General features: G+C 47.0%; 52 protein-coding genes and 1 riboswitch (2 of these 53 running past the window's edge). Of the genes, 19 read left to right on the forward strand and 33 right to left on the reverse strand.

What is annotated here, in order from left to right:
- Together ACE3MZ_RS23340 and bglA are read left to right on the forward strand one after the other, a co-directional pair.
- Positions 1 to 1,407, forward strand: partial view of a beta-glucoside-specific PTS transporter subunit IIABC gene (locus ACE3MZ_RS23340; protein WP_411344462.1) — the 3' portion only. Its footprint begins 621 nt before the window's first position; 1,407 of the gene's 2,028 nt are visible here — the last part of the coding sequence; its start codon lies beyond the left edge, outside the window; it ends in the stop codon at positions 1,405 to 1,407.
- Positions 1,408 to 1,481: 74 nt separating this feature from the next.
- Positions 1,482 to 2,921, forward strand: coding sequence for a 6-phospho-beta-glucosidase BglA (bglA, locus tag ACE3MZ_RS23345; RefSeq protein WP_411344463.1), 1,440 nt, complete (start codon positions 1,482 to 1,484; stop codon positions 2,919 to 2,921).
- 220 nt (positions 2,922 to 3,141) lie between these two features.
- Here the strand turns inward: bglA and ACE3MZ_RS23350 are convergent, their stop codons facing one another.
- The 3 genes from ACE3MZ_RS23350 to ACE3MZ_RS23360 all read right to left on the reverse strand — a co-directional run bounded on the left by ACE3MZ_RS23350 (position 3,142) and on the right by ACE3MZ_RS23360 (position 4,398).
- Entirely contained in the window at positions 3,142 to 3,408 is a 267-nt protein-coding gene (locus ACE3MZ_RS23350) for an AbrB/MazE/SpoVT family DNA-binding domain-containing protein (protein ID WP_411344464.1), read from the reverse strand.
- 84 nt (positions 3,409 to 3,492) lie between these two features.
- Positions 3,493 to 4,005, reverse strand: coding sequence for an SRPBCC family protein (locus ACE3MZ_RS23355; protein ID WP_411344465.1), 513 nt, complete (start codon positions 4,003 to 4,005; stop codon positions 3,493 to 3,495).
- 18 nt (positions 4,006 to 4,023) lie between these two features.
- Positions 4,024 to 4,398 (reverse strand): ArsR/SmtB family transcription factor, encoded by a 375-nt coding sequence (locus ACE3MZ_RS23360; protein ID WP_411344466.1) that lies wholly within the window; start codon positions 4,396 to 4,398, stop codon positions 4,024 to 4,026.
- A 562-nt stretch (positions 4,399 to 4,960) separates the two neighbouring features.
- Between ACE3MZ_RS23360 and ACE3MZ_RS23365 the strand changes: the two genes are divergently transcribed.
- Together ACE3MZ_RS23365 and ACE3MZ_RS23370 are read left to right on the forward strand one after the other, a co-directional pair.
- Positions 4,961 to 5,803: a helix-turn-helix transcriptional regulator gene (locus ACE3MZ_RS23365; protein WP_411344467.1), complete on the forward strand. Its 843-nt coding sequence runs from the start codon at positions 4,961 to 4,963 to the stop codon at positions 5,801 to 5,803.
- Positions 5,804 to 5,914: 111 nt separating this feature from the next.
- Positions 5,915 to 6,799, forward strand: a complete 885-nt coding sequence (locus tag ACE3MZ_RS23370; protein WP_411344468.1) for an SDR family oxidoreductase — start codon at positions 5,915 to 5,917, stop codon at positions 6,797 to 6,799.
- Between the two features lie 210 nt (positions 6,800 to 7,009).
- Here ACE3MZ_RS23370 and ACE3MZ_RS23375 read toward each other — a convergent pair whose 3' ends face one another.
- On the reverse strand, positions 7,010 to 8,656 hold the full coding sequence (locus ACE3MZ_RS23375) for a rhamnogalacturonan lyase B N-terminal domain-containing protein (protein ID WP_411344469.1): 1,647 nt from the start codon (positions 8,654 to 8,656) through the stop codon (positions 7,010 to 7,012).
- Positions 8,657 to 9,035: 379 nt separating this feature from the next.
- Here ACE3MZ_RS23375 and ACE3MZ_RS23380 point away from each other — a divergent pair, with 379 nt between their 5' ends.
- Positions 9,036 to 9,800 (forward strand): hypothetical protein, encoded by a 765-nt coding sequence (locus tag ACE3MZ_RS23380; protein ID WP_411344470.1) that lies wholly within the window; start codon positions 9,036 to 9,038, stop codon positions 9,798 to 9,800.
- A gap of 178 nt (positions 9,801 to 9,978) precedes the next feature.
- Here ACE3MZ_RS23380 and ACE3MZ_RS23385 read toward each other — a convergent pair whose 3' ends face one another.
- From ACE3MZ_RS23385 to ACE3MZ_RS23425, 9 genes are all read right to left on the reverse strand, one after another.
- Positions 9,979 to 10,689, reverse strand: coding sequence for an SDR family oxidoreductase (locus ACE3MZ_RS23385; protein WP_411344471.1), 711 nt, complete (start codon positions 10,687 to 10,689; stop codon positions 9,979 to 9,981).
- 290 nt (positions 10,690 to 10,979) lie between these two features.
- Positions 10,980 to 11,558, reverse strand: a complete 579-nt coding sequence (locus tag ACE3MZ_RS23390; protein ID WP_411344472.1) for a TetR/AcrR family transcriptional regulator — start codon at positions 11,556 to 11,558, stop codon at positions 10,980 to 10,982.
- 198 nt (positions 11,559 to 11,756) lie between these two features.
- Positions 11,757 to 15,893 carry a glycosyl hydrolase 53 family protein gene (locus ACE3MZ_RS23395; RefSeq protein ID WP_411344473.1) on the reverse strand — a complete coding sequence of 1,379 codons (4,137 nt, stop codon included), beginning with the start codon at positions 15,891 to 15,893 and terminating at the stop codon, positions 11,757 to 11,759.
- A 436-nt stretch (positions 15,894 to 16,329) separates the two neighbouring features.
- Positions 16,330 to 17,121, reverse strand: coding sequence for a carbohydrate-binding protein (locus ACE3MZ_RS23400; RefSeq protein ID WP_411344474.1), 792 nt, complete (start codon positions 17,119 to 17,121; stop codon positions 16,330 to 16,332).
- Positions 17,122 to 17,642: 521 nt separating this feature from the next.
- Entirely contained in the window at positions 17,643 to 19,184 is a 1,542-nt protein-coding gene (locus tag ACE3MZ_RS23405) for a malate:quinone oxidoreductase (RefSeq protein ID WP_411344475.1), read from the reverse strand.
- A gap of 249 nt (positions 19,185 to 19,433) precedes the next feature.
- The gene (locus tag ACE3MZ_RS23410) at positions 19,434 to 19,673 is read right to left on the reverse strand and encodes a hypothetical protein (protein ID WP_411344476.1); all 240 of its coding nucleotides are present in this window, start codon (positions 19,671 to 19,673) and stop codon (positions 19,434 to 19,436) included.
- A 154-nt stretch (positions 19,674 to 19,827) separates the two neighbouring features.
- Complete coding sequence (locus tag ACE3MZ_RS23415; protein WP_411344477.1) at positions 19,828 to 20,964, reverse strand: glycoside hydrolase family 43 protein; 1,137 nt, start codon at positions 20,962 to 20,964, stop codon at positions 19,828 to 19,830.
- 168 nt (positions 20,965 to 21,132) lie between these two features.
- Positions 21,133 to 21,465, reverse strand: coding sequence for a hypothetical protein (locus ACE3MZ_RS23420; protein WP_411344478.1), 333 nt, complete (start codon positions 21,463 to 21,465; stop codon positions 21,133 to 21,135).
- Positions 21,466 to 21,539: 74 nt separating this feature from the next.
- Complete coding sequence (locus ACE3MZ_RS23425; RefSeq protein ID WP_411344479.1) at positions 21,540 to 22,049, reverse strand: hypothetical protein; 510 nt, start codon at positions 22,047 to 22,049, stop codon at positions 21,540 to 21,542.
- Between the two features lie 257 nt (positions 22,050 to 22,306).
- Here ACE3MZ_RS23425 and ACE3MZ_RS23430 point away from each other — a divergent pair, with 257 nt between their 5' ends.
- The 3 genes from ACE3MZ_RS23430 to ACE3MZ_RS23440 all read left to right on the forward strand — a co-directional run bounded on the left by ACE3MZ_RS23430 (position 22,307) and on the right by ACE3MZ_RS23440 (position 25,379).
- The gene (locus ACE3MZ_RS23430; protein ID WP_411344480.1) at positions 22,307 to 23,497 is read left to right on the forward strand and encodes a sensor histidine kinase; all 1,191 of its coding nucleotides are present in this window, start codon (positions 22,307 to 22,309) and stop codon (positions 23,495 to 23,497) included.
- 3 nt (positions 23,498 to 23,500) lie between these two features.
- Positions 23,501 to 24,301, forward strand: coding sequence for a response regulator (locus tag ACE3MZ_RS23435; protein ID WP_411344481.1), 801 nt, complete (start codon positions 23,501 to 23,503; stop codon positions 24,299 to 24,301).
- Positions 24,302 to 24,524: 223 nt separating this feature from the next.
- On the forward strand, positions 24,525 to 25,379 hold the full coding sequence (locus ACE3MZ_RS23440; RefSeq protein WP_411344482.1) for a CPBP family intramembrane glutamic endopeptidase: 855 nt from the start codon (positions 24,525 to 24,527) through the stop codon (positions 25,377 to 25,379).
- Between the two features lie 148 nt (positions 25,380 to 25,527).
- Here the strand turns inward: ACE3MZ_RS23440 and ACE3MZ_RS23445 are convergent, their stop codons facing one another.
- The 6 genes from ACE3MZ_RS23445 to ACE3MZ_RS23470 all read right to left on the reverse strand — a co-directional run bounded on the left by ACE3MZ_RS23445 (position 25,528) and on the right by ACE3MZ_RS23470 (position 34,884).
- Positions 25,528 to 27,423: an RNA-binding domain-containing protein gene (locus tag ACE3MZ_RS23445; RefSeq protein WP_411344483.1), complete on the reverse strand. Its 1,896-nt coding sequence runs from the start codon at positions 27,421 to 27,423 to the stop codon at positions 25,528 to 25,530.
- A gap of 167 nt (positions 27,424 to 27,590) precedes the next feature.
- The gene (locus ACE3MZ_RS23450; RefSeq protein WP_411344484.1) at positions 27,591 to 28,910 is read right to left on the reverse strand and encodes a PQQ-dependent sugar dehydrogenase; all 1,320 of its coding nucleotides are present in this window, start codon (positions 28,908 to 28,910) and stop codon (positions 27,591 to 27,593) included.
- A gap of 276 nt (positions 28,911 to 29,186) precedes the next feature.
- On the reverse strand, positions 29,187 to 30,587 hold the full coding sequence (locus ACE3MZ_RS23455) for a sugar porter family MFS transporter (protein WP_411344485.1): 1,401 nt from the start codon (positions 30,585 to 30,587) through the stop codon (positions 29,187 to 29,189).
- Positions 30,588 to 31,054: 467 nt separating this feature from the next.
- Positions 31,055 to 32,479: an L-arabinose isomerase gene (gene araA / locus ACE3MZ_RS23460; RefSeq protein WP_411344486.1), complete on the reverse strand. Its 1,425-nt coding sequence runs from the start codon at positions 32,477 to 32,479 to the stop codon at positions 31,055 to 31,057.
- Between the two features lie 90 nt (positions 32,480 to 32,569).
- The gene (locus tag ACE3MZ_RS23465) at positions 32,570 to 33,265 is read right to left on the reverse strand and encodes an L-ribulose-5-phosphate 4-epimerase (protein WP_411344487.1); all 696 of its coding nucleotides are present in this window, start codon (positions 33,263 to 33,265) and stop codon (positions 32,570 to 32,572) included.
- Positions 33,259 to 34,884, reverse strand: coding sequence for a xylulokinase (locus tag ACE3MZ_RS23470; RefSeq protein WP_411344488.1), 1,626 nt, complete (start codon positions 34,882 to 34,884; stop codon positions 33,259 to 33,261). Before ACE3MZ_RS23470 ends, ACE3MZ_RS23465 begins: the two co-directional genes overlap by 7 nt.
- Before the next feature lie 791 nt (positions 34,885 to 35,675).
- On the opposite strand from ACE3MZ_RS23470, the gene ACE3MZ_RS23475 reads away from it, so the two are divergent.
- The 5 genes from ACE3MZ_RS23475 to ACE3MZ_RS23495 all read left to right on the forward strand — a co-directional run bounded on the left by ACE3MZ_RS23475 (position 35,676) and on the right by ACE3MZ_RS23495 (position 40,231).
- Positions 35,676 to 36,749: an iron-siderophore ABC transporter substrate-binding protein gene (locus ACE3MZ_RS23475; RefSeq protein WP_411344489.1), complete on the forward strand. Its 1,074-nt coding sequence runs from the start codon at positions 35,676 to 35,678 to the stop codon at positions 36,747 to 36,749.
- Positions 36,724 to 37,782 (forward strand): FecCD family ABC transporter permease, encoded by a 1,059-nt coding sequence (locus tag ACE3MZ_RS23480; RefSeq protein ID WP_411344490.1) that lies wholly within the window; start codon positions 36,724 to 36,726, stop codon positions 37,780 to 37,782. Before ACE3MZ_RS23475 ends, ACE3MZ_RS23480 begins: the two co-directional genes overlap by 26 nt.
- Positions 37,779 to 38,810 carry a FecCD family ABC transporter permease gene (locus tag ACE3MZ_RS23485; RefSeq protein WP_411344491.1) on the forward strand — a complete coding sequence of 344 codons (1,032 nt, stop codon included), beginning with the start codon at positions 37,779 to 37,781 and terminating at the stop codon, positions 38,808 to 38,810. The genes ACE3MZ_RS23480 and ACE3MZ_RS23485 overlap by 4 nt, the downstream gene beginning before the upstream one ends.
- Positions 38,810 to 39,634 (forward strand): ABC transporter ATP-binding protein, encoded by an 825-nt coding sequence (locus tag ACE3MZ_RS23490; RefSeq protein ID WP_411344492.1) that lies wholly within the window; start codon positions 38,810 to 38,812, stop codon positions 39,632 to 39,634. Before ACE3MZ_RS23485 ends, ACE3MZ_RS23490 begins: the two co-directional genes overlap by 1 nt.
- 372 nt (positions 39,635 to 40,006) lie before the next feature.
- Complete coding sequence (locus tag ACE3MZ_RS23495) at positions 40,007 to 40,231, forward strand: hypothetical protein (protein ID WP_411344493.1); 225 nt, start codon at positions 40,007 to 40,009, stop codon at positions 40,229 to 40,231.
- Between the two features lie 363 nt (positions 40,232 to 40,594).
- Here ACE3MZ_RS23495 and csaA read toward each other — a convergent pair whose 3' ends face one another.
- Together csaA and ACE3MZ_RS23505 are read right to left on the reverse strand one after the other, a co-directional pair.
- Positions 40,595 to 40,927, reverse strand: a complete 333-nt coding sequence (csaA, locus tag ACE3MZ_RS23500; protein WP_411346897.1) for a chaperone CsaA — start codon at positions 40,925 to 40,927, stop codon at positions 40,595 to 40,597.
- Positions 40,928 to 41,022: 95 nt separating this feature from the next.
- Positions 41,023 to 41,949: a DMT family transporter gene (locus ACE3MZ_RS23505; protein ID WP_411344494.1), complete on the reverse strand. Its 927-nt coding sequence runs from the start codon at positions 41,947 to 41,949 to the stop codon at positions 41,023 to 41,025.
- A gap of 185 nt (positions 41,950 to 42,134) precedes the next feature.
- Between ACE3MZ_RS23505 and ACE3MZ_RS23510 the strand changes: the two genes are divergently transcribed.
- Positions 42,135 to 43,037, forward strand: coding sequence for a helix-turn-helix domain-containing protein (locus ACE3MZ_RS23510; RefSeq protein ID WP_411344495.1), 903 nt, complete (start codon positions 42,135 to 42,137; stop codon positions 43,035 to 43,037).
- 303 nt (positions 43,038 to 43,340) lie between these two features.
- Here the strand turns inward: ACE3MZ_RS23510 and ACE3MZ_RS23515 are convergent, their stop codons facing one another.
- A complete protein-coding gene (locus tag ACE3MZ_RS23515; protein WP_411346898.1) occupies positions 43,341 to 44,717 on the reverse strand; it encodes an amino acid permease in 1,377 nt (458 codons plus the stop codon).
- Between the two features lie 142 nt (positions 44,718 to 44,859).
- A riboswitch (glycine riboswitch) is annotated at positions 44,860 to 44,940 on the reverse strand.
- A 120-nt stretch (positions 44,941 to 45,060) separates the two neighbouring features.
- Positions 45,061 to 45,747: a TetR/AcrR family transcriptional regulator gene (locus ACE3MZ_RS23520; protein WP_411344496.1), complete on the reverse strand. Its 687-nt coding sequence runs from the start codon at positions 45,745 to 45,747 to the stop codon at positions 45,061 to 45,063.
- Positions 45,748 to 45,916: 169 nt separating this feature from the next.
- On the opposite strand from ACE3MZ_RS23520, the gene ACE3MZ_RS23525 reads away from it, so the two are divergent.
- The 3 genes from ACE3MZ_RS23525 to ACE3MZ_RS23535 all read left to right on the forward strand — a co-directional run bounded on the left by ACE3MZ_RS23525 (position 45,917) and on the right by ACE3MZ_RS23535 (position 48,498).
- Positions 45,917 to 47,278 carry an MATE family efflux transporter gene (locus ACE3MZ_RS23525; protein WP_411344497.1) on the forward strand — a complete coding sequence of 454 codons (1,362 nt, stop codon included), beginning with the start codon at positions 45,917 to 45,919 and terminating at the stop codon, positions 47,276 to 47,278.
- Between the two features lie 360 nt (positions 47,279 to 47,638).
- Complete coding sequence (locus ACE3MZ_RS23530) at positions 47,639 to 48,268, forward strand: hypothetical protein (protein WP_411344498.1); 630 nt, start codon at positions 47,639 to 47,641, stop codon at positions 48,266 to 48,268.
- 23 nt (positions 48,269 to 48,291) lie between these two features.
- Positions 48,292 to 48,498, forward strand: coding sequence for a hypothetical protein (locus ACE3MZ_RS23535; protein ID WP_411344499.1), 207 nt, complete (start codon positions 48,292 to 48,294; stop codon positions 48,496 to 48,498).
- Positions 48,499 to 48,555: 57 nt separating this feature from the next.
- Here the strand turns inward: ACE3MZ_RS23535 and ACE3MZ_RS23540 are convergent, their stop codons facing one another.
- The 6 genes from ACE3MZ_RS23540 to ACE3MZ_RS23565 all read right to left on the reverse strand — a co-directional run bounded on the left by ACE3MZ_RS23540 (position 48,556) and on the right by ACE3MZ_RS23565 (position 52,654).
- Positions 48,556 to 48,870, reverse strand: a complete 315-nt coding sequence (locus tag ACE3MZ_RS23540) for a hypothetical protein (protein ID WP_411344500.1) — start codon at positions 48,868 to 48,870, stop codon at positions 48,556 to 48,558.
- Positions 48,871 to 49,003: 133 nt separating this feature from the next.
- On the reverse strand, positions 49,004 to 49,291 hold the full coding sequence (locus ACE3MZ_RS23545; protein WP_411344501.1) for a hypothetical protein: 288 nt from the start codon (positions 49,289 to 49,291) through the stop codon (positions 49,004 to 49,006).
- Positions 49,292 to 49,373: 82 nt separating this feature from the next.
- The gene (locus ACE3MZ_RS23550) at positions 49,374 to 49,655 is read right to left on the reverse strand and encodes a hypothetical protein (protein WP_411344502.1); all 282 of its coding nucleotides are present in this window, start codon (positions 49,653 to 49,655) and stop codon (positions 49,374 to 49,376) included.
- A gap of 355 nt (positions 49,656 to 50,010) precedes the next feature.
- Complete coding sequence (locus ACE3MZ_RS23555; RefSeq protein ID WP_411344503.1) at positions 50,011 to 51,753, reverse strand: ABC-F family ATP-binding cassette domain-containing protein; 1,743 nt, start codon at positions 51,751 to 51,753, stop codon at positions 50,011 to 50,013.
- 151 nt (positions 51,754 to 51,904) lie between these two features.
- Complete coding sequence (locus tag ACE3MZ_RS23560; protein ID WP_411344504.1) at positions 51,905 to 52,186, reverse strand: hypothetical protein; 282 nt, start codon at positions 52,184 to 52,186, stop codon at positions 51,905 to 51,907.
- A gap of 132 nt (positions 52,187 to 52,318) precedes the next feature.
- Positions 52,319 to 52,654 carry a winged helix-turn-helix transcriptional regulator gene (locus tag ACE3MZ_RS23565; protein WP_411344505.1) on the reverse strand — a complete coding sequence of 112 codons (336 nt, stop codon included), beginning with the start codon at positions 52,652 to 52,654 and terminating at the stop codon, positions 52,319 to 52,321.
- Positions 52,655 to 52,759: 105 nt separating this feature from the next.
- Here ACE3MZ_RS23565 and ACE3MZ_RS23570 point away from each other — a divergent pair, with 105 nt between their 5' ends.
- Entirely contained in the window at positions 52,760 to 53,143 is a 384-nt protein-coding gene (locus ACE3MZ_RS23570) for a RidA family protein (protein WP_411344506.1), read from the forward strand.
- 151 nt (positions 53,144 to 53,294) lie between these two features.
- Here the strand turns inward: ACE3MZ_RS23570 and ACE3MZ_RS23575 are convergent, their stop codons facing one another.
- On the reverse strand, positions 53,295 to 54,296 hold the full coding sequence (locus ACE3MZ_RS23575) for an alpha/beta hydrolase (protein WP_411344507.1): 1,002 nt from the start codon (positions 54,294 to 54,296) through the stop codon (positions 53,295 to 53,297).
- Positions 54,297 to 54,469: 173 nt separating this feature from the next.
- Between ACE3MZ_RS23575 and ACE3MZ_RS23580 the strand changes: the two genes are divergently transcribed.
- A complete protein-coding gene (locus tag ACE3MZ_RS23580; RefSeq protein WP_411344508.1) occupies positions 54,470 to 54,781 on the forward strand; it encodes a winged helix-turn-helix transcriptional regulator in 312 nt (103 codons plus the stop codon).
- 559 nt (positions 54,782 to 55,340) lie between these two features.
- Here the strand turns inward: ACE3MZ_RS23580 and ACE3MZ_RS23585 are convergent.
- The 3 genes in view from ACE3MZ_RS23585 to ACE3MZ_RS23595 are tightly spaced (at most 49 nt apart) and all read right to left on the reverse strand, a layout consistent with a single transcriptional unit that may run on beyond the window.
- Positions 55,341 to 55,793, reverse strand: coding sequence for a hypothetical protein (locus tag ACE3MZ_RS23585; protein WP_411344509.1), 453 nt, complete (start codon positions 55,791 to 55,793; stop codon positions 55,341 to 55,343).
- A 49-nt stretch (positions 55,794 to 55,842) separates the two neighbouring features.
- Entirely contained in the window at positions 55,843 to 56,691 is an 849-nt protein-coding gene (locus ACE3MZ_RS23590) for a hypothetical protein (RefSeq protein ID WP_411344510.1), read from the reverse strand.
- Positions 56,692 to 56,705: 14 nt separating this feature from the next.
- Positions 56,706 to 57,671, reverse strand: partial view of a TerD family protein gene (locus ACE3MZ_RS23595; protein ID WP_411344511.1) — the 3' portion only. It continues 282 nt past the right edge of the window; the window shows 966 of its 1,248 coding nt (coding positions 283-1,248); its start codon lies off the right edge, out of view; its stop codon occupies positions 56,706 to 56,708.

Below are 57,671 nucleotides of genomic sequence, written 5' to 3' on the forward strand. Positions count from 1 at the left end.
ATTGCGTTGACAGAGACGACATACACCTCTACCGTGCTGCCACCACTATTCCTCGTATGGATTCTGTCCTATCTGGAAACGTTCCTTAATAAACGCATGCATGAAGTCATTCGTCCGCTGTTTGTGCCGTTACTTTGTATGATTATCATGGTACCGTTGACCATCGTACTGATCGGTCCGGTTACGACAATGGGTGCCAACGGTATTGCAAACGGATACAATTTCCTCGCTGAGCATGCACCTGCTCTTGCTGGTGCGATTGTCGGCGGATTGTGGCAGGTCATCGTCATCTTCGGCGTACACTGGGGCGTAACTCCGATGGTGCTCGCTAACTTTGAACAATATGGACGCGATTCGTTTCAGGCGTTTCAAACGATTGCCGTTGTCGCACAGATCGGTGCCGTGCTGGGTGTTATTTTGAAAACACGCAATCGGGAAACTCGCAAAATCGGCGTATCTGCCGGAGTCACTGGCTTGTTCGGCATCACCGAACCGGCAATCTACGGCATCACGCTGCGCTTCAAAAAGCCAATGATCTTCGGCTGTATCTCTGGTGCGGTAGGTGCGATTGTAGCAAGCTTCTTTCACCCATACTACTTCGCTTATGCGGGTCTACCGGGTCCGCTCACGATTGTAAACGGTATTAACGCCGACTATCCGACATCCATCTGGGGTCTGCTGATTGGTGCCGCAATTGCAATTGTTCTGCCAGTCATTCTGATTCAATTGTTCGGCTATGGCGTGGACGAAGCAACATCATCTGACGGAGATGCCAGTCTAGCAAATGAACAAGGTAAAACGGGTACCGCCCAACAAACGCCTGCTCCAGCAGTAATCGGGACGCTGAACGGCGCAACCGTATCGTCTGCGCATCAGGGCAATACCAACTTGGCAGCGTCTGCCCCGAATATTGCTCAACCAGCAGATGAACATGCGTCCGCTGCTCTTGCCAATGAAGAAACCATCAGCGCTCCGCTAATCGGCAAAATTCTGCCGCTATCCGCTGTACCAGACGAAGCATTCAGCTCAGGCGCAATGGGACAAGGCATCGCTATTCAGCCAGATGACAACAAGCTGTATGCACCATTTGACGGCACCATTGCCACCATCGCGCCAACGCTTCACGCCATCGGGCTGCAATCAGACAGTGGTGTAGAGCTGTTCATCCATATTGGACTGGATACGGTCAAGCTCAAAGGCGCACCCTTCACCTTGCATGTACAAGATGGTGACCGCATTCGCAAAGGCGATCTACTGCTCACCTTTGACCGGGAGCAGATTGAACAACAGGGATTGCCGGTCATTACGCCGGTGCTGGTGACGAATGGGTATGACTACAAAGATATTGTCGTTGGCACTCTGGATCATGCGACAAGAGACGCTGACATTTTGACCGTCATTCGCTGATCTGTAAGGCAATCATTCAGAAGCATTGTATGGACAAAGACAAATTACGTATTGGACTATAGGAGGAACTCATCATGGCACAATTACCATCTAACTTTCTGTGGGGCGGCGCACTCGCCGCGCATCAATTCGAAGGCGGCTGGAACGCCGACGGCAAAGGACCGAGCGTCGTCGACGTGATGACTGCCGGCGCACATGGCGTACCACGTCAGATTACCGATATTATCGAACCGGATACCTTTTACCCAAATCACGAAGCCATCGACTTTTACGGTCATTATAAGGAAGATATTGCTCTGTTCGCAGAGATGGGCTTGAAATGTCTGCGTACCTCTATCGGGTGGAGCCGCATCTTCCCACAAGGCGACGAGGATGCACCGAACGAAGCCGGGCTGCAATTTTACGATGATGTGTTCGACGAGCTACGCAAGCATGGGATTGAGCCAGTAATCACGCTGTCTCATTTTGAAATGCCACTGCACCTGGCGCGGGAATATGGTGGCTTTCGGAGTCGTAAGGTGATCGATTACTTCGTCACATTTGCCGAAACCTGTTTTACCCGCTACAAGGACAAAGTAAAATACTGGATGACTTTTAACGAAATCAACAATAAAATGGACGCCCACAATCCGATCTTCCTCTGGACGAATTCTGGTGTACTGGTGCAAGAAGGCGAGAATGCGCGCGAAGTGATGTATCAAGCAGGGCACCATGAATTGCTGGCGAGCGCCCTGTCCGTTGCCAAAGGTAAAGAGATCAATCCCGATTTCCAGATTGGCGCGATGGTATCGCATGTGCCAATCTATCCGTACTCCTGTAATCCAGATGATGTGATGCTGGCAGAACAAGCGATGCGCGAACGCTACTTTTTCCCGGATGTGCATGTGCGCGGCTACTATCCGAATTATGTACTTAAAGAATTTGAACGTGAGGGCTACCATATCGTATTCGAACCGGACGATGACGAGATTCTACGCAATGGCACGGTGGACTATCTCGGCTTCAGCTATTACATGTCTACAACGGTGAAAAGTGATGTGCACAACGACAATACCGGCGACGTGGTGAACGGCGGATTGCCAAATAGCATCGCTAACCCGCATATTCAGTCGAGCGATTGGGGCTGGGCGATTGATCCGGTTGGCTTGCGTTATACACTGAACCGCTTTTACGACCGTTATCAGCTGCCGCTATTTATTGTGGAAAATGGCTTTGGTGCGATTGACCAGTTGGAGGATGACGGTTCTATTCATGATCCGGCACGAATTGCCTATTTAAAATCGCATATTGAAGCGCTGGAGCAGGCGGTAAATGAAGATGGCGTCGATCTGATCGGCTATACGCCGTGGGGGATTATCGATATTGTGTCGTTTACGACTGGCGAGATGAAGAAGCGGTACGGGATGATTTATGTGGATCGGGATAATGAGGGGAACGGGTCGATGAAGCGGTATAAGAAGGATTCGTTTGCGTGGTATCAGCAGGTGATTGAGAGTCGTGGGGAGCGGTTGTAGGTTCGCCGAAGAGATTGGATTATACACTATCTAGTTCATATTAATATTCAATTTCTAGCAATCATTGACGGTTGCACTATGTCATACAAAATCAGAAAAGCAGGTTCAGCCAAGAGATTATCTCTGGTTGAACCTGCTTTTTTAGGCTAGCATAGATCGTACATACGTAACAATCGAAGCAATTCAATACTTCCGATCTGAACGTCTCCAGTAATAGACATCAGAACACTTCATCTTCCATAGGCTCTGCAAATACGTCCTCATCATTACCAGTTCCAGCCTTGGATTGCGCTCTAAGACGCAGAAATAGATTCCGTAATCCTTCCTGATCATCAGCTTTCGGCAAAATCGGACTGATCGTCAATACCTGACCATCTGAAGATATGGTAACTTCGCTTCCGTCCTCGATGTTTATATTTTTCGCCAAATCTGAAGGAATACGTACAGCCAAGCTATTGCCCCATTTTTTAACAGTTGCATTGGACATATACTTCACCTCTTTGGATCCATCATAGCAAAGGTAGATACTTCAACAACATAAGAACAGAATACCTTGCTTATCATAAACTGCCTATGCCTGCACCCGCTCCAAATGCTCCTCCAACCGATCCCATGTCTGCGTAATGCCCTGCTCCATGCCCATCTCCAGCACATTCTTCAACGCTTCCTCGGAATCAAAGTACGCACGGCTGATCAGCTTCGTTCCGCCCTCATGGTCGCGGAATAGCGTCTCAATTCGGCTACCCGGCAAGTTTTCCATCACATTGCCGTCCGCATCGGAGAAATAATCGGTGTATACAATCTGATCTGGCTGCTCGATCAGATCGTAGATCGCTTTGCCCCATGATTCCTGACCGTAACATTCACCCTGACTCTCGTCTTTGCAGGTCATACAGTAATGCCAGATACCGCCCGGACGAAAATCAATATGACATACAGTCAGCTCCCAACCGCGAGGTCCCCACCATTGACGAAGATGCTCGGCGCTAGAAAATGCCTGAAAAACCAGTTCTTTCGGTGCTTTGAATATACGCTCCAAAATCAGTTCCTGACCATCCACTTTTACTGTCATTTTACCGGACATGGAAGTCCCTCCCAAGATTTAATGTGGCGTGTGCTTGTCCTGCTTTGGCGAATGGGACGGTGCTTGTTGTTCATTGCTCTGCAATTTCTGTAAATACACATCCAGATTGTCAAAACGTTCTTCCCACATGCTCAGATACGGCTTCAACCAGCCTTGCAGTGACACAAACGGCTCCGGCTCCAAACGGTAAATTCTCCGATTCGCCTCAGCCTGCACCTGCACCAAGCCAGCCTTGTTCAACGCACGTAAATGCTTGGACGTTTGCGGTTGCAGCAGATTCAACTGTTCCGCAATCTCACCTACGGTCAGAGGGCCACTGCGTAGCAATTCAACAATGTGCATCCGATTCGGTTCCGCCAATGCCTGCAATGTTGCAGCAACGGTTGCGCTCATATTGGAATCACCCTCCTGTATATTCAATATACTCCCGAAAGAATATTCTTTTAAAGGAATATTTAAAAGTATTTTTCTTAGTATTCGCTGTTAGAACTATGATGAATCTAATGTTTAGATCATATACAAGACTGTATTCGTCCATTACCACTTACCAACACCAACACCAACACCAACACCAACACCAACACCAACACCAACACCAACACCAACACCAACACCAACTGATATTTTGGCGGATGTATCACAAAAACGGTACAATAACATTGCATAGCGATTTATTTTAAACTAACGATCTTGAAACCACTTCATCCTCCTGTATATATCTAATCTGCACCTCTCTCTATTTCCTTTTCACGGTTCAAATGATTGTCAAACCGATACCAATATAGATCGTGCTACCTAAACAAACCGCAAAAGCAGCCCAGCATGTATATCCTACGACAGTAAAAGTAACAGACATCCAAACCAAACAACAGACGCAATACGAAAGACATATACCGCATCTAAAAGCTCCACCTGCTCCTACCAAAACGAAACCTAAACAGAAAGGACATACCCCATGAAACTACAGCGTTCCTCCTCCGCGCTCGGTGAATTTATTCGCTCCCGGCGTGAGCGTATTCAGCCAATGGATGCTGGAATCCAGCCACTGCCCGGCAGACGGCGTACACCCGGACTACGGCGTGAAGAAGTTGCCTATCTCGCCAATGTGAGTGTCACCTATTACACATGGCTAGAGCAAGGCAAGGAAACAAATCCGTCGCCCGATGTGCTCACCAGCATCGGTTCGGCGCTGCAATTAACCGATGACGAGCGGCAGTATATGCTAGGTCTGGTTCAACGAGAACCTGTCGATTACTCTCGCCTGCTCTGGCCGCCGGAGCGCAATACTGATGTGATGCAACAGATGGTACAACAGCTGTCCTATCCTTCATTTATTACTAATGAAGCAACGGATGTTATCGCATGGAACCGAGCAGCAGAGCTAGTAATCGCCGATTTTGGACAAATGGAGCCGTCGGAACGGTATATGATGAATCTGATTTTCCTGCATCCAGAGTATCGGCGCAAGCTGCTCAATTGGGATGAATTTGCCCGGTACAGTGCAGGTATTATGCGTTCTAGCTTTGAAAAGTATCGCGATGAGCCGCTATATATGGAACGCTTTAACCGTTTGTATACAGGCAGCCCCGAGTTTGCCACCGAGTGGGATCGTTTTGAAATTCGGCAAAAGCAAGTCGCTACTGCCACATACCAGCTGGACGATGGACAGCATATGGAGTTTGAAATCCACTCTGCTGGCTCTGTCGACAATGATCCGGGGTTGCACTGGTGCTTCTTCGTTCCGTCGGCAGACACCGCTCCCAGACTGGCACAATTGCTATCACAAGATCGCGAATAGCATCTTCATCCGCTTACCAGCCTGTTAATGCCATTACCAGTATCAACATGCTGTGGTTGCCGACTCTACCAGCCGTTATGCTATAAGCCAAGACAGCATAACAGGAGGCATATGATGACACATACAGCGAAAACGTGGTTTATTACCGGAGCAACCGGAGGACTGGCTACTCCACTCATTGAACGTCTGCTGAAGCGTGGTGACCGCATCGCGGCAACGATTCGCAAGCCGGGCGCACTGGATGCATGGAAGCAGCAATACGGCGACCAGCTCTGGATTGCTCAACTGGATCTGACGCACCCGGAACAGGTAAACGAAGTGGTACAACGCGCATTCACTGAACTTGGGCAAATCGATGTATTCGTGAACAACGCTGCCTACGGATTGTATGGCGCCGTGGAAGAAGCGGCAGACGAGCAGATAGAGCATCTGTTCCAGACGAACGTATTCGGTTCGTTGCGCGCTGTGCGGGCGGCTTTGCCTTTTCTAAGAGAACAAGGTGGCGGACAAATTGTACAGATTGCCAGTATGGCAGGACATTATTCCATACCGGGCATGGGATTGTACTGCGCCTCCAAATGGGCAATTGAAGCTGCCATCGAAGCGCTGGCACTGGAAGCAGCGCCGTTCCATATTCATACGACCATGGTAGAGCCGGGCGGGATTCGCACTAGCTTTATTACTGGCAATGCGGTATTTGGCGAGCGTATGGATGTGTATCGCGATCAGGAAGCAGGCAAATTCGTTAGCCTGATGAAAGGCGAGCTGCCCGGCATTGATATGAATACGTTCAATCGTATGGTCGTCGGCGATCCGGCGAAAATGGCGGAACAGATCATGCAGGCAGTTGATCGTGGCAACGGTCCGCTGCGGCTGGCACTGGGCAGCGATGCGTATGAATATACCCGCAAAGCGCTGCTAGATCGGTTGGAAGCATTAGAAGCGCAAAAGGAACTGGCATTCTCGACCGATGCGGATGACGTTATTCGGCAGTGACGAATCAGATTCTATTGCAGTCAGCAGTATCGCTACATCCAAATACATCAAAAAGGTTCACGTCCCTGCTGTCTAACGAACGCAGGGGAACGTGAACCTTTTTGCTTATTACAATTCCTTTGGATAATTACCATTCTTTTGAGTTGTTGTAATCCTTTTCGAATGGAAATCTTCTCATGATCCATTGCCATCCATTCAGCGAGTATGCCATCAATTCAGCAATTCCACCGCATCGTATACCCAGCCTGCACTGAGCCATGTACCAAGATCGCTGGAACCGCTAATCGGTGTAATGGTGAGTGTATTGGCACCAGATTTGAGCGAAGACGTCGGAATACTCCACGAAAAGGTATGATTGTTCCCACGATACGTGCCAATGGTAAAGTTGCGCGAATTCGGCTGCGTCGATGCACCCGGATTGGTCAGCGCGTTACCATTGACCGATACGCTGGGACGACCGCTAATATACGCTGCGGTGATCCCGATATTCAGGACATGCGGCGAAGCCGCCTGCGCAGCAGTCAGGTTAAAGGTCACCGTAGTTGGCGAGTTCTGATTTCGGAACTGAATCGCCGGGAATTTGTTGGTCGCACCGCCAGTCGCAAACGTCACTGGTCCCCAGCTTGGATTGCGGCTATCGGACGGATGACGGACGCTGATCGTCTGTCCGTTTAGAAATTCCAGCGGTGTGCCATCCCAGTTGCCGATGCGCCAGATAGCAGATTTGGACGAAGGATCGGCAGTAATGGTGCGCGTATTGATCGTCGTTGTGCCGCCTGCGGTAACATTGACACTTTCGCTATAGACGCCAAGCTCGCCCTTGTACACAGTCATCGTGTACGTGCCCGGAATCATATCACGGCGCACGGCGGCTCCGCTGGACGAAGCGCTAGTCCAGTATTGTGCCGTACTATTGGCAAAGCCGACAGTGTACGCATAGCTGCTATCCATCCCAGACAATCCATTCAGTACAACAGCGCCGCGACTTGCTACCCAGCCAGTCAAGTTCAGCCCTGCCATCCAGCTAAAGTCCGGTACGGACGGCGTAGAACCAGTCGTGAAGATGAGTGCATATGGTCCATGCAGTCCCATTCGGAAGCTCTCCGTCTGCTCATGACCGGAATTCATGTAATTGTAGACCTCAGTATCGCCACCACTCTGGAATTGAATATCTCGGAAAAAGGGCCCCCCTGAGCTTTTTTCCCGATTGCCGTACGCCATGAAAACGCCGACATTACTGCCAGTGACGCCGCGCACAGTCAGGTTTTTCGCCTGATCATTGCCGTAATATTTGGATGCAGTTTGTCCGTTAGAGAACCCGAATACATCCTGACTCTCAATCGCCCCCGTATTGCCGCGATTGTTGGAATTGGCAGGCACGCCAGTCAGCACATTACCATTGCCGCGGAAAATGTACCGTAGCTCGCCCACCGACGGCTCTGCCGTTATGTATGTCGCCATGTAAATGATATTCTCCCCGCTGCGGGAGGCGTAATAGTGAGTCAGTGTGCTAGTTTTGGCAGTAATCAGCACCGTCGTACCGGATGGCGAAGCGCTCCACGTCACGTCTGCATCCGAACCGAGACCAGAGCTAATATGTGAGCCTTTGCCGGAGCTGCTCAATTCTGTGCCATTTAATTTGCTGGATGTGATATCACCGTTATCCTTATTGACCGTGTAGACAAGACCCGCTCCGGTAGTGACCACGATCGTGGAGCCGTTATCGGTCACTCCGATGGCAGCAGCATGACTTTTCTGCGCCGGAAATACATTGCCAGTAATGACCAGAGCCAGCACAAGCAGCAACGTCAGACTCTGACGCATACGATACGGACGACGGGAAGATTGCTTTTTCACGATAAAATCCCTCCAAATGATGTAGTGATATCGTCAGCAAGCGGATCGGAAATTATCCATTGGCGCTGCCGACAATATTTTTATAGCGCTTACATTTTGAAGTAGAGTGAGTGGTAGATTGATTAGTAGAATAATGGCAACCAATACTGAGATGATAACGTGTGCAAAAGGAGTTGGTATTGAATTTTACATTATCTTACATGTAGAGGTTACATATTTGAAGAGGTTTTCGGGAATGTTATAGCGTAACTCCGTTTTTTCATTGAGTGGACATGTAGGTCTGCCTTTCTTTTTTGAATAAAATGATTCTCGCGGCGCTCCATTCCCGGTACACTATACATATGGACTGCATTCATTCTGATGATCGGAGTGATCCCGTATGGAGCAAGGCATGAACCTCTATCGATTGAATCCGCGGTATGCCCGCATGATCGTGGACGCTATTGTGGAAGGGTACCGCGACTATATCGAGATTCGTAAAAAATACCGCAACAGCATGGCGATCAGCTCGGCGTTCGCTTGGACGAAAAGTAATTTTATCGAGCATAAAGTGGCAGAACGCGCTCGCTCATTCGGTTTTCATTTTAAAAGAGCCAAAGCGGGCATGACCTGGGACTACTTGCAGTTTGTCCATGATGATGACAAGCTGATGTTTGTGATCAAGGATGCGGCTTATTTTCTACCGACTGGATTTACGCAAAGTCGGCTCCCTAATCCGTTACTTCCGTCTTCGTCGCAACGTACGTATTTGCAGGAATTGTCGCGGCTGAATCAGCATATTATTTTCTCAGATGATCAGAAGGAGCCGTCTTTTGTGTTTGACGAGGAGCTATGGCAGGGGGAATTTGATTTGGGGCTGGAACAGAATCAAAAGTCGCCAGCGGCGGACTTTTTTGCGCATATTCACGAATTTCATATTTTGACGTATGCACTGGATGCTCATCATCAGATGTCGGAGATTATGCACTATCTGCCCAACCCGGAGGATAACGTAGCGCATATCGTGGAAGACCTGTCGCCGCTCATTACAGATGCCGAGCTGTCTGAGGAAGACCGACGAATCTTCGTACCGGATGAAGATGAATATATGCGGTATATCGCTGAATTCGAAGCGCTAGCAGACGGTGCAGACAAGCCGGAGTAAGCAGGGATATCGCGATACCGCACACAATGAGATTGCCTATACGCAAGCGCAGGTAATAGAGATGTATCATCCCCGTTACCTGCGCTTGTGTTATATAAACATTTTCAATAGTGAAATTCGCACACCAACAACAAAGTGGGCAAAATAACGATACAGTGCTACAACGTGATCTCTTCCATTACCAAGGTAGCTGCTGATCCAGATGGTAAAAGGTGCCTGTCGGTCCGTCCGACGGTAATGTGGCAAAATGAACTGCCGTTTTCGCGCCGTCTTCAATTGATACAGGTGCTTCCTCGCCGCCCATTTGTGTTTTCACCAGACCGGGATGCACAGAATTCACCTTGAGCGGGGTATGGCTATATTGTTGCGACCAGTACGCAGTTAGCATATTCAGTGCGGCTTTGGAAACAGCGTATCCCGGCTTCGCTAACTGCTGAACGAGCGGTTCGTTCAATTGCAAATAGATCGAACCAATCGCACTACTCTGATTGACGATGCGTCCAGCAGGGCTGTTCAGCAGTAGCGGCAACAGTGCTTCCGTCAGGTAAAAGGGGGCTAAAGTGTTCACTTCCAATGTGTCGCGGAAGGCATCTTCGTCGTAGTTTCCTCTTTCCAGCAACACCCCAGCGTTGTTGACCAGAATATCCAGCTTGCCGTAGGTATCCTGAATATGTTGAACGAGCGCCTGAATATGCTGTGAATTGGTCACTTCCAGTTGCACAGCTTCCACATCCAGACCGTCCTGTACGAGTTGGGCAACGGCTTGTTGTGCTTGCTCCAGTGAGCGTGCCGCGAGTAGCACCTTGATGTTTTGCTGACTGAGCTGGCGCACGATCTCCAGACCGATTCCTTTACTTGCACCTGTAACCAAAGCGATAGATTGCGTCATAATGATGTTCCTCCTCTAATCTGAATGGGCTGCCGATTAGTAATCTCCAACCGGCAGCATGGATCGGTATTGGCAGAGCGTGGTATCGGTCGATTTCCATTGAGAACGATCATTCTCAATAAGGTAAAAAAATTTGTTTTTTGTCACGTCTCATTTTGAACATTCCGCATCTAGCTCAAATGTCTGATAGTTATCTCAAAGATCCGGCATGTATCCTTCACACTCAGAATGTATATTGAATGTATAGAATATCTTCCAAATGAAACTCCAGGTTGCTGTATGCGGCACAATCAGCCTTCCAGCAACCGCAAATTCATATCCATAATTTCGCGCAATTTCTGCTTATCGGTCGAGGTGCGCACCAATACACGTAAACCGACAAGTGCATTGTGCAAATAAGCTGCCATCTGCTCCACATCCAGTGTGCTGCTGTATTCGCCCGTCTGCTGTCCGTGACGAATAACGCCAGCGATTAGATCTTCCGTTTTCTCAAAAGCATTGACCGCCACATGATCGACTTCCTTGTCCCGCACCGCCAGCTCAACCGCCGAATTGACCAGCAAACAGCCCGCAGGCACATCTTCCCCGCCCTCGATCACATAACCAAACATCGATTCCAACGCTTCGCGTGCCGTGCTTGCCTGCGCAATTGCCGTCTGTGCGCGATGGCTATTTTGCACGCCGAACTTCTCCAACGTCAGCATAAACAGCGTATGCTTGTCAGTAAATGTGTCGTACAAGCTGCGACGGTGAATGCCCATATGCTCGGTCAGATCGTTCATCGACGTTTTCTCATAGCCCTGCTGCCAGAACAGCTTCATCGCACGATCCAGTACTACCTGATCGTCAAACTCCTTGCTCCGCGCCATGTTCGCTCCCCTCCGTCCCTGTTCATATTGTCTATATCAAAGGTATACATCCAAATCTATTTTTGAGAACGACCATTCTTTTAAAATATCGAAGTAATGCACTCAGCATATCATATTGGGAACGATCAGTAAAGAATGATGATAAAATAAACAGAACGCCCCGATCCTTAGACCGACGCGTTCTGCATATTCTTCATTTTATTTCTCTGCTGTTGCAGCTGCGATATCGCGTGCTGCCCAGTACGTAGCAGGTACATCCGACCATGTTGGCGTTGTTCCTGTACTACCTGTATTGGTTTCTGTATCTACACCCAGTACACGGTTAAACAGGGTAACAGCCTCCGCGCGGGTTAGGGTACGATCCGGTGCAAAATTGCCATCCGGTTGTCCCTTCATATAGCCTGCCTGCTGTACCCAAGCAATATCAGTTGCCGCCCAGTGCCCGGCGGTATCTTTGAATGCAGATGTAGTTCCAGTAGCAGAGGTAGTCGTTCCAGCTGCATCGCTGTTTTTCATCCAGCGCGCCAGCACGGTTGCCATTTCGGCGCGTGTCATATCGCGCTGCGGTGCAAAGGTATGATTGCCATATCCCGTCATCCAGCCAGCAGACGTCGCTGACGCAATCGCCTGTGCTGCCCAGTTGCTCGCTGGTACATCGCTGTACATACCAGTTGCTGTTGTAGAAGTAGATGTGCTGGTATTACCGCTGTGTTGCACCGCTGCTGCATCGGTATTGCTCGTTGTATTCTGCGCCGCAGTCGATCCATTTTGCAATTGCGCAGACGTCGCCAAGCGGTTCAGCATTACTGCCAGCTCGGCACGCGTCACTGTACGCGACGGACGGAATGTTCCATCCGGGTATCCCTGCATATAGGCGGCATGCTGCTTCACTTGACCATCGGCATTACTGCTGCCAGCGTTGGTATCAGTATGACTGGTATTCCATTTTTGTTGCGAATGCAGAATGGTAAAGGTACTGAATTTGCTAATCGTAAATTGCAGAGCAGACGGCTGATCGCCATTCCATTGTACAGTCGGCGTGATCAGTTCCTTACTGCCGTCGCTATGCTCCACATATACTGCCAGACGATCCAGAAATGCCTGTCGCTCCGTGGCACCGGACGGAATCGCTCCGGCTGGCAGCGGCAGTGACAATTGTACCGGTTGTCCCTGTACATTCGTATCAATCGTTACTGGCGTGCCGATGACATCGACAGTACTTTGACCGACTGCTTGCTGTACGAGCGGATCTTGCTGCGCACGACGAGCGATAGCTTCTATCGCGGCTGTGCCTTTTGCCGGAAGAATGGTAAACTGGCTCGCTGCGCTGACCGACGACAAGGTAGTCGCAGGAAGTGTCAGGTTGATATGATTACTTTGCAGCTCCAAGCCAGCAGCTCCGGTTGCTAGCGTTTGGGCTGCATCCGTTGGCAGGCTGAAGTTCAGTTCTGCCACTTCGTCGTTCTGATCCGGCAGAACGAGACGTACATGATTACCGCCTGCCGCTTTGATACTATCCAATGCTGTACGCGCCTGAGCCGCGTTATAGCTGAGAGTATCCTTTTTCCACCCATCAGCACGCGTTGTGCGCTGAATCGTGAAGGCGGCGGAAGAACCGCCATTGGTTGTACCTGCATTCACCTGAATCGTCTGACTCTGACCAGCAGAACTGCTTCCGCCGCCACCGCCAGATGAACTGCCGGAACCGGAATTGTTACCCGGTTCTGGTGTTGGTACAGGCGTTGGCACTGGTGTTGGAGTTGGTTCTGGTGTCGGTTGCGGAGTCGGCACAGGTTCCGGTGTCGGTTGCGGAGTCGGCACAGGTTCCGGTGTCGGCTCTGGTGTCGGTACTGGCTCCGGCGTTGGTGTTGGAGTCGGCGTATTGTCATCCAGACCGCGGACAAAGGTCAGATAGAAATCATCCAGCGTACCCCAAGCACCGCCATCTGCTTTGACAGAAGCACCAATCGTCAACGCGCCATCTGCTACGTACACATCATGGATCACCGGCTGACTCCATTGCACCCAGCCATTGACGCTTGTTGGCGTCTCCTCTCGCTGTCCGTTACTTACCGCATACAGCTTCATATCCGAGTTGTTGGCATTGCCGCCCTGAATATTCATCGACAGATCGTAATAGCCGGGCTTCAATCCATATACATTTTGCTCTACTGTAAAATTCACTGGATCGCCATTGTAGAAATGCAGCGAATAGTCGCCAGACTTGGCATCCGACGCTTTGTTCTGGTAATCGGTGTGCGGACTCAAACCCGCTCCATACGTAATATGCCACATGCTGCGGTCACTGTTCTCAAAACCGCCATTTTGCAGCAGATTCGGCTTGCGAATGGACAGATTGACCTGTGCATCGTGACCGTCTTGCGTTTTGCCTGTGATCACATAGCTGCCTGCACCTTTGGCAATTGCCTGCTGCAACGCTTGCTCATCCCAGCTCACATTGACTGTACCTGTACTGCCATCGTTATACGTCACACTGACCGTTTCCGGCAATTGAATGGAATCACCAGCATTGACTGTAATGGATACTGGCTGTACCGCATCTACCTTCAATGGCGCGACTGCGCCGGTATTCACATATTGAAATACATTCAAGGACGACAGCGGATGACCGGTAAAATCGAACAACGCTTGGTTGTCGACCGCACTGCCGCCGTACCATTTGCCTGCATCATCAGGATCATATTCGCCCGCATAGCTGGATGCCCAGCCAGAGCCGTACGTTTCCCATAGCTTTTTGTTGTTGTCCAGCTCACTTGCTGGACCGACTGGTAGCCAAGCCGGTTCCCAGTAAAACATACCAATGCCCGCAGCACCTACATCCGATACTGCCTGAATCACATTGCGTACGGATGTTGCTTGTCCCTGCACGCTAATCGGATAATCAAGAGTCTGTCCAGAGCTACGTGGCGCGGTATTCTCGTGTCCATCGCCATCTTGCGACGTGTACGTGTAGGACGTTTCCGCGACCATAACCTTTTTGCCATACGTATCTGCGACTTGCTTGAGTACGGAAGTCAGATTGCTCAATGTGCCATGCCAGAATGGATAATATGAGCTGGCAAACACATCGTAATCGACATGGTTATCCGCCAATGCCTTGGCATATGACGCATATCGTCCCGGTGTCTCTGGATTCGTAAAATGCAGTGCGATCAGGATGTTCGGATTGATCTCGCGAATCGCCTGACTGCCTTTGTTGAACAGCTTGCTGATGCTACTCCAATCTTTTTCCCCGATAAACGACTGATTCGTCTCGTTACCGACCTGTACCATGCCGACATCCACACCAGCATCTACAATCTGCTGCAAGCTGGACTTGGTATAGTCATAGACAGCTTGCTGCTTTTGCTCCAGATTCAGGTTTGCCCATGCTTTGGGTACATGCTGTTTGCCCGGGTCTGCCCAGAAATCCGAATAATGGAAATCGACCAGCAGCTTCATCCCATTGGCAGTTGCACGCTTGCCAATTGCAATCGCTTTTGCCAGATCGTTATCGCCACCGCCGTAGCCTTTGCCGTCTGCGGTATACGGGTTATCCCACACGCGCACACGGATATAGTTCACGCCAGACTGATGCAATGTAGTGAAAATATCCTGTACTTGCCCTTGCTCATTGTAAAATTTCACCCCACTCTGTTCCAGCGAGATGATGCTCGATACATCGACACCTTTGATAAAGTCGGAGCTTAATCCCTCGACCTTTTTCACAAAAATATCTGTTACCGGCTGACTTGTATCCGAACCCGTACGCTTCAGCTTGAAGCTGTCCAGATAGCCCCAGCTGTTTGCTGCTCCGCGAATATGTGCGCCAATGCGCACATTGTCTGTCGGCTGAGTTAGTACAAATTGCAGCTTGACCGCACCCCACTGGTTGTAGCCAGTAGTCGCTGCTTCGGTGCTTTGACTCGTATCTGCGAATACCTGCACATGCCCCGCTTCAGCGCCGCTACCGCCCATTGATTGCACGGTCAATTCATAGCTGCCCGCAGGCAGAGACGATACCGTCTGACTGAGTGTAATCTGCTGCTGTACGTTAGCTGTATCTTTGATCCAATATTTGAATGCGTACGTGTCTTCGGACGGTGTAATAAAGGGATCATTGGCGTACGCATACCGTTCAATGCTCACCTGATCCCAATCCGAAGGCTCTACTTTCCATGACCCGTCACTCCACCAGTCACTCTCAAATCCCGCGTTGTTCAGCGGAATATCCTCATCATTCGCTGCATACGCCAGCGGCGTATGTACCGGCAACATGCCTAGCACCATCACCACTGCCAACATCAGCAGCGATACCCGTTTCTTGCTTCCCATTCTGTTTATCCCCTTTCAAAACCGAATGCCCACATGCAAATCCCACTTTTTGTAAAGCGCTTACATATTTGCTGTGATCACTATAGCAGACGGCAGAAGCAGAGGACATGGGAAGATTGCAACATTTCGTGTTTTTATGCAAGCAGTTTGACGGGTTTAGAGAGCCAATACATAGAATATGGAAATTTATCTGCAACGGCATAGTCAAAGGTTATACAAGCATAGTTCACAATAGACATAAGCTGGGTGCAGTCTTAGATAGTGGACGTCTTTTTTCAATCCCATCTCGATGTATAGATAGACGCGGTACTATGTAATAAAAGGGATGACTACCATAATCGGCGATTATCCCTTCGCTGTCACTCGTCGTTTGTTATTGTTACTGGTGATTCGTCATTTACGTTTTACTTTTTATCCAAAGCAACTATGCTGTAATCTACCTATCCGACCCATACACCTCAACCTGCGTCAGCGCTGGAAATGGTGACGGATCGTCTGCCTGAATCAGCTCATGCAGCTTCACCCACTCCACCTGCTTGCCGCCAACTTCCACCGTCTGCCCTTTATCCGACTTCTCCAATGCTACAGTCTGACTGGTGCCATCCGAGTATTCCAGCGTCACCTGCTGCCAATAGCTGTCATGCGGGAAGTCCGCCCGCAGATACAGCACAATCTCCTCCACCTGCACCACACGTCCAAATTCCAGCGTAAACGCCGCCTCCAAATTCTGATTAATCCCCCACGATTCAAACGGCCATTCGCCGTGTGAAAATGTAACCGTATTGCCGTTAATCGCATTCCGCGCTGCAAATACCGCTTCCCCGCGCGTCTCCACATTCGCATGTGCATGTGGAAACAGCGCCTCATTCCAATGATGATCGTACACATTACGCGCCAGATTGCGATAAGCGTGAACCTCTTGTTGCTTCGCTACAATAGCGCTCAACACATGCAGTTCCCCGGCAAATGTTTTGGGCGAGTACGACGATTTCTTTTCGCCAAATGGAATCGGCAATATATATTCCTGTCCAGTCATGTAAATCAGTTCCTCGCCCAGCGCTTCATCCAGTGAGATCCGCAGAAATACCGGCGTATCGTCACTTTTCAGCACGATAACATCGCCCGGCTCATACGCCGCCGCATAGACCAAATGCACTTCGCCCGTATCCTGTTGCTCTGCTTTCACTTTGCCGTGCTCATCCTGTATCGCAATGGTTAACTGTGTCATACATTCACCTCGTCGTTGTCATGGTATGAATATGTATCGATTCTCTCTATATCCAGCTTTCTTCTCTTTTTCCAACTATCGATATACTTCGCCAGTGTAGCATGGATTGTCCCTCTGTCGAAAAGACAATATTGACCAAAATCAACACTCTTTTGTGCATATGGACGATTTGCCACTCATCCACAACAATCCAACAAGTAGCCACATCTGCTCTACTCCCACTCTTGCTATCCCCACTGCACATCGAAATGATCCATCCCTATTCTTCCCTACTTCTATATCAAAAAGAACCTTCAATCCGCTCTGATCAAAGGTTCCTCATCTTGTTGTTTCGTCTATGCTGTTATCGTCATCTCGGGATGATCCTTTGGCGGCAGGCTGCCAGTCCTTCGGCAGAACCTCATGTGCTGGTTCTTCGCCGACGGCCCATCACCGTCTGGCAGCCTGTATGGTCGGCTATGTGGAATAGCACGAGCGTTTTACAACATCATATCTTGTTTAGCAGAATCTGTTGGACGAGTTCAGATGCTTTTGGTGACCATATCCGGCGATGTTTCCACTCCGGTATGGGCGGGTTGTCCTTGATCCAGCTCCAGCATCTTCGTTGTTGAAGCAAAGATGTCGCGGAACAGATCAGGATGCTGGGATAGAGACACTCCATATGAAGGAATCATTTCCTTGATCTTCGGTTCCCAGCTTGGCATTTGCTGCGGGAAGCAGCGGCGTAGTACTTCCAGCATGACATGAACTGCTGTCGATGCGCCCGGCGATGCGCCCAGCAAAGCAGCGACCGAACCGTCGGCGGCACTTACGACTTCCGTACCGAATTGCAGCGTCCCTTTGCCAGTTGGCGTGTCCTTGATAACCTGTACACGCTGTCCAGCAACGACCAATTCCCAGTCTTCGCTTTTCGCATTGGGAATGAATTCGCGCAGTTCTTCCATCCGCTGCTCGTTGGACAGCATGACCTGCTGTACCAAATAACGAGTCAATCCCATTTCCTTCATCCCGGCAGCCAGCATGGTCATCAGATTGTTCGGCTTGACCGATCCGATCAGATCCATATTCGAACCCGTCTTCAGAAACTTCGGTGAGAAACCTGCAAAAGGACCGAATAGCAGTGCCTTTTTGTTATCGATATAACGGGTATCCAGATGCGGAACAGACATCGGCGGCGCGCCCAACTTGGCTTTGCCGTACACTTTGGCATGATGCTGTTCGATCACATCTGGATTTTTACAGACCATGAATACACCACTGACTGGGAAGCCGCCGATCTGACGCGATTCTGGAATGCCGGTCTTTTGCAGCAATGGCAAGCTGCCGCCGCCTGCTCCGATAAATACAAAGCGTGTCTCGTGATGCTCCACCCGCCCGGTATTCAGATCCTGCACTTTGATGTTCCACGAGGAACCATCCCCTGCGCGCTTGATATCCTTGATGCTGTGCTTGTAATACATTTGTACGCCTTTACCTTTGAGGTAATCGAACATCATGCGGGTTAGTGCACCAAAGTTCACGTCTGTACCGGATTCGATCTTCGTCGCAGCAATCGGTTCGCTGGACGTGCGTCCGTTCATGATGAGCGGAATCCATTCTTGGAGCTTGGCTGCATCCTCCGCATACTCCATTCCTTGGAATAACGGATTTTCGGTAAGCGCTTTAAATCTTTTTCTTAAAAAAGAAACATTGCTCTCACCCAGCACCAGACTCATATGCGGAATCGGTTTGATAAACTGCTGCGGATGATGCAATACACCCGTTTGGATCAGATGCGACCAGAACTGACGGGACAACTGAAATTGTTCGTTAATCTGCACCGCTTTGGTGATGTCGATCGAACCGTCCGGCTTTTCGGTCGTATAGTTCAACTCGCACAGTGCCGCATGACCGGTACCGGCATTGTTCCATTCATTGGAGCTTTCTTCTCCAGGGTTTGCCAATTTCTCAAACACTTTAATTTCCCATTCTGGTGCTAACTCTTTTAGCAATGATCCCAGCGTCGCACTCATGACCCCGGCACCGATTAAGATAACGTCTGTTTTTTTCTGTACGTTGCTCATAAAAACAAAACCTTCCTTATCTCGTATATTTGCAAAAAAGAGCAGTAGCTCCTGCTCTGGTACTACACGAAAGCAAGGCTCCACTCAGGAACATCCTAGAACTGTCACAGCGATATACAACCGCTAACTTCATTATAACCCAATTGCAGTCTGTTAAAAATGTTATCGACTCTTACCGTCTAATTATATACTATTTAGAGTTGGTAAAAAATGAAAACTTTGCGCGAAAAGGGCTAAATGGATGGAAAATCAACAGGGCGATTCTGCTGTTACTTTGCGTAGCAATACGCGTTGGACAGGTACTCCTCCCATAGATACATTGTTTTCGCGTAATTCATATCGAATATCGTTCAAACATAGTGAATAGGAATCGATAGGTTGTACGACTATACCTTGAGCTTGCAGATGATGAACAACTGCTGCACACAATTCTGGCATACCAAAATATCGTTCTTCCAGTATAATTTCCATTCTATCCTTTAATTGCATATGTATCCCTCCTATGGTTACATTTTATACTTATTTTTTTACATATACAAAATAATTTAAAGATGAGGGTAACGATGCTTTATTCTGCCTTTGTAGCAACATGTATGCATCGCTACCTGTATACATAATATTATTTTTTATATGTGGTTCTACTCTATCTTGCCAACCGGAAGCTGTCGCCGGTATCCACCATATCGAACAGCAGACAGCGCGACTCTGGCATTGGGAATGGACGATGCAAAACGAGTTTCCATTGTCCGTCAAAAGTCTGGAATAGCATGCCATGCCCGCTGTCTTGCTTCACAAGCGGCTCCAGCTGTTCCCACGGCCCTTCCAGCTTACCGCTGACCGACCGGGCGATCGTCTGGACATAACTGTCGTTCTCATAGCTAGACCAGAGCATCACCAGATTGCCGCCGGATGTGCGATACAATTGGCAACCGTCGGTGACGTACACTGCTGTTTCTTTCATAGCGGATTCATGCGAAATCAATTGCGCTTCGTCAACGTTGTCGTGCTGCGGATGTTCGACGTCTTGGGAATGATGAAGATCAGACTGTTGTAGTTGATTGGAATCGTTACCCTTCGCTTGTGGTACTTGTTCAGAGCTATGAACAGTCTGTATCCCCTCGTCGGATGAAGGTTGAGCCGACAGCCAAGGTACCGCCGATCCGCTAAACAGATGCATCGGCTTGCCTACTGCTGCCGACCAGTCTTCATTCAGTCGTACCGCTTCCATTGTGCCATCTATCGTCTGCACCCATTCGTGACAATACACCATCCACGGATCGTTATGCTCATCTCGGTACAGCGTGCCATCCAGCGTCATCATCGTTTCTGGTACAATCGGACGTTCAGTGTTGTTCATTAGGAAAGGACCTGCTGGAGAGTCGCTGACCGCGATGACTGTACCACGCCAATGTTTGTCATATCCTTGAATCGGTTCGCCGTCCAACATACGCTCCTTGTTATGTAGCGTAACGAACAGATAGTATTTACCCTCATGATCATGCACTTCCGGCGCCCATGCACCATGCTGCGGATGTGCCCATGTATCGTCGGGGATCGTGAAGACGACATGAGGTCCTTCCCAATACTGAAGATCTTTGCTGGTGTAAGTCAGCACGCCGTAACGCTCCATCCCGTTCAGCCACGGTGCGCCGCCGGTATAGAGGTAGTATGTATGAGTTTGGTGATCCGCGAGAATAAACGGATCATGAGCAGGAATATCGGACAAGAGATGACCGGTTTGCGGATGAGCAACGTCAGCAGCGGTGTTGTATGCAGGCATGGGGAACAACTCCTTTGGATGTTTATTGATTTTATTGTATACGCTTTCAAATAAGTATGAATATCATTATGCTGGATGTCCATCTATTTTAAAATCAAATACTATGTAAAAGTACAATTAGCTATCTGAGAAACAAGTACACTTTGAATAGTTGCTCACCTGATTTTATTACTGAAATCTCACTCTTAACAGAAATGCCTTTTTAGTTTGTGTAGAGGATAATACCTCATATTGAATCCAATCTACGTCTTTCTCACGAATATATATAGTAAAATGATAATACTCAATAAATTGTAATAAGCGGAAAAACAAGCGTTTTGCATTTGCAGATTCAAACGTATGCATGTTGACTTCAGCATGATAGTAACCATCTGTATATTTTACCAAATGATTGGCAGTATCATCATCTTCACTCAAAAAATCATTTAATTCCACCCATATACCCAGCTCATAATCCGTGTCCATATTTTGAGCCAGCTTGCATAAATCATTCCAGTTCATACATGCTCCTTTTAATTTTATTTTTCTATAGATACGCTGACGCTATGTAAGATCAGTATTTATCTATTCATTCTCTAATACCGAACAAAAGGCTCATACCACTGTCGAATCTGTGCGATCTCATTCTCAAATTCTTTTGCGAATGCTGCGGATTGGCGCAATTCCGAACTCTTTGCATCGTTGCTGCTCTCATACATATCGAGCAAATGATAATAATACGAGCAGTCATGTCTCAGCATTTGATACGCATCAGCAAAGTGAGCTATCTCCATTAGAAATGTCGACCATTCTCGCGGATTGTCGGATGAGTTCCGTTTATATTTTACATATAAACAGGCAGCATGTAGATCATATTGTATTTCCAAAAAAGATGTATCTGCTACATCGGCAATATACTCATAAATCATATCCCTTGCTTCTTTTGCGTCTCGCAGCACAGCCAGTTCCATAATCCAATATGGTGGTGTATCCATTTTCTCGATCATCTCATCGCAGAACGGAATATACTGTTTGTCTGTCAGTAGTCCCGTTGAAATCATCAGCGCCATCTGACAGGCAAACACAATACCAGGTAAATTTTTCATTACGATCCCCTTTTATCATCACATAAGCTTTCTTAATTTCTACAATCGATTGTTCCACACAATCTTATGTTGCAGCTTTATCCAAAATAATATAACAACAGTTTAACATATCAAACTACAGCAAAATCACACTGTATTTCCTCTTTCCAGCACCCTCCTCGTCCCTTACCAGCATATTGTTCACACTTCCCTTACCTTCCCCAATATGCCACACTATAATCAACATAACAAACACATCAGAACAGGATGGCGGTATCGTGAAAAAGTGGTTTGCCTTTATGGAATGGGGAATCTTTGCACTACGGGCGTATCATTATCTGATGATTGCCATTCAGCTCGCTGCACAGGCTTCCTTCTCAGTATCGTTTGCAGTAGAAGCCATTTGGCTAGCGGCTGCCTTTATCGTTCCTATATTATTCTGGCTTCCCGGGAAAAAGGTGCAGCCTACCGCGTTTGTCATCACCGAATTGCTGCTCGGCGGCTCGTATTCGCTCTATTCCATCGCTCATCCAACGCTGGCTGCCAATGTGGATTATTTGCTGCCCAGTCTGACGATTGGCTATATGCTCACCCGGCGCAATATATGGTCACTGGCAATCGTATTCAGTATGCCTTTTCTAGCAATGCCGCTACACGAAGTATCGTGGTCACTAGCATTGCGGCAAAGTACGGACAATCTGTTGTTTGCTTTTATCGGTATCTGGGTCGGCTATATTGCCAATGCGTATCGTGAAAAAAACCAGCTCATGCAAGAGGTCGAGCAGCAAAATGAACAGCTGCGTCAGCTGGCGGAGCAGATTGCCCGCATGACGCGTTCCGAAGAACGGCACAGACTGTCTGGCGAGCTGCATGATGCGCTGGGACACTCGTATATTTCGCTAATTATGGGGCTGGATGTGTCGATTGCTCTGCTGGAGCGCGACCCAGAGCAGGCGAAGCAGCGACTGCACAGTTTGCGCACTCTGGCAGAGCAGCAATTGGAGCACATGCGCGATTTTGTACATGGGATGGCAGAAGAACGAGAAGAACATTGGGATGAGCAGCTGTCGACGTTATTGCAGCAGTTTCGCGAGCACACTGGGACGGTGACACATTTGCATCATTCCGGCTCTTTGTACGGGTTGTCGCCAGATATTGGACATACGTTGATTCGGGTCATTCAGGAATCGCTCACCAACGCGCTCAAACATGGCAAAGCAACTGAAATCACGGTACATCTCAATGTGCATACCGCCACGAAAAAAATAGATACTGCCATCCCATCTGCCAAGCTGCTAACGATCCGCATTCACAATAACGGAAACGCTGGCGGTCATATAGCGTATGGCTTTGGTTTGACCTCCATGCAGCAGCAACTGGAAGTACTTGGCGGACAACTGGACATACAATCTCATCCGCAAATTGGAACTACCGTACACGTCACCATCCCATGGAAAGGAGTGGAATGATCTATGTCAACGATTCGCTTATTGATTGCAGACGATCAGGAACTGATCGCCGAAAGTCTGAAAATTGTGCTGGAACTGGAAGGCGATATGCAGGTGGTTGGCATCGCCCATAACGGCGAGCAAGCGGTACAGCTTTGCGATGAACTGCTGCCTGACCTCGTGCTGATGGATATTCACATGCCTGTACTAGACGGCGTGGAAGCAACGCGCCAGATCAAACAAGCTCATCCTCACACAAAGATCATCATCCTGACCTCGTTTAAAGAAGTAAACTATGTGATCACCGCGCTCAGTCTGGGAGCGGAAGGCTATCTGCTCAAAGCGATCCCACCGCAACAGCTCGCAGCTGGCATTCGAGTTGTACATACAGGTGGCACGCTCATTTCACCAGACATGGCAACTGCCATGATACAGAATCTGACTGCCAGCAGAACAAGTACCACTTCTTCTTCGGCAAACGATACCTCGTCCTCCCCATATAGAGAAGATGCGGAAGCAGCACATTTGCCGTTCTCTGCATCGACGATATCGCCAACAGGTACAAACCGAGAGGATAAACCGCCATTGCAACATATAAACGAACGTGAACTGGCGTTGCGCGATTACAACATAAGCGAGCGCGAAATGGATGTACTGTTACTGCTCGCCCGTGGATTGCGCAATATCGATATTGCAGAGCAATTGTATTTAAGCGAAGGCACAGTCAAAAACTACGTTTCTTCTCTGTACGGCAAATTGCAGGTGAAAGGCAGACGCGAAGCGTCGCACAAAGCCAAAAATGAAGGCTGGCTGGATCGTTCATAATACCTGTGTATCATCGTAATTCTGCTCACTGCCAAAAAGTCATATGACCAGATTATGACTTTTCGGCACTATAGCGGAATCATCAGCGTCCTTACAATAGGAAGTACCATCCGGAACGCGGTAGTGTAATGGCTGTTGTGCGGTCTATGTAAGATCTCATACCCATTCTGAGTTCCATGCCGATTCCCAATCCACGATGGTGCAAGTTGAAAGGAACCTGTATATGTCCTTGCATCCCCGTTTACAACTTTTATTGCAACGTCCGGTTAGCTGGATGATTGTTGGCGTGATCGCTATCGTGGTCTGGAATGCGGTATTGTCGATAGGATCTGAGGTGCTGCCTTCATTGTTATTTCTACTCATTGCTCTGGCTGGCAGCGTCGGTATGATCGTGACGTATCGCTGGATCATGCAGTCGCTAGCGAACCGACAGCCACAGGAACTATCCGCGTACAAAGCAGGCAAAGAAGTTGTATATGGCATCATCGTTGGTAGTCTGTTCATCCTTATGTCGGTGCTGCTCATTATGATGCTTGGCGGATATCATCTGGCATGGAATACGGATGGAATCCAGACAGGGCTGGTGACGACCTTTGCAATGACGGTCGCAGCGGCACTGGCGGAGGAATTGATATTTCGCGGATTCATCTTTCAGGCATGTGAGCAAATGAATGGTAGTTTGCTCGCGATGATCGTGACGTCGGCACTGTTCGGCGCGGCACACCTCGCCAATCCCGGTGCTACGCTGTGGAGCGCGTGCGCGATTATGCTAGAAGCAGGTGTGCTGCTCGGTGCCGCTTTTGTCTGGCGACGCAATCTATGGTTTGTATTCGGTCTGCATGTTGCATGGAATACGCTGGAGAATCTACTCGGCATTCCCGTATCCGGTCACGATCCAGCAGGTTTGTTTCAGGTAAGCAGTAGCGGCAGTCACTGGCTGACTGGCGGGGCGTTTGGATTGGAAGCATCGCTTGTACCGGTAGCAGTCAGCGTGTTGTTGTCGGTACCGATGATTGTACTTTCAGTTGTCAAAAAGAAATGGATGGTGAGGACGTTAGACGTACAGAATGAATGGTAAACGATATACAAAGTTAATTATTATTCCATTTGAAAAGCTGTTACCTGAATACTATAGGTAACAGCTTTATGTTATTTGCAATTTCTGCTATTTCTTTAATCATGTTCATTGCTAAGAGGCTTTATTGATGTCTTAATACACCTTTTATTTACTCCAAATTGTTCTCTTCGTTAACATACACCCACGAGGCTATATCTTTTTTATACATTTTTTTCAGCTTCCGTTCGCGAACTAGACGCATTATATAATGATTATAAAGAGAAGCTTCATTACGATTTAACATTGCAGCCAATGTTTTCATATCCATTGCTTTGATCGCACATAATTCTAATATCACTTGATTCATTGCAATGACATTTGTTCTTTTTCCTTTATTTACTCGCTGTGCAATCTGTTGTAACTGCATTTCTGTAGGATCGTCATCAGTTAATGGTTGTTCGTTAAGTAGGTTCGATGTATCCTTATGTTGCTTCCATGGTTCACTATGTTGTTCCAAATGATCCTTATGTTGCTTCCATGATGTACTATGTTGCTTTTGCTCTTCTTTATCATCTGAAAAAGCAACATTAAAAAAATCGGAAAGTACGTAACGAGTCCATCTTCCTTTTCCCTGAGAAATCAAAAATCCTTGATCGACAAGAAAATTCAGCAATTTATTTAACTCTTGCGGATGTTGTTCTAATAAAATTTGCAAACGAGCGTTACTGACTGATTGTTCCTGATGTGCAGTAACAAGTGCCAATATATGCTCTTTGTTTAACATATGATAGCGTTCTTTTAAACAAGTTTTAAAAAACTGGATACTCTCATTTGGTAATAGTGACATAGTAAGTAATTTCAAAATAGTCCGATCTGGCTGAACCTCTTCCGTAATTTCTGGAAAACGCCAATGTTGTTCCTGCCAAGCTTGAACAATAACAGGTATCCCAGAACCTGCACGCTCTCCTAAACCGATCAATGTAAACATTTTAAAAAGATTAGAATTTCTTGGATCGCTAATACCACCCTGAACAGCTTGAGGAATAGACACACGCATACTTCCAGGATTAGAGAATGTAATACTTGTAGAATGTTTCTCAATAACAATACCGCGCTCTCCATAAAAATCAGTATGCAACAACGTATTAGCAAGAGCTTCACGCAAAGCTATATGAACATTCGTGTCTTCCCTACGTAATAAATCTACTGTATGAAATGGAATATTCAAATCTTCGGTTAGTCGGTTGATGACTTTGAAAAAAAATTCATAGACATTGCCTGTCCACGTTCCATCATTAGAAATGATACGATGCAGCCACCTACTCTGAAGGATATCTTTAGAGTATTCCCGATAATCTAGAAAATAATTAGGAAATTCATCTACGATAGAACGCTCCTTACCAAACATGAGCAAACCAGCTGCTGTAATCCCCTCTAGTTTACTACTTCTACTTTTACCCCAAGCACCGACTTCATTCAAAAAAGCCTGAATATCTTTAGCTAAAAAAGGGTGATTCGGTTTAAGCGCTGCGAGCCTAGATCGATAACTATTGATAGAATCGATATCCAAGTCATCGATAGTAAATCCTTCTAAAATTTTGCGATCTTGTGTCTCATCTGCTTGATCTGCAAGCATTGCTTTAACTTCACGCTCTGTACATTTATAATCGCCCTCATAGTTTCTTTTGTATGAGCCGATTAAAGGATTTTGCTCAATATATATAGGCTTCTCATCTCGATAGGCACGACGAACATGAATTTTTATCAATTGTTTGTTCTCATACTCTATAATGTTTACGTCATCGTCTTTAAGTATATTACGACTTATTTTCTGAGGATTATTTATAGTACTCCAAAAGTCTTTGAGTAACGCATTGGGATTAATATCAACAATCGATAAACGATCTCCTTTTTCGGCAATTCCCAACACAATAATTCCGCCATTAGTATTTGCAAAAGCAGAATAAGTTTCCCATAGACTTTTGGGCAATCCGCCTTTGGAAGATTTAAATTCAACCTCTTGATTCTCGCCATCTTCCAACAGAAGTCTTAGATCATTCCCCATTATTGCTCCTCCAATACCATATTTGCTTATGTATGCTACATTATCAATATAAGTATAGCATCTCATTTATACAGCAAGCAGGCTTTTCTTAGGTTTATAAGCCCAAAAAAAGCCTGCTCTATAATTTTTTGATGTGTATTCATTTTATAATATATTCGTAAATCTAATTATTTTAAAATCAACAGCCGATCATCATCCGCACTTGCTGAACCGCGCGCGGTGTTGTTTGTGATCACATAAATCTTCCCATTGTGAATCGCCACATCGCGTACACGACCGACACCAGTTAGAATATTGCTCATCTTTTTGCTTACCGGATCAAATAGCTTCAGACTTTCGCCAGCAAGCGTGGCGACCAGAATCTTGTCGTCCGGTGTAGCGGCGATGCCGGATGGAGCGATGGCGGTGGTGCCGCCGACATAGACGGGTGCGGTGATGCCCTGAGCGGTTTCTTTGCCCATGACTTTTGGCCACCCGTAATTGGCACCTGCTTTGATCACGTTGATCTCATCCAATCCGGTGCGGTCGGTCTGGTTCGTGCCGGGAATCGGCGAGCCACTTGGACCGTGGTCGGAAGCGTACAATATGCCTTTGGACGTCCATGCCAGTCCTTGCGAATTGCGCAGTCCGTAGGCATAGACGTAGGAATTTTTGAAAGGGTTATCCTTAGGCACGGCGCCGCTTGAGGTCATGCGTAGGATTTTGCCGCCTAAGCTAGAGCGATCCTGCGACAGCTCGCGGCGGTTCGTTTCACCAGCAGTACTATACAGCAGACCATCTGGGCCAAAGGCGAGTCGTCCACCTTCATGGATCGTTCCGCCCGGAATGTTTTCCAATAGCGCCTTTTGTTCTTTCCAGACGCCACCGGTCAGTTTGATCTTCACGATGCGGTTGAATCCAGTTCCGTTCTGTTCATACGCATGGTAAATGTAAGCCGTACTATTGCTGGAGAATTTGGGATCAAGTACAAATCCAGTCAGACCTGCTTCGCCAACGACACGCAGCGCTTTCTTAGTCTGAATCTTTTGCAACGTTTGCTTGCCGTTCTTGATCTGGACGATGCCACCACCACGCTGTGTGATGTATACGGTATCGCCGGAAAATTGGATCGACCATGGGATATCCAGCTTCGTTGCTGCTGTGGTGTAACCGCCTTTCAGCGAATCGGTAATGCTAGTGTTTTTCTTCGTTGTCGAAGCTGTAGTTTTGGAAGTTTCCGTTGTACCGGAAGATGTCCCTGCTGATATGCCAGCAGATGAAGAAGTGTCAGACGATGGCTGCGATGAAGATGTCATTTTGTCAGTTGTATCTTTGGTGTTCGATGTTGAAGATGTAGGCGACGTAGCCTCTGTATTGGATGAACTCGACGAGGCGGACGGTTCCGCCAACACACCGGTCAGTTGGGATTGCGACGCACAGGCAGAGACGGGCAGGGCAAGCAGCAAAGCTGCGATTAATATTTTTCCTTTTGGATACATATTAAGCATTATATTCCTCCTTCGCTCTTTTTCAATTTTTACCCATAGATAGAGGTAAGAACCGGAATTCACGGAATCCGTAGCATTTCGTTGTAAAAAGAGGCACAGCCCTAGTGTACACTACGATGGATATGCGCCCGATCATCGCTAGATGCAAAATACAGGCACTCCCATCTGACCAGAAATGTTTTTCCAGATCATAGGGAATGCCTGTATTAGAGCTGTTGCTGTTTATGCAAAAGCGTATGCTATACGTTCGTATCCAATGACATATCAACCCTCATATCAAGCGCGTGCATTGGAGGTCTGCGTCTGTACTGCTTGTTGAACACCATTCTCCTCAATCTCCTCTAGCGTATGACCGTGCGTTTCCGGTACACGCGTGCGGATGAACAGAATGCCGAGCAGACAGATGACACCAAAGATGCAAAACACGGTCTGTTGCGACATCGACGCGGTCATGATTGGGAATAGCAGTCCGACCAGCCACGAGCCGATCCAGTTAAACGATGACGCCACACCGGACGCCTGACCACGAATCGCGAGCGGGAAAATCTCACCGACGATAACCCATGTCAGCGGTGCCCATGTGAACGAGTACGCTGCGACATAGATGGACAGGAACACAACGATCATAATCGGATTGCTATTCGGCATGATCCAGCTGATCACCGCTGGCAGGATAAAGGAAAGACCCATCACCGTACCGCCCAGCGTCAGCAGTGTCCGGCGTTTGAATTTATCCGCGATTAGCAGGAATACGAGCGAGCCGATCACGAGAATAATCCCTTGAATGATCGGCCACAGCAGTGCCGAGCTTGCAGATGTACCAGTTGCCTTTTCCACGATCAGCGGAATGTAGTAGAAGATTGCGTTAGCACCTTGAAACTGTTGGAATGCAGCGACACCGACACCAGCGATGACAAGATAGCGGTATTTGCCGCTGAATAGTTTGCTCCACGATGCGCTGACTGCACTTTTCTCTTGCTTGGCAGTGTCCTGAATTTGTGCCAGTTCAGCATCAATTTCATGTGCTGGACGGATATAGCTCAGCACTTTGCGTGCTTCGTCGATCTTATTGTGTTTGACTAGGAAACGCGGCGATTCTGGCAGGCGCAGTACACCAAAGTACAGAATGAGCGCTGGTACGGCAGCCAGACCAAGCATCAGGCGCCATGCCATGACTTCCGGCAGATCTTTGAGCAAAAAGTCGACTACATACGATAGCAGCATACCAGATACGATCATCGTCTGGTTAATACCGGACAATCGTCCACGCAGCTTGGCAGGAGCCATCTCCGACATGTACGCGGGTACGAGCGCCGAAGCGGCACCGACTGCCAGACCGAGGAACATGCGTACGAAGATCAGATAATACGAACCGTTATGCGGCGCTATCGCCGATAGCACAGAGCCAACCACGAATACGAGCGCTGACAGCAGAATCATGCGCCGTCGACCGAGACGGTCGGACATTTGCCCTGCTAACGCACCGCCGAAGATCGCCCCGAACATGACAGAAGCGGTAATCCAGCCGATAATGCCCGCGCTGTCTTGCAAGCCCCAGTCACTTTGCAGAAATGGGAGCGCGCCTGTCATGACACCGATATCGTAACCGAACAGAATCCCGCCAAACGAACCGAAAAAGTAGATAAACCGACTTGAGATTGTTTTGCTGTCTTGCATTGTTTCCATCTCCTCATCCGGACAATGAACGCCTGCGGTCTACCGCATGATCATCCATTCCCACTGTTGATATCCATCTCTCTCTGTATAAAAATATGGAAACCCCAATTTGATTCGCGCTTACATGTTGTTGAATTGTCGTACATCCCGGATATGAAGCTACGGAAATATGAACATGATACGCTCAATAGCGTATATGGTTGTCCCTTTTGCCCACCTAATATGACCAAATAAAAAACAGTCTTTGCGCAGGTCTTCTGTCCTTCTTCCAGCGCGTGCGCCTTCCGATGTGACAGTGTATTCCTGTGCAAAGACTGTTTCGTGATCGCCAAATATATAGCGTTTGCAAAACCAGGTTTCTTCTGTCATCTCTTGGGCGTCTTAGGTGAACTTCTGGTATGGGATAAGATAACCGGAACGCTGGATAACAGATCGTCCCGGTCATCTGGTAACTCTTATGATGGGTATTACTTGATGACTACATACTCCAGACCAACCAGCTTCGCGTAGCTGACAATCTGATCGGTAGTCAGGTTCAGGGAAACGACAGTATGGTGACCGCCGCCATTTTCGATCCATGCTCTCACGCCGTCTTGGAAGTTCGGTTTCACTTCCCACAGTACGCGTGCTACTGGCAGCTTCGGAGCGGGAACGGTTGGTTCGAATGCGGATACTTCGTTGATCAGCAGCTTGTAATGTGTACCGAAGTCTGCCATCGAGACAACGACACCTTCACCAGCTTTGCCGTCAAATACGAGACGTGCTGGGTCTTCACGGTCGCCGATGCCGAGTGGGGATACGACGATCTTCGGTTTGCTGCTTGCCAGCGTTGGGTCAACTTCCAGCATATGCGATTGCAGAATCGCTTCCTGTCCTTCGCCCAGCTCGTAGGTGTAATCTTCCATAAAGCCAGTATTTTCGTTATGGCTCATAATTTTCAACAGGCGATCCAGAGCAGCTGTTTTCCAGTCGCCTTCACCAGCAAAACCGTAGCCCTGCGCCATCAGACGTTGTACAGCAAGACCCGGCAATTGCTTCATACCATGCAGATCTTCAAAGTTGGTTGTGAACGCGGTATAGCCGCCTTGATCGAGGAAGCGCTTGATCGCAATCTCGTAGCTTGCTTGTACACGTACACTAGCTTCCCAGTCTTCTTTGCTGTTGGTACCATAGTCGAATTCATATAGCTCGCCGTATTGGGACAGCAGCTCGTCGATTTCTTGCTCAGTCACCGCGTTGATCACTTCTACCAGATCGCCGATACCGAAGTAGTCGACTGTCCAGCCGAATTGAATTTGCGCTTCTACTTTGTCGCCTTCGGTTACGCCAACGTTACGCATGTTGTCGCCGAAGCGTGCCACTTTGATATTGAAGCTTTCGTTGTACGCAACAGCTACGTCCTGCCAATCAGCGATTTGCTGTTGGACAGCTGGGCGCTCCCAGTAGCCGACTACGATTTTGTTTTGTTTGTTCAGACGAGCATTGATAAAGCCGTATTCACGGTCACCGTGTGCCGCTTGGTTCAAGTTCATAAAGTCCATGTCGATCGTTGCCCACGGGATATTTTCGTTATATTGTGTTGCCAGATGCAGCAGTGGTTTTTGCAGCAGCTTCGTACCGCGAATCCACATTTTGGCTGGAGAGAAGGTGTGCATCCATGTGATCACGCCTGCTACTTCGTCGCGGTAGTTAACTTCTTTCATAATTTCGGTGATTTTGTCCGCGCTGACAGCGAGATCTTGCAGGACGAGCGGGTAAGGCAATACGCCGCTGGCATTGAGAGAATCCGCGATCTTCTGTGCGTTATCTTTGACCTGTCCGAGTGCTTCTTCACCATAAAGATGCTGGGAACCTACGACGAACCAGAATTGCTTGTCTGTTGCTGTTGACATGAAATCATCCTCTTTTCGCTAAAGTTATATACAATCCATATTTCAAGTATCAAACTGGTATGTTACGTAGTTTGGAATGAACATCATGGTCTATTTCTGTCCGTAGTACGCATCCTTGCCGTGCTTGCGCAGGTAATGCTTGTCGAGAATATTTTGCGGTAGCTCCTGAGCAAAATGGTTCAATTGACGCGCGTACAGATTCATTTTGCACACTTCTTCCAGCACGACGCTGTTCACGACAGCAGACTTGGCATCCTTGCCCCATGTGAACGGTGCATGACCGTGCAGCAGAACCGCCGGAATTGCCATCACATCCAGACCACGCTTTTCAAACGTCTCGATGATCACGTTGCCCGTCTCGGCTTCATACCCGCGATCCACCTCATCCTTGTTCAGGAAACGCGCACATGGCACCGCACCATAAAATGTATCGGCGTGCGTCGTCCCCATCACTGGCACATCCAGACCGGCTTGCGCCCAGATCGTTGCCCAAGTGGAATGCGTATGCACGATACCGCCGATTTGCTCATAATGCTTGTACAGCACCGCATGGGTTGCTGTATCAGAAGAAGGACGCATCTCGCCTTCCACCACATTGCCGTCCAGATCGACAACGACCATATCGCTCGGCTTCATCGTTTCGTAGCTAACACCGCTCGGCTTGATTACGAACAATCCGCTCTTCCGATCGACCGCGCTTGCATTGCCCCATGTGAATTTCACCAGACCGTGCTTCGGCAATTCCAGATTCGCTTCATAGACTTCCTGTTTGAGTTGTTCTAACATGATTGGTTTCCTCCGTTCTCCAGCAGATGATCGACGGCAGCTTGCTCAATCGCCAGACCTTGCTGATACCGCTCAATAAAGGTTTCAAATCCTCTGACATCGGCTGCAACTGGTGCAACCTGCTCGCCTTCCACATCGTGGAATACTTTGTTTTCCAAATAGTCATCCAGACGTTCGCTCTCATCCTTGTTGATCATGTAGGACGCCAGCAGTGCCATACCCCATGCGCCGCCTTCACCAGCAGTCGACATGACCGAGATCGGTACATTCATTGCTGCTGCAACGATACGCTGCCCAACGACCGGTGTTTTGAACAAGCCGCCGTGTGCTAGAATGCTGTCGATTACGACATGCTCGTTTTTGGTCAAAATATCCATTCCGATCTTGAGTGCGCCGAATGCGCTGAACAGATGGGTGCGCATAAAGTTCGCTAGATTGAAGCGACTTTCCGGTGAGCGGACGAACAGCGGGCGGCCTTTGTCGATACCGGTAATATTTTCGCCGGAATAGTAGCCGTAGCTGAGCAATCCACCGCCATCTGGATCGGCTTCGAGCGCTTTATTGAACATCACGCTGAACAGCTTCGCACTGTCTGCTTCATAACCCATCGCTTCGGCAAATTCACGGAACAATCCGATCCATGCGTTAATATCGCTGGAGCAGTTGTTGGCGTGTACCATGCCGACCGGGCTACCATCTGGCGTCGTCACCAGATCAATCTCCGGGTACACCTTGGACAATTCCTTTTCCAGCACGATCATCGCAAATACCGATGTGCCGACCGAGATGTTACCCGTGCGCTTGCGTACGCTATTGGTCGCCACCATGCCCGTTCCGGCATCGCCCTCTGGCGGACAAAGCGGAATGCCTTCCTGCAAATGCTGTGCCGGATCAAGCAATCTCGCACCATCCGCAGTCAACGTTCCGGCAACTTCACCAGCGCGATACACTTGCGGCAGCAGATCTTCCAGCTTCCACGGATACCCTTTGCCTGACACATGCTCGTCAAACTGCTTGACCATATCCGGGTGATAATTGTGACTGGATTCGTCGATTGGGAACATACCGGACGCATCGCCGATGCCGATTGCTTTGCTGCCAGTCAGCAGCCAGTGTATGTAACCGCCCAGTGTAGTCAGGAATGTCAGTTGCGGTACATGGGATTCCTCGTTCAGAATCGCCTGATACAGATGGGCAATACTCCAGCGTTCGGGAATATTGAATTGGAACAGCTCCGTCAGTTCTTTTGCCGCCTGACCGGTTGTCGCATTACGCCAGGTGCGGAATGGAACGAGCAGCTTGCCGTCATTGTCGAGGGCGACATACCCGTGCATCATCGCTGAGAAGCCGATCGAACCGACCTTTTCCAGCGTAATGCCGTATTGCTGCTGCACATCCTGCTTCATCTCGCGGTATGCGGTTTGCAGACCCGTAATAATGTCCTTCTGATCGTACGTCCAATATCCGTCCTTCAGCTGGTTCTCCCATTCATAGCTACCGGAAGCAATACTCTCAAACTGCTCATTGATCAGAACTGCCTTGATCCGGGTCGATCCAAATTCGATTCCGAGCGATGTTGCACCGTTGGCGATACTATCCTTTACGTCCACCTGACTCATGATCACGTATTCCCCTCTCCCAAATGCGCTGGATATGCTTGTCCGCACTCCGCATCCTGCCCGCATCTATTGACTGCTTGCCGGATCATTGCTACTTGCTGTGCTGTTATACAATCAGATTCCGTCATGCGCCAGAAAAGCGCTTACCGGATAATGTACATACCATATGTTGTTGTTTACGTTCTATATCTCGTTGATGCTGCTAAATGATGAGCATCATCGTGAGTAGAGCGCATACATAATTACAATTTGAATCATTCTGTTAAATCTCTGCTAAACGCTATAAAACGAGTGATTACGCGGTATTCATGCCTATATTACTGCGATGTCCACCATCATAATGCCAAAAGAAGGCGTTTTCTTTTGCTAACATTGTTCAGTATAGATATTGTACGTACATTTGTCAATTTCACAATCATGCTATATCGCTAATGACCAAAGAAAACGCTTCACTAACAAAATAAATGCTTCTTTTTACTACTTTATCCTGCAAAATTCACCTTTTTACGTTTAACTCCACACTTGACTATTACATATGTACGTACATTTTATTTGTATAAAGCATATATCAATAGTTTCACATTATTTGTATACATCTATCAAAAACTGCTGATATTTACTCATTTTCATTGACATCGGTTTTGTGAAAAAGCTATATTGAGTGAGGTTGATAATCATTATCATGTTCTATCTATCGTTATCTGTGCTATTCATATACTCAGTTAACAGATTTCATTGCCATACATAGCGTTATCAACTCAATTTATGCATTACGGAAGGGGTTCCTCATAATGAACAGACACACATTCTCCTCGTTGGCTCTTATTCTGTCGGCTCTGCTGATGTTCGTCGTGGTTGGTTGTTCCAACAATCAGTCCACCAATACGGCAACGCCAGCTGCCAGCGAAGCAGGTACATCCGAAACGGCGGCGACTGCAACCGATGATGTTCAATATCCGATCACGATCAAACATGCACTGGGCACAACCGTCATTGAGAAAAAACCGGAACGCGTCGCTACTGTGCAATGGGCAAATCAGGACGTGGCACTGGCACTGGGCGTTGTACCAGTCGGCTTCTCCGCAGCGAACTTTGGCGTGCAGGATGACAGCGGCATTTTGCCATGGACAGCGCAAAAGCTGAAAGAGCTGGGCGCGACCAATCCGAACGTATTTCAAGATACAGACGGACTTGATTTTGAAGCGATTTCTGATTCCAAGCCAGATGTCATTCTGGCAGCATACTCCGGCATCACACAGGAAGATTACGATCTGTTGAGCCAAATTGCTCCTGTTGTCGCTTATCCGACAGCACCGTGGGCAACAACATGGCGTGAACAAGTCACACTGAATGCAACCGGTATGGGCATGGCAAAAGAAGGCGAACAGCTGATCAACGATACCGAAGCGCTGATCAACGACAAAGTAAGCGCCTATCCACAAATCAAAGGTAAAAAAGTCGTTTGGGTAAACTTCTCTGCTGATGATCTGTCCAAGCTGCACATCTACACACCGGTCGATTCCCGCGTCTCGTTCCTGTATGAACTCGGCATGGAGTACCCGGAAAGTGTAACCAAGCAAATTACCGATCCTACTAGCTACTCTCTTAATCTGAGTGCGGAAAATGCAGAAGCGTTAAACGATGCCGATCTGATCGTCGGTTATGGCGATGACAAGCTGTATCAAGCAGTCAAAGCCGATCCGTTGTTAGGCAAAATTCCAGCAATTCAACGTGGCTCGGTTGCCTTCATCTCCAGTGATACACCGCTGGTTGCTGCCGGTACACCAAACCCGCTGTCCATTTCGTACACAATTGATGAGTATCTGAAGTTGATTGGCGATGCGCTCGACAAAAACAATGGATAATATAGCGCCTCCGCATACCGAGCAGCCGCGTCGCCATCTGCCGCAGCATTGGGCGCTGGTGATAATCCTGTGCATGATTTTGCTAGTTGTTAGCATTGTCGCTTCGCTAATGCTCGGTTCACGACCGATTTCGTTTCGAGAATTGATCGACGGTTTGTTTCATCCAGATGCGCAATCGTACGGTGCCAACATCGTGCGCAAGCGCATCTCACGCACGGTATTCAGTCTGTTCTGCGGCGGCGCGCTCGGAGTATCCGGCGCGCTGATGCAGTCGGTCACCCGCAATCCGCTCGCCGATCCGAGTATTCTCGGCGTGAATACGGGTGCTTCGCTGTTCGTCGTGTGCGGCATTGCTTTTCTGAATATTAGCAGTCCGAATCAGTACATCTGGCTGGCATTGGTCGGAGCAGCATTGACCGCTGTACTTGTATTCGGTATTGGCTCCATGGGGCGTGGCGGTGCTACGCCCATTAAACTTGTTCTAGCTGGAGCCGCCATCAGTGCGGCTCTATCTTCATTTGTAACGGCGATTCTGATTCCGCGCTCGCATGTGATGGATCAGTTTCGCTTCTGGCAGGTGGGCAGTGTGGGTTCGGCGACGTGGAGCGGGATTATGACCTTTTTGCCATTTCTGATTATCGGGCTAATTATTGCCTTCATTACGGCTCCGGCGTTGAATGCGCTGGCGCTGGGCGATGAGGTCGCAACTGGACTCGGTGTGCGTACAGGCACACTGCGTATGATCGCTGCGCTAGCGGGCGTATTGTTATGCGGTGCGGCAACGGCACTGGCGGGACCAATCGGCTTTATCGGGCTGTTGTCTACGCATCTGGTACGGCTATTGATCGGACCGGATCTGCGATTCGTGATTCCGATGTCGGCGCTGGCGGGCGCGATTATTTTGACAATTTCTGATGTGGGTGGCAGGTTGGTCGGTAATCCGGGCGAGCTGGAGGTTGGGGTCGTGACTGCCTTTATTGGGGCGCCGATTCTAATTATGCTGGCGATGCGCTCCAAGGTGAGGTCCTTATGAGTACACAGACGATTTCCTTTATTCGTACCGGACGTCAGCAGCGCCGCCGTCGCTGGATGCTGGTGACTGTATCGCTCGCCGTTCTTGCCTTGGCGTTATGTTGTGCGATGCTGATGCTCGGCAATACGATCTATCCGCTGCCGGAAGTACTGCGCGCCTTGACGGGGGAGAAGATTCAGGGCGTGTCGTTTGCCGTCAGTACGATTCGATTGCCGCGTATGCTGGCGGGACTGCTGGCAGGCTTTGCTTTTGGAATCGCTGGTTATGTATTTCAAACGATGCTGCGTAATCCACTTGCCAATCCGAATGTGATCGGTATTACATCCGGGTCGAGTGCAGCGGCGGTATTCTGTATCGCTATTTTGCAAACGAGCGGTGCCGTCGTTTCGGTCGCGGCGGTAGTTGCCGGATTGGTGACGACATTGTTCATTTACATGCTGTCGCGGGGCAAATCCTTTTCCATCGGGCGGCTTATTCTGACCGGAATCGGGATTCAGGCGATGCTGGATGCAGTGATCTCGTATTTGCTACTAATCAGTTCGGAAAAGGACATTCCGTCCGCGCTTCGCTGGCTGACCGGTAGTCTCAACGGCTCGCAATTGGATGAATTGCCACCACTGCTCATCCTTGTGCTGATCGGCACACCGATTGTACTGGTGCTGGGACGACATCTGGATATGCTAGAGCTAGGAGAACAGGCGGCATCGTCGCTCGGTGTTAGTACAGATCGGACGCGGATTGCACTGATTGTGAGTGCCGTGTGTATGGTCGCAATGGCAACCGCTACGACCGGACCAATTGCCTTTGTCTCGTTTCTAGCGGGACCGATTGCGCGGCGATTGGTTGGGGTAGGCTTCTCCAATGTGCTGCCAGCGGGATTGGTTGGCGTGAATCTGGTGCTGGCTGCCGATCTGATCGGACAATTTGCCTTTACGTATCGGTTTCCGGTGGGAGTCATCACCGGGCTGATCGGAGCGCCATATCTCGTCTTCTTGTTAATCCGCATGAATCAAAGGGGCGAACTATAATGAAACCAACACATACGTTCCGGGCAGAGCAGATTGTCGCGGGGTACGAGAACAAAACGGTCATTCACGGTATCGACCTATCCATCCCCGGCAATCAGATCAGCGTGATGATCGGTGCCAATGGTTGCGGCAAGTCCACGCTGCTGAAGACAATGGCGCGCCTGATCAAGCCGCAATCCGGCAGTGTGACGCTGAACGACCAACCTATCGGCAAAATTCCATCCAAGCAGCTGGCACGCGTGATCGGACTACTGCCGCAATCGCCCATTGTACCGGAAGGCATCACCGTTGCCGATCTAGTCGGACGCGGACGCTTCCCGCATCAATCGCTGTTCAGTGGCTGGAGCAAAAAGGATTACGAAGCAGTTGCGGAAGCGATGGATATTATGGATATTACCGAGTTTGCCAATGCTAATATCGACGAGCTATCTGGCGGGCAGCGTCAGCGTGTGTGGATTGCTATGGCGCTAGCACAGGAAACCGATATTCTGTTTCTCGATGAACCGACGACGTTTCTGGATATTACGTATCAGGTGGAGATTCTGGATCTATTGACCGATCTGAATCGCAAGCATGGCACGACGATTGTGATGGTGCTGCACGATATTAATCTATCAGCGCGTTATGCTGATCATATCTTCGCCCTGCACACCGGACGGCTGATTGCACAAGGCTCACCTGCGGATGTGATTACGAGTGAGCGGGTGAAGGAGATTTTTGGACTGGATTGTACGGTCATTCCCGATCCGGTATCTGGCTCGCCGATGGTCGTGCCGAAGGGGCGGTATCATTTCAAGGCGGAATCACATGCTTTGCTTGATTAGCTTGGCTTCAAGTTGATACTAAACGAAATCAAACACCACCGTGAGCATAGGGAATCTTGCCCGAAGGCGCTACGGTGGTGTTTATTATATTAGCGAAGAATTTAGATGTAATCCAATGATTGCGGGATACACATCATCATTGTGATAAACATACAGTGACCACCTTCTTTTACTAATTTGGATTTTGCTTTACTAAAGAATACGTCAATCGGGGTATGATATAGCTTTCTTTTTATGTAAAATATACCTCAACACGTATATATTGGAGTTTATCTATAGGTATGGGGACAATGATTTACTGCTTCAGCCATATATCGCCCATGTTGTATCGATACATAATCAAGATCCATTTTAGAAAGGATGATTCTGAGAATGGCAAGCTATTACCTATCCAATACTTTAAATTTGGGCGCAGCCTTTTTCCCGCTCCTTACATTACTTCCATGGATACTCGGCATCGTCCTGATGGCAGTTGGACTCTATTTCCTAATTAAAATCGGAAATCGATTAATCAAACTGATTGATCTGAGTATTGATGAAAAGAAACGCAATCGTTACATCGCCAACTTTCCTTCCAACGAAGATCAGACCAAATAATTGGTACAGACCCAGATCTAGTATACCGTTGTTAAAAAACGTACAGGCATACCCGCATCTACATGGTAAAGCAGATGTATTGCATCATCATGCTTTATCGTTCGCTATCTTCTCTAAATGAACAAAATAAAAAGGCAGTCAGCCCAACCGTTATCGGATCAAGTACCTAGTTGATTCGTTCATTGGGCTACTGCCTTTTTTAATACAAAGTACAGATACGAATGCACTCCATACCATATCATACAAGCATCACTTTATACGCTCTCTTCCATCAGCAATTTGCATACAGATAATCCGCAACGTATACAAGAACTACACGCCGATATGACCCATTCGCCAACATCCAAATCACCTGCAAGCAACCTACGCAATCGGCGTGCCATTCGGCACGTCAAATTCTGGCTGCAACAGAATCACGTCGCCTTCGCCCGGTACGCCGCCTAACACTAGCACTTCCGAATCGAACCCGGCAATCCGGCGCGGTGGAAAATTCACAACCGCGATCACCTGCCGACCGACCAGTTGCTCTGCTTCATACCGCTTCGTCAGCTGTGCACTGGAACGCTTCACACCAACTTCTTCTCCAAAATCAATCTCCAGCTTGATCGCAGGCACTCGCGCTTTGGCGAAAAACTCTGCTCCTATCACCGTGCCTACCCGAATATCCAGCTTCAACAAATCTTCAAATGTTGCCATATATCCCACTCCCATCGTGATCACTTGTGTAGGCATCATACCATCCGGCATATCGTTCATGCCAAATCTGACTCCATTCTATTTGCTAATGGAATTCACCTGATCGGTTCATCCACCGGTACATAGTCCGCTATCGGACGTTTCAGCGATTGTAACCAGAAGTACATGCCCATGCCTAGCAATGTGAGCAGTCCGCCGGTAAATTGAAACGCCGACATCTGCTCACCCAGAAACAGATACGCCATCACAATCGCGAGTACCGGCTCGCCGATAATGCCCACCGACACTGTCGTCGCTCCAATCGATTGAAGCAGCAGATTGAAAATATACTGCCCGAACATCGTCGGAATAATCGCCAATAGCAGGAAGTACGTCCAGTCCGCACCAGAGTATCCGGTCAGCGGCAACTGATTCCACAAACTATACACCAGCAGCATACTACCGCCGATCAGAAAGACGATCACACTATACAGATTGGCGTTCATTTTACGACTGACCTTTTGCCCGACTAGAAAATACGCCGAAACTGCCAGCGTCCCGATCAACGACAACGCATCACCGAACAGCGCTTGCCGCGATACACCAATATCGCCCCATGCAATAATGACCGAGCCGAATAACGCCGCCACTAGACAGAGAACCTTCGCTATCCCCACCCGCTCCTTGAACATAAAATACGAGCCAATCATTACAAACAACGGCTGTAACGCCAAAATGACCATCGAGCTTGCTACCGACGTATGCACGAGCGATTCCATCCAGAATAGAAAGTGCATGCCCAGCAGCAATCCTGCCGCAATCACACTGCCCCAATCGCTTGCGTTCAACCGTAGCGTGCGCAGCGTACGCCATGGCACGAGCGGCAGCATGATTAGTACAGAGATGTACAGTCGGTACATGCCCGCCACCGCAGTCGGCGTATCCGACATCTTGATCAGAATGGACGAGATCGATACTGACAAAATGCTAATAAACAGCAATACATACGGATGAATACCCCAAAACATCTTATGATTATTCATTACCATGCCTCCATATTCATAGAGGTCTTATCCGAACGTCTGTGCACAGGCTATAGAGATAAGCCTTAGATCTGATATAATAATATCACCGTTTTCTGTTTCTCGGTGTAAGGATATCCTTTATTTATATCGAAATATCGTCATCTATATATGCAAAATATCAAATGCAGCAAAGGAGAACCCTTATGAGCAAACCTTTATTCGAACATATCGCCTACCCCGACGACTCCTTCCCTTACATCATGTACACCCATACCACCCACAACAGCATCCCCGAAGGGCGCGGCTTCAACGATCTGCACTGGCATGACGAGCTACAAATTACCCTCGCCACCCGTGGCAAGCTCGTCATTCAGGTGAACGGCATCGACCACCATCTGGAGCAGGGACAGGCGATTCTGATCAACAAAGGCATTTTGCATATCGCTACATATTTGGAACACGACGGACAGTACGTCAGCTTTAATTTTCCCGAAAAGCTGCTAGCCTTCTACGGCGATAGCGTAATGGAAAAGAATTACGTAACGCCCTACACCAACTCATCCCTCGTCTCGCTAGATATCCGAGGTGACCACGACTGGGAACATGCCATTCTGGATATGCTATGGGAGATGAAGCATACATTCGAGATCGCCGGTGCAAGCTGGGGCTGGCAATATGAAGTATCGATCAAGACGCTACAGCTGTGGTTCACGCTGATTTCCCATATTCCATTGTCCACTGAGCAGTTACCCAAACATGCCAAACAGCAGCAGGAGCGATTGCAGCTCATGCTCAGTTACATCCACCAGCACTTCGTTGATCCCATCACGCTGCAACAAATCGCCGACATCGCACATCTGAGCGTATCCGAATGCACCCGCAGCTTCCGCAAAACGATCCATATGACGCCCTACGACTACCTGATCAAATACCGATTAAAAAAGAGCTGCGATCTGCTGCTGGGTACGGACGATACAATTACCGAAGTCGCACAGCACGTCGGATTCAATCATGTGAACCATTTTATCCAGTCGTTCAAAAAGGCATATGAGCAAACGCCAAAGGAGTATCGGAAAGCAAGATTGCAACAGGCACATTCACAATGATCGTCATTTCCAAGCATTAGGTACGTGGTTACTTTCAACACAGACAGAGTGCTTCTGAATGCAAAAAAGACGAATCGAAATCCAATACCAAACAGCTCTATGCATATATAGATCATAGAGCTGTTCACACATATCATTATGATTGCAGTTTGTATACTTGAAGATAAGCTGTACTGCATACTCCTACTCGTGTGAAATAGGTGCATTTGTTTGCACTGTGTTTCGTATGTCATTTCTGGACATAATAGTTTCTTTGATAGCTGTCACGGCATGTTTGACACTCCGCTATCATTCATCTGCAACTTACGTATTCGTCGTCTCCAACACCGGCTCACTGTCTCTTTTTCGCCCGCGAAGCTGGTACAATACCAGCAGCAAAATAAACCAAATCGGTGTACATAATAGCGCCGGACGCGTCTCACCAGAGATGAGCATAATGACCAGAATACCCGCAAATAACGCCAGTACTACATAATTGATCCACGGTGTAAATGGTGCTTTGAAGCGAGACGTCGCATGCAGCTCCGGGCGACTTCGTTTATACCGAATATGACACACCAGAATGACACCCCACACCCAGATAAAACAAATGGCACTGATCGTCGTCACAATCTCAAATGCCTGTCCCGGTAACAGCTTACTCAGTAGCGCACCACCAGAGATCACAATGGTAGAGAGGAACAGCGACTGACTCGGCACATGATTGCGGTTCAGTCTGCCCAGTCGCTGTGGAGCCTGACCCTTACGGCTCAAATTGTACAATATGCGACTTGTCGAGAACATGCCGCTGTTACAAGCGGAAGCCGCCGACGTCAGCACGACGAAGTTAATAATGCCCGCTGCCACCGGAATACCGACCAGCGTAAACGTACGGACAAATGGACTTTCCGACGGACTCAGCTGTGTCCATGGATTGATGCACAGCAGCACGAACAGCGCGCCAACATAAAAGAACAGAATGCGCAGCGGAATTTTGTTGATCGCCGCTGGAATACTTTTCTCCGGGTTGGCGGTTTCTGCTGCCGATACACCGACCAGCTCTACGCCAACATAAGCGAATACGACCATCTGGAACGAGAACAGGAAGCCCGACACGCCATTCGGGAATATGCCGCCATGCTCCCATAGATTGCGTACCGATACGGTACCTGCATCCGTGCGGAAGCCCATCACCAGCAGTACAATGCCCAGCCCGATCAGCGCCAGAATCGTAATGACCTTGATCAACGCAAACCAGAATTCCAGCTCCCCGAAGTTTTTGACGGTCATTAGGTTCAGACCTAACAATACGATCAGACACAGCACCGCTGGCATCCACTGCGGAATATCAAACCAGTACTGCACATACACGCCGACCGCGATCACATCCGCCATCGCCGTCATAATCCAGCAAAACCAATACGTCCAACCCGTCACAAATGCTGCACGCGGTCCCAAATAATCTTCGGCAATATCCGTAAACGACTGGTATCCCGCCTTAGACAGCAGCAATTCCCCCAGCGCCCGCATCACGAAGAAAATCGCCATGCCGACGATCAAATACGTAAGAATAATCGAAGGCCCCGCCTTCTCAATCGCTTTGCCGGAGCCGAGAAATAGCCCCGTTCCAATCGTTCCTCCAATTGCAATCAACTGAACATGCCGGTTGGCAAGTTCTCGTTTTAACCCTGTCTGTGTCATCATGTTTCCCCCTTGATCTCCTATCTTTCTGTAAAAAACAATAAAAAAAGAGACTGGATATCATCCAATCTCTCAGCGCACAAGAATAACAAAATACATACGTGCCCCGCAGCATATACGTCGCCGCATGACACCTATCTATTCGTACTCTTCTGTCCGGTTGCCTGAGATTGTGAACCCTTCGGCGCTGCGGTGTACCCGCAGTCTCTCCAGAAGCTGCTCCTGCTGTAGTGTGATCCACAGCAATCATAGCCCTTAAATATATGAAGTTAGTTAGGCATTACTGCCATTCCGATATGTTAACATAGTACCGCCAATGTGAGCAATGGATCAGTGAAAAAAGTTACACATCCATATTCTGCTCCACAATCACCTGCTCAATCCCTAGCAAAATCACCTTCAGTCCAAAATCAAACGCCCGATCACTTCCCATCAGCTCAAACAGCTCATTCTGGAACATGCGCCGGAACAGCCACGTATCCTGATCCGGCATCGAATCCATCACCTGCATCATATGATCGCCCATCGTAGACTGCTGCTCCTGACTCATGATCTCCACATTACGCTGATGCTGATAATGATCCAGCACAAAATAAAACACAAAGTTGATCAGCGTCGTCACAACCTGCATCTTCTGATCCTGCGCCAGCGGTGTTTCCTCTACACAAGAGAGCATCCGGTTGGTGAAGCGGATAATGTCCGGATCATGCGGCAGCGTCATCATCATAAGCTGTGTGGAGCACGGATAGCGGCTCAATACATCACGCGTAGTAACGGCAAGTTCGGTCAGCTGCTGCTTCCAATTCCCCTCGCTATGCAGCTCATCCACGATCACTTTAGATACATGATTCGCCAGCCGCTGGTATAACTGCTGCTTGCTTTTAAAATGCCAGTATAGCGAAGGCGCCTGAATGCCGAGCCGATCGGCAAGCCGCCGCATACTTAATTTCTCAATGCCGTCTTCCCCGAGAAGCTCCCACGACGCTTCAAGAATCTTATCCTCTGAAATTTGAGGCTGCTGCTTTTTCATCTATATCCATCCCTCGAAAAATTTTATCTAACACTGTAAGTTTATGCTTTACAAGCATCTCATCCCATGATAACATCTAACAGTGTAAGGCTCAACTAACACTGTAAGGCAATCATTGATAGACCAAATATTTCAACAGCCAAATTATCTACAGAAAGCAGGAATCCCCATGGATACAGAAAATCTGCATTACTTTGAAAAAGCCCCTATCGCCAAAGCCGTCGCCCACTTTGCCGTTCCGATGATGCTTGGTACATCCATGAGCGTCATCTACTCCATTTTGAACGCGTACTTCCTCGGCACGCTGCACAACACAGCGATGCTGACCGCGCTGGCGCTAACTTTGCCACTGTTCGCCATCATCATGGCACTCGGCAACCTGATCGGTATGGGCGGCGGTACATTCATCTCCCGTCTACTTGGTGAAAAGCGCTACAACGACGCCAAGCACGTTTCGTCCTTCGCCTTTTACAGCAGTCTGCTGCTCGGTATGCTCGTTATTCTCGTCGGACTGCCGCTAGTGGATATGATCACTTCCGGGCTGGGCGCGACGACCGAGTCATTCGCGTTTACCAAAGACTACGTGACCGTCATGCTGATCGGCTCTCCCGTCGTCGTCCTATTCTTCACGTTAGAAAATATCGTGCGTGCCGAAGGATCGGCAATTACGTCCATGATCGGTATGATTCTGAGCGTTGCCGTCAATATCGTACTGGATGCACTAGCTATCTTCGTACTCCACTGGGGTGTGACCGGCGTCGCTGCTGCTACCGTAGTCTCGAATCTAGTCGCAAGTGCCTTTTACACGCATCATCTGGGCTTCAAAAGTCCATTTCTGAGCGTGTCGATCCAATGGTTCAAAGCGAGCAAAGAGATCATGAGCAATGTCTTCAAAATCGGTGTACCTGTGTTTATCATGAGTGTGTTCCTTGGTGCGATGTCGCTGATCCTGAACTATTTTCTGATTGAATACGGCGATGCTTCCGTTGCCGCTTACGGGATCTCGTCGAGATTGCTGCAATTTCCAGAGTTTATTCTGATGGGATTGTGTGAAGGGGTCGTGCCGCTAATCGCCTTCTCGTTTACCGCGAATAAACTGCGGATGAAGCAAACGGTCGGATTTACGATCAAAGTCATTGTGGCTATGGCACTGGTGTTTGGCGTAGTGGTATATGCAGTATCGGATCATCTGATCGGCTGGTTTACGAATGATCCGCAGTTGATTGTGATGGGCAGTTATATTTTGCATGTGACGTTCTTGTCGCTGTTCATTACTGGCATGACGACACTGTTCACTGGTATTTTCCAAGCAACGGGTCAAGGTACGGCGGCGTTTATTATGTCGATCATTCAAGGCGTGACGCTGATTCCGGTATTGTTCATTGCGAATCATGTGAGTGGGTTCCATGGGGTTGTGTGGTCGCTGGTCATTGCGGATGCGGTGGCGTTTCTGGTTGGGGCGGGGTTGTTGTACGGGCTGCGTAATAAGTTGGAGCCGGAGATGCCGCAGGAGCTCGAGACGGCTTTGTAATACGATAAATAGCATATATACATTAAGTCTTTCAACGTGAAAGGCTTAATGGTATACATAACATTCATTCTATATTTTATTTTTCAAACATTGATTATTTAATAACTAAGCTTTATTTGTGTATAAGACCAAAGTAATAAATGTTATATCTTGTATACCAATTAAATGATCTTCATGGTAAATATAGTAAATGATAAAAGGCTCAATTTAGCTAAGAAAATAGTTTGTTTTTGTCGAAAAGCTTTATCAGTCAAGATGTTTTGTTAGACTAAAAATGTATTCAAACGTATAAATGAAGGAGGCTTGATTGTACATTCAGCAATAATTATATGTAGAAAGAACATATACTTAGGAGGAAAAATGAAAAAAACAATTGGTTTTTTATTAGCTTTAGTGCTTTTCACAGTAGCTTGTACGCCGACCTTCGCTAGCGATACTCAAAATAAAGAATTTACAAAACAAGATATTTTGGCTTTAAAACCTTATGTATCTGTAAATGAGAGTGGATTTTTTGAACTAGATTATTCTAAAGCTCAAAAAGATGAGGTGGATTTAGAGCTACTACAAGGGCAGAAAATCTACTTTGATACGTTAAACAAGCAAATTGAATCTGGCGAGTTAAAGGCACATTCTGATTTAAGTATTACGTCTGAAAATCTAGCACCTCTTACTTCTGATCTCAGCAAATCGGTCACAGCATCTTGCGCTGGAAAAAATACAGCTGTCCAACAATACTGGTGGGGTTATAGCCGTTATATGAATAGTTGCGAAGCTAATAGGTTTTCTGCTGACCTTACCGGTGTATCGGCAACTAGTGGTGGGGTTGCTATAGTTGCTGCTTATTTTGGAGCTATTCCTGCCATTCCTCCAGGAATCACAGCAGCTTACTTTGGACTACTGGCTTCACGAGTCGCTGCTAACAATGCAAATAGTACAGGTATTTACTTGGAAATGACTTGGGCATTAGCTTTTAACATTACTCCTCAATAATTTTTTACTTAGGGGGTGAACGTATGTGGAACTATAATAACTTTGTTATATATGTTCTTCCTGTTTTAGTATTGATTCTTCTTGTAGCAATTATTATAAAAGCGGTAAGAGAGTACAAACAAAGTGATGCTGCTCAAAAGAAAAAAAGTTCTAAGCAAATTATCATTTCTTCACTTTTAACTCTCATTCTTATTTCTGGTTTCCTTTATTATCTGGTAGCAACAGTTTAAATGTATCCAAAAAGACTGTAGTTTAGAACTACAGTCTTTTTGTGATTGCATTGTCTATTACATATCATCCAGTTCCTCCAACTTTAACAGGTCAATTATATCATCACCTTGTTCAATGATTTTAACTTGTTTTTCTTTATGATAATCCCATCCCTGATCGATAGCATACTGGATCAGACGTGCGCACACTAGAGGACGATTGGGATTCACATCATGCATTCTTCTCCAACTAAATAGAAATTCCACATAAGAGGTTTTGGAAGAATAGACTTTGACACTAACCATCGGAATCGAAGGTTTCTGGTTGATCACACAATGGAATGTATAGTCATTCACAGTTACTTTCTTTTGCAGTTTCTCAAATAACTTCATCCCATTCTCCTTCCAATCATTGATTATAATAGGTACATGTATTATACCTGAAAAGCAGATTCGACCGATCCATTGCCTGCATAAGCTGAGATTTCTTCACTTTTAACTCTAGTTCTAATTTCTCGTTTGCCTTCTACTTACTTAACCACCATGCATAGATACGCGTAGCCACTCCTGAACAATTTTCCTTGTTAAAAGCTTGCGCATCAAACGCCTTCACAAACACATATGTAACGAGATCAATGGCTTCATCCAGATTATGAACATCTACCAAACCATATAAAATCTGCCATGCTTCCTCATCAAATTCGTCCGCGATCTCACCTTTATCGGACAAGCCGTACGGGTCGAACTCACATAGAATCATATTCAACTCGGCGTATAACTCGCGAAAGTAATGCAATACTTGAACTTTGTCCATAGGCATCCCCTATTCTCATAATCGATTGCTTCAAATAAAATGCTAAAGTACTTCACTTAGCAATACTTGCCATTCCATCTTACTACATATCACGAACTAACGACGTATCCAAATACTCACTTCCCAAATACCCGCTACACAGCACCGGACGATTCACAATTTCGTAAAATTTCTTCATATCTTTGCCATGCGTCTGAACCCAATCCTCAAAAGAATCGAACTCCTCTTTGGAAATTTGATGATATTCCGGCGAGTCTGCCACCCCAGTCAGCACTTCATACACATAAATATCATCGCCAAACATCCCGACTGACTGATACGGTCCTTTCTTTAAACGTACATATTCCGTATAGCGCATGCTCATAAGTGTCGCACAACCTTTCTGTCATCCTGTATAGTTTTAACGTCTTCAATGTCTTGAACGTCTTCAATCCTTTTTATCCCATCATACATCCGCAGCCAAAAAGAAAACCACTCCCAATAGAGTGGTTTCTTTACAAAAATACATTGGATCAGGAGAATCACTGCAACAATGGGAAGGATTCAGCGATCGCCGTATCTAAAATAACGAATATCACTTTCTCCTCATCCATTGGTTTGTCCTCATACGCATCTTTCATCCCGTGCAAATGGTATCCCATTCAGCTAAGCACAACATAAACAGTATACCATCCGAACCAAAGAAGCTTCTGAGCAATGCACCATCTTACCGCTCCAACTTAAAGCAACTTGATCAACGCTTCCAGCTCATCCATCAAGCTCTGCGCGCCTTCAAAATCCGTGTTTTTCAACGCCAGTTCAATCTGTAGTTCAACAGCCTTTTTCTTCTGCTCGTTTGCCAGATAGTCTTTGTCAAAATGGCTCGCATAGATCATCTGTCTGAATTTGCGCATACTCATTTTCCGAATCGTCTTGTTGTCGATGATCAGCACATAATCCATCCCGTTCACAACCGAATAGAAATCATGCGAGATCATCAGAATCGCGCCTTTGTACTCCTTGATCGCTGTTTCCAGCGCAATCTGTGTGTAGATGTCCAGATGGCTTGTCGGCTCATCGAGTAGCAACAGATTGGCATTGCTAGCAGCAATCTTCGCTAGTTGCAGCATATTTTTCTCGCCGCCAGATAGCGATTGGATTTTCTGGTTCAAGATTTCCCCTTCAAAGCCATAGCTGGACAGATACGCTCTAATCTCGTCATACGTGCTGAATCCAGCTTCGATAAACTCTTCCAGAATACTATTGGCATCGGTCAACGTCTCGCCTTGCAACTGAGATAGATAACCGACCTGCACATCGTCATGAATGGCAATCGAATCCTGCTGATTACGGAAAATATCCCGCAGCAACGTCGTTTTACCCGTTCCGTTTGCACCGATAATCGCCACTTTGTCTGTCGATTTCATTTCAAAATCCACATGCTCTAGCAGTAGCTCGTCAAAGGAAACACCGTAGTCATTCACCTGTACAATAACGGTTTCGTCTTCCAACTCACGACTCAGCCCAAAACCAATAAGCGGCTGTTTAATATCCACGAATGGCGCTTTGATGCGGCTTGCTTCCAATCGTTCCTGTACCTTCATTCTCGCCTTGAGCGCTCTGCCACGGGACTCGTCGGAATTGTATGTCGCGATGGTACGCAGATTATCGATAATGCCTTCATTGCGCGCCACTTCTTCCGCTTCAGCGACAGCAATCTCCTGCATCTCAATCTTCGTTTGCAGCAATGAGAAGTTGTAACCGATATAGCGTCCGTCAAACTCCTGAATCTCTGCATTTTCGAGATGAATGATTTTGTTAAAGCAATGATTGAGCAGATAGCGGTTATGCGTGACGACGAGCAGCATGCCTTTGTGGGAATTGATAAGCTTTTTGAGCGCATTGAGATTTTCAAAGTCCAAAAATACATCCGGCTCATCCATAATCATCAGGTCAGGACGATTCAGCATTTCCTTCATGACTTGAATGAGCTTGAATTCGCCGCCACTCAAAGAGGATACATCTGTATCTTTGAGCTTCATGAGGTTGGCGAGATTGAGTTGCTTGTTAATTTTGCTCTCAAAATCATCTCCGCCGATGGCTTCCATTGCATCCAGCGCCAGCTGGTATTTCTCCATAAGCGCATCCATATCCGATGTGGTGGCCATCTCAGCATAGATGTCGGTAATCTCATCCTGGATCTTCATAAATGGTTCTGCGATATATTCAAAAACGGTGATTGGCTTGGTCGTATCGACTTGGGAAAATTGACTGACGTACCCGATAGTGACACTTGGATCGATCTCCAGCTTGCCATCGAACACATGCCGCTGCGGGTCGATCAGCATATCGATCAAGGTACTTTTCCCACTGCCGCTCGTTCCGATAAATGCACAATGTTGCCCTTCTTCCAGTGTAAAGGAGATGGTATTGTATAGCTCCTTTTGCGGGAACGAGAAGGAGAGATGTTCAACTTTAATCATAGTGTTACCTTTCTTTGCAGATAAAATAGGGTTGGTGCTTGGATGTACTGCAGAACATCCTGTTTGCGTTTGCCACTCCTCAGAGTAACACTGTTTGTAGGGGGAATACAATGGATTTGTGGAGGATAGAGCGTGTATTATGTTTTGTTTTTTATAAATCTTGCAGCAATGACATGTCTAGCTGCGCTCTGCCCAGATACCCGCTACACAGGACAGGGCGTCCAGCGATCTTATAGAATGTCTGCATATCTATATCATCGTTCTGACCCCAGACTTCAAACGAATCAAATTCTTCCTTGGAAATCTGATGATACTCTGGTGTATCAGTGAATCCGGTTAGTACTTCATACGCATAAATATGGTCGCCGAATGTGCCGACCGAATGGTATCCGCCTTCTTTTAGCCGTACATATTCTTTATAGTGGATGCTCATGATTGTCACCTTGCCTTTCGCTCGTTCCTGCCTCCATGGGTCGCGTTCTACGTATTCCCTCTGTTGCTATACGTCCCGATGCAAGCCAAGCGCAATATTGCCTTTCTTTCAGTATAACGGAGAGGTTGTGGATTAACGATTTTGTGCTCCCCATTCGCATAACTGCTCCAATACAGGCAGTAACGTTTGTGCTTTTGGTGTTAACGAATACTCTACTTTCGGTGGTATCTGCGGATATTCATTGCGTTTGACAAGCCCGTCTGCCTCTAATTCTTTAAGCTGCGCACTGAGAACTTTGTACGTAATTGTCCCGATCTGTCGGTGCATCTCATTGAAACGAACCGTTTGTGCGTCTGCGAGCACGTATAAAATCGCCAGCTTCCATTTGCCGCCAATCACCGACATCGTATAACCAAATGGCGTATCTGCAATCACCGTTTCGTGCCCTTTCAAGTCTCTGATGCCCATCGTTACACTATCCTTTCAGATAGTACCTGTCTTTATTGTGCGTACTACCCCATGATTTTTGCCCAGTTTATACTAGCATTAATTCAAAGTAAAGGGGCTACGATCATGACAACAATTCAAACATATAACCATTCTCTGTGGGATCATGGCATTTCGCAAGGCTATCGTGTCGATCAGACGCTATATATCTCTGGACAATTCTCGCATAATGCAGAGGGTGAATTTGTTGGAACGGGCGATATTACAGCACAAATGCAGCAAACGCTGAACAATCTGGATGGCGTATTGAAGCAATTTGGGGTAACGAAATCAAATATAGCCTATGTAGAGCTGTATCTAACGGATGCACAAGCGCACGGTGAGATGGCAATTGAGATATTCAAGGAATATGTCGGTGAACATCGTCCGGCAGGCAGTATGATCGGGGTAACCTATCTGGCGTTTCCTGAGCAGTTGGTTGAGATTCGAGCAGCGGCGCATATGGGATAACGGATAGCAGGTACTACGTAGAGGTAGCGCTCAAACGTAGAGACGATATTATTCGTAGAGATAAGAAGTAGATAAGAACTTAGAAGCAGTGCAATGGAAAAAGGAGGACTGCTCATGCAGCTCCTCCTTTTCACTTACCATTTTCAAACCTCTACCAGCGATCAATTCCCAATCCTATTTTTCCTTTTACTTGGATATGGATATCGCTGTTAGTTAACCAGTCAGCCGATCCATGCATCACGTTGCTCAGTACGCTATTCGCATGCTGTAGTGCTCTGTTCGCTTGGTCATAGGCTCCCGTTTGCAGTAGAAATCCGTGAATCATTCCCTCATAACGTTTCCACTCAACCGGAACACCTGCGGCTTGCAGCTTGGCAGCATAAGCTTCGCCTTCGTCGCGTAGAGGATCGAATTCAGCGGTAAAGATCAGTGCCGGAGGCAGTCCACTCAGATCGTCCGCCAACAGCGGTGAAGCATACGCAGTATATCCATCTTGTTCATTTGCCAAATATTGCTTCCAAAACCATCGCATCGTCTCCGCAGTCAGCCCATATCCCTCTGCATGTTGTTGATACGAATCTGTGTGAAAGGAATACTGCATAACCGGATTTACCAAAAATTGAATATGCAGTGCAGGTGTCCCTTTGTCCCGAGCCATCAATGTTACGGCGGCAGCGAGATTCGCACCCGCACTATCTCCTCCTACAGCGATTCGCTGCGAATCAGCGCCCAGAGAATGCGCATGGCGGGCGACCCAATCTGCTGCTGCATACGCATCTTCAATCGCAGCAGGAAACTTGTGCTCCGGAGCCAGACGATAATCGACAGACACGATTATACTGTTCGTACCGTTAGCCAGCTGCCGACATAATACGTCTACAGCATCCAGATTTCCGACTACCCATCCACCTCCGTGATAATATACCATGACAGGAAGTAGCGTTTCGCTTTGCGGTGTATACACACGAATCGGAATCTGTCCACTGTCGCTGGGAATGGTCAAATTGTCTACCTTCCAGACGTGATCCGGCTGCGCTGCCAGTGCGCTAAGATTGATAGTACGGGCAATGTCTATATCCAATGTATGCAAAGGCGGAATGCCTTGCTGTTTAAGATGTTCTAAAACCGTCTGTACTTGCGGATCGAGTGGCATGGAATGTCCTCCTTCATATTGTTCAAGGATCAAATCGATTCCGCGCTTCCACCTATCGTTTGTCCTGATTCAAAATGTAGTATACTTCAAGACATAACAGCGTGATAAGTACGCACTTTTTCGTAACGTAGTACCCAATTGGTAACGTAGGAATACAGATAGGATGTGATGGCATGAATGGGAAAGGTTGTCCTGTAGAGGCTACCTTATCGGTAATGGGCGGCAAATGGAAAGTGATTATTCTCTGGTGCCTTGCAGCTGGTACGAAGCGCTTTAACGAATTGGAGCGTTCGATTGCACAGATTACACGAAAAATGTTAACTGAACAATTACGCGAATTGGAGCGGGATAATCTTATTGTTCGCACGGTATATCCGGAGATTCCGCCAAAAGTAGAATATGCCTTGAGCGAATACGGACAAACATGTATCCCTGTGCTGGAAGTGATGGCGCAGTGTGGACGGGTTCATCTGGAGCAAAAGTAATGCTCCTCTTAAAGGATCGCATACAAAAGAGTTCAAACGATGATAGTTTTCACAAATAATAAAAGCTCAAGTCAGTAATTGGCTTGAGCTTTTATTATTCGTTAGGAGTTTGATTCTTTCTTCATATAATCTACGAATCGACTACTCATAATTATTGACTGGGTCTTCATCCATAACTACTTCTACCATATGCGAAGATCCTATCCTAAGCGCTGGTCGATACTCTGAATTCTTCTCAATGTACAGCTCTAGCGGGCTAATAATCACATTATCAGCCATACTATGCAGGATTCTCAGTATATAGGTATAAATTTTGGCATTATTGTTAGAATTCTTGGCAGAGATCGTAAATTATCGATGCTTATTGACACCTTAATTTATAAGTGAAACTCCATTATAATTATAACGGAGCTTTAAAAATCCAAATCAAGCGTTATATCAATTTTTTATATGAATAACAATAGCTTTTAACAATATTCATTGTTGAATCTTATGACTTGATATCTAATTTTTATTAAAATAAGCAAAGACAAGTTTTGATATATCGAACTATATATTTTTATTCCTTCCCTGTAAATAATCTGATTCCTCTTCCTAATTTATCTGATTCCATATGAAGAGTTTTATCGGCAACTTCGATGTATCTGTTCAAAATATATAGAAGTTCTATTCCCTCTATAATATATTTATTTAGCACATGACGGATAAAAAAAGCCTCTTTTTCTTTAAATTCTTGATCACTTATTTTAACATCCTTTTTCATCTGAAACTCTGAACGTTTATTTCGAGTCATTTCAATAAATCCTTTTTCAGTAAAGAGAATTGAATCGTAATTCTGTAAAGTTCTTTCATGAATATATGTTATATTCGCAAATGTCAGTAGCTCAAATTTATATTTCAAGAACCATCGCATAGATTTTTTATTCTCTGATTTATTTAGTTGCTCTAAGTTGCTTATTAATTCATCCAATTCAGCAATATTTTCAAATAAAAAATCACTCGATTGTATCATACTCCAATTCGAATAAGATTCACTTCGTTCATTAAAAATATTTGGATAATTATTCCGTGTCCAACATTCTAAAATTAAAATTAAATCCATAACATTTAATAGCGTATTCAATATTTTTAGATCCCGATAAAATGATCTCGATTATAGGTTCATCTAATTTTCTGAATAATTGTATAACCTCCTCTAAATTCTTTTTATTAGCCTGAGCAATTGCTCTTTGTCTAACTCCAAAACCACTCACAAAGTACCACAAAAAAATTATCAAAATAAAAACTATAATTGCAGATAACTTAGTGAAATTTTCCCATAAAAATTGTGAAACTAGTATCCATTTTTCACTAATACCATTAATAGCACCATCTATTAGAGATATATCGTAAGTGAGACATGTCAAAACTACTGCTAATATAGAGTAGAAAGATAAAAATGAGAAAAACAATGAAAGTAATATATCAATTACTCTAGCAGCCGTTATTTCTTTAATTAATCCTTTATCCTCAAAACCTGCATACTTAAGTATATTAGGCTTAACATAATAATGGAATTTATCAAAACCATACTTTAAGCGGACTAATTTAACTAAAATCCATCTTTTATTTACTAAAAGATGTGTTAGTTCTGAATAAAAAAATCGTACTACAAAAAGCACTTGATGCATTACTAAATCAAAAATCAAAAAAATCAGAAAAATTTCTGAAAGATAAATAAAGTAAAGACCTATCCAATAATTTGACCACTTAAAACTATGATTCCATTCAATGATCAAATTCAAAAATCCCTTGGGATTATAGAAAATCCATCCTAATAAGAGAGTAATTGCAACAAAAAATACAAAAACAAAAATTGTTGCAGCTAACTCCTTTTTATTTTGCTGTAAAATAGTAAATATATTTGACATATAATCATCCTTAATTATTTATAATCATTAACCGGACCTTCATCCATGATGACTTCTACCATACGGGAAGCATCTAGTTTAAGCGCAGGTCTATATTCGGAATTCTTTTTACTATACAGCTCTAGCGGGCTGATAATCACACCATCCGGCGTGTTGTGCAGAATACCCGGTACGCACGTATAAATCTTGTCGTTATTATTCGCATTCTTGGCAGAGATCGTAACCGAAGTGCCACTGTGATTATCGATGCTCATCGACACCTTATATCTGTAAAATGAACCCGTACCGTTAGATTGAGCGGAATACACGACAGGAACAACAGCAACGATATCGTCGGTCAGTCTTAATTTGATCACCTCGGTCTTGATAGCTGCGCTACTTCTGCCAACATCTCCCATATGCTCGACGGCTCCATTACCGTAGTTTTGTAGAGGTGGCGTTTTCTTCGCACCGAACATGGCTACATCGATCTGCTTGCCAGCCTTGGTGTAAACGAGAGCGTAGATATCATAATCCGTACCTGTCTTCCAAGATACGGTTGCTGTGATTTCTGGCGTTTTATCAATGATGACGGACTTCTGCCCTTTTTCGAGATTGACCTTGCCCGTGACCTTTTGCAGGTTGATGGATAGAGGCACTGGCTGATTATTTGATGCTGCTGGAGCAGATGGCGCAGCTTGCGTAGGTTGGGATGAAGGGTTGGAAATGGTAGGAGGCGCAGAAGACGCGTTCGTTTCATCCGCTTCTACTTCGACACCATAGTTTGCACATAACCCTTCAAGCCCAGAGTCAAATCCGCGCCAGATCGACTTTGCTTTGGTCTGACCGTTTCTCAAGTATAACTCCAGCACAATGATGCCATTTTCATTTGTAAATGTAGATGGTGTGAGCTGGATCATTGTATCGCCGGTATGGATCTCTGCGGTCAGATTGGTTACATTAGCAAATCCCGTGCTGTTGTCTTCGGTTAGCGTTACTGC

It is taken from the genome of Paenibacillus sp. WLX1005, from assembly GCF_046603685.1.
In the GTDB taxonomy this organism is placed as follows: Bacteria; Bacillota; Bacilli; order Paenibacillales; family Paenibacillaceae; genus Saccharibacillus.

Bases quoted from the DNA above. Each gene is read 5' to 3' on its own strand.
- bglA (WP_411344463.1), top strand. From the start codon at position 1,482: ATGGCACAATTACCATCTAACTTTCTGTGGGGCGGCGCACTCGCCGCG.
- ACE3MZ_RS23350 (WP_411344464.1), bottom strand. From the start codon at position 3,408: ATGTCCAATGCAACTGTTAAAAAATGGGGCAATAGCTTGGCTGTACGT.
- ACE3MZ_RS23355 (WP_411344465.1), bottom strand. From the start codon at position 4,005: ATGTCCGGTAAAATGACAGTAAAAGTGGATGGTCAGGAACTGATTTTG.
- ACE3MZ_RS23360 (WP_411344466.1), bottom strand. From the start codon at position 4,398: ATGAGCGCAACCGTTGCTGCAACATTGCAGGCATTGGCGGAACCGAAT.
- ACE3MZ_RS23365 (WP_411344467.1), top strand. From the start codon at position 4,961: ATGAAACTACAGCGTTCCTCCTCCGCGCTCGGTGAATTTATTCGCTCC.
- ACE3MZ_RS23370 (WP_411344468.1), top strand. From the start codon at position 5,915: ATGATGACACATACAGCGAAAACGTGGTTTATTACCGGAGCAACCGGA.
- ACE3MZ_RS23380 (WP_411344470.1), top strand. From the start codon at position 9,036: ATGGAGCAAGGCATGAACCTCTATCGATTGAATCCGCGGTATGCCCGC.
- ACE3MZ_RS23385 (WP_411344471.1), bottom strand. From the start codon at position 10,689: ATGACGCAATCTATCGCTTTGGTTACAGGTGCAAGTAAAGGAATCGGT.
- ACE3MZ_RS23390 (WP_411344472.1), bottom strand. From the start codon at position 11,558: ATGGCGCGGAGCAAGGAGTTTGACGATCAGGTAGTACTGGATCGTGCG.
- ACE3MZ_RS23395 (WP_411344473.1), bottom strand. From the start codon at position 15,893: ATGGGAAGCAAGAAACGGGTATCGCTGCTGATGTTGGCAGTGGTGATG.
- ACE3MZ_RS23400 (WP_411344474.1), bottom strand. From the start codon at position 17,121: ATGACACAGTTAACCATTGCGATACAGGATGAGCACGGCAAAGTGAAA.
- ACE3MZ_RS23405 (WP_411344475.1), bottom strand. From the start codon at position 19,184: ATGAGCAACGTACAGAAAAAAACAGACGTTATCTTAATCGGTGCCGGG.
- ACE3MZ_RS23410 (WP_411344476.1), bottom strand. From the start codon at position 19,673: ATGCAATTAAAGGATAGAATGGAAATTATACTGGAAGAACGATATTTT.
- ACE3MZ_RS23415 (WP_411344477.1), bottom strand. From the start codon at position 20,964: ATGCCTGCATACAACACCGCTGCTGACGTTGCTCATCCGCAAACCGGT.
- ACE3MZ_RS23420 (WP_411344478.1), bottom strand. From the start codon at position 21,465: ATGAACTGGAATGATTTATGCAAGCTGGCTCAAAATATGGACACGGAT.
- ACE3MZ_RS23425 (WP_411344479.1), bottom strand. From the start codon at position 22,049: ATGAAAAATTTACCTGGTATTGTGTTTGCCTGTCAGATGGCGCTGATG.
- ACE3MZ_RS23435 (WP_411344481.1), top strand. From the start codon at position 23,501: ATGTCAACGATTCGCTTATTGATTGCAGACGATCAGGAACTGATCGCC.
- ACE3MZ_RS23440 (WP_411344482.1), top strand. From the start codon at position 24,525: ATGTCCTTGCATCCCCGTTTACAACTTTTATTGCAACGTCCGGTTAGC.
- ACE3MZ_RS23445 (WP_411344483.1), bottom strand. From the start codon at position 27,423: ATGGGGAATGATCTAAGACTTCTGTTGGAAGATGGCGAGAATCAAGAG.
- ACE3MZ_RS23450 (WP_411344484.1), bottom strand. From the start codon at position 28,910: ATGCTTAATATGTATCCAAAAGGAAAAATATTAATCGCAGCTTTGCTG.
- ACE3MZ_RS23455 (WP_411344485.1), bottom strand. From the start codon at position 30,587: ATGCAAGACAGCAAAACAATCTCAAGTCGGTTTATCTACTTTTTCGGT.
- araA (WP_411344486.1), bottom strand. From the start codon at position 32,479: ATGTCAACAGCAACAGACAAGCAATTCTGGTTCGTCGTAGGTTCCCAG.
- ACE3MZ_RS23465 (WP_411344487.1), bottom strand. From the start codon at position 33,265: ATGTTAGAACAACTCAAACAGGAAGTCTATGAAGCGAATCTGGAATTG.
- ACE3MZ_RS23470 (WP_411344488.1), bottom strand. From the start codon at position 34,884: ATGAGTCAGGTGGACGTAAAGGATAGTATCGCCAACGGTGCAACATCG.
- ACE3MZ_RS23475 (WP_411344489.1), top strand. From the start codon at position 35,676: ATGAACAGACACACATTCTCCTCGTTGGCTCTTATTCTGTCGGCTCTG.
- ACE3MZ_RS23480 (WP_411344490.1), top strand. From the start codon at position 36,724: ATGCGCTCGACAAAAACAATGGATAATATAGCGCCTCCGCATACCGAG.
- ACE3MZ_RS23485 (WP_411344491.1), top strand. From the start codon at position 37,779: ATGAGTACACAGACGATTTCCTTTATTCGTACCGGACGTCAGCAGCGC.
- ACE3MZ_RS23490 (WP_411344492.1), top strand. From the start codon at position 38,810: ATGAAACCAACACATACGTTCCGGGCAGAGCAGATTGTCGCGGGGTAC.
- ACE3MZ_RS23495 (WP_411344493.1), top strand. From the start codon at position 40,007: ATGGCAAGCTATTACCTATCCAATACTTTAAATTTGGGCGCAGCCTTT.
- csaA (WP_411346897.1), bottom strand. From the start codon at position 40,927: ATGGCAACATTTGAAGATTTGTTGAAGCTGGATATTCGGGTAGGCACG.
- ACE3MZ_RS23505 (WP_411344494.1), bottom strand. From the start codon at position 41,949: ATGAATAATCATAAGATGTTTTGGGGTATTCATCCGTATGTATTGCTG.
- ACE3MZ_RS23510 (WP_411344495.1), top strand. From the start codon at position 42,135: ATGAGCAAACCTTTATTCGAACATATCGCCTACCCCGACGACTCCTTC.
- ACE3MZ_RS23515 (WP_411346898.1), bottom strand. From the start codon at position 44,717: ATGACACAGACAGGGTTAAAACGAGAACTTGCCAACCGGCATGTTCAG.
- ACE3MZ_RS23520 (WP_411344496.1), bottom strand. From the start codon at position 45,747: ATGAAAAAGCAGCAGCCTCAAATTTCAGAGGATAAGATTCTTGAAGCG.
- ACE3MZ_RS23525 (WP_411344497.1), top strand. From the start codon at position 45,917: ATGGATACAGAAAATCTGCATTACTTTGAAAAAGCCCCTATCGCCAAA.
- ACE3MZ_RS23530 (WP_411344498.1), top strand. From the start codon at position 47,639: ATGAAAAAAACAATTGGTTTTTTATTAGCTTTAGTGCTTTTCACAGTA.
- ACE3MZ_RS23535 (WP_411344499.1), top strand. From the start codon at position 48,292: ATGTGGAACTATAATAACTTTGTTATATATGTTCTTCCTGTTTTAGTA.
- ACE3MZ_RS23540 (WP_411344500.1), bottom strand. From the start codon at position 48,870: ATGAAGTTATTTGAGAAACTGCAAAAGAAAGTAACTGTGAATGACTAT.
- ACE3MZ_RS23545 (WP_411344501.1), bottom strand. From the start codon at position 49,291: ATGGACAAAGTTCAAGTATTGCATTACTTTCGCGAGTTATACGCCGAG.
- ACE3MZ_RS23550 (WP_411344502.1), bottom strand. From the start codon at position 49,655: ATGAGCATGCGCTATACGGAATATGTACGTTTAAAGAAAGGACCGTAT.
- ACE3MZ_RS23555 (WP_411344503.1), bottom strand. From the start codon at position 51,753: ATGATTAAAGTTGAACATCTCTCCTTCTCGTTCCCGCAAAAGGAGCTA.
- ACE3MZ_RS23560 (WP_411344504.1), bottom strand. From the start codon at position 52,186: ATGAGCATCCACTATAAAGAATATGTACGGCTAAAAGAAGGCGGATAC.
- ACE3MZ_RS23565 (WP_411344505.1), bottom strand. From the start codon at position 52,654: ATGGGCATCAGAGACTTGAAAGGGCACGAAACGGTGATTGCAGATACG.
- ACE3MZ_RS23570 (WP_411344506.1), top strand. From the start codon at position 52,760: ATGACAACAATTCAAACATATAACCATTCTCTGTGGGATCATGGCATT.
- ACE3MZ_RS23575 (WP_411344507.1), bottom strand. From the start codon at position 54,296: ATGCCACTCGATCCGCAAGTACAGACGGTTTTAGAACATCTTAAACAG.
- ACE3MZ_RS23580 (WP_411344508.1), top strand. From the start codon at position 54,470: ATGAATGGGAAAGGTTGTCCTGTAGAGGCTACCTTATCGGTAATGGGC.
- ACE3MZ_RS23585 (WP_411344509.1), bottom strand. From the start codon at position 55,793: ATGATACAATCGAGTGATTTTTTATTTGAAAATATTGCTGAATTGGAT.
- ACE3MZ_RS23590 (WP_411344510.1), bottom strand. From the start codon at position 56,691: ATGTCAAATATATTTACTATTTTACAGCAAAATAAAAAGGAGTTAGCT.